At 64.7% G+C, this 53,937-nt stretch carries 58 protein-coding genes (1 of these 58 cut by a window edge); 15 read left to right on the top strand and 43 right to left on the bottom strand.

All coding sequences use genetic code 11. The annotated features are described in order from the left end of the window. On the top strand, positions 1–421 hold the 3' portion of the coding sequence (locus ACSQ3E_RS08130) for a TSUP family transporter (protein ID WP_436122287.1). 329 nt of this gene lie to the left of the window's left edge; only the last 421 of its 750 coding nucleotides appear in the window; the start codon falls outside the window, past its left edge; the stop codon is at positions 419–421. A 15-nt stretch (positions 422–436) separates the two neighbouring features. Here ACSQ3E_RS08130 and ACSQ3E_RS08125 read toward each other — a convergent pair whose 3' ends face one another. The 10 genes from ACSQ3E_RS08125 to ACSQ3E_RS08080 form a co-directional block, all read right to left on the bottom strand. Then, positions 437–1,633, bottom strand: a complete 1,197-nt coding sequence (locus tag ACSQ3E_RS08125; protein ID WP_436122286.1) for a low temperature requirement protein A — start codon at positions 1,631–1,633, stop codon at positions 437–439. Between the two features lie 93 nt (positions 1,634–1,726). After that, a complete protein-coding gene (locus ACSQ3E_RS08120) occupies positions 1,727–2,110 on the bottom strand; it encodes a DUF4087 domain-containing protein (RefSeq protein WP_436122285.1) in 384 nt (127 codons plus the stop codon). Positions 2,111–2,207: 97 nt separating this feature from the next. Beyond that, positions 2,208–2,480, bottom strand: coding sequence for a DUF3303 domain-containing protein (locus ACSQ3E_RS08115; RefSeq protein ID WP_154385058.1), 273 nt, complete (start codon positions 2,478–2,480; stop codon positions 2,208–2,210). 66 nt (positions 2,481–2,546) lie between these two features. Further along, a complete protein-coding gene (locus ACSQ3E_RS08110) occupies positions 2,547–3,338 on the bottom strand; it encodes an SDR family NAD(P)-dependent oxidoreductase (protein ID WP_436122284.1) in 792 nt (263 codons plus the stop codon). Position 3,339: 1 nt separating this feature from the next. Further along, complete coding sequence (locus tag ACSQ3E_RS08105) at positions 3,340–3,900, bottom strand: SRPBCC family protein (RefSeq protein WP_436122283.1); 561 nt, start codon at positions 3,898–3,900, stop codon at positions 3,340–3,342. Further along, positions 3,897–4,286 carry an ArsR/SmtB family transcription factor gene (locus ACSQ3E_RS08100; protein ID WP_436122282.1) on the bottom strand — a complete coding sequence of 130 codons (390 nt, stop codon included), beginning with the start codon at positions 4,284–4,286 and terminating at the stop codon, positions 3,897–3,899. The genes ACSQ3E_RS08105 and ACSQ3E_RS08100 overlap by 4 nt, the downstream gene beginning before the upstream one ends. Before the next feature lie 62 nt (positions 4,287–4,348). Further along, positions 4,349–5,809, bottom strand: coding sequence for a RimK family protein (locus tag ACSQ3E_RS08095; protein WP_436122281.1), 1,461 nt, complete (start codon positions 5,807–5,809; stop codon positions 4,349–4,351). Next, entirely contained in the window at positions 5,806–6,912 is a 1,107-nt protein-coding gene (locus ACSQ3E_RS08090; RefSeq protein WP_436122280.1) for a peptidase C39 family protein, read from the bottom strand. Before ACSQ3E_RS08090 ends, ACSQ3E_RS08095 begins: the two co-directional genes overlap by 4 nt. Positions 6,913–7,513: 601 nt before the next feature. Then, the gene (locus tag ACSQ3E_RS08085; RefSeq protein ID WP_436122279.1) at positions 7,514–8,308 is read right to left on the bottom strand and encodes an anti-sigma factor family protein; all 795 of its coding nucleotides are present in this window, start codon (positions 8,306–8,308) and stop codon (positions 7,514–7,516) included. Continuing rightward, positions 8,305–8,823: a sigma-70 family RNA polymerase sigma factor gene (locus ACSQ3E_RS08080; RefSeq protein ID WP_436122496.1), complete on the bottom strand. Its 519-nt coding sequence runs from the start codon at positions 8,821–8,823 to the stop codon at positions 8,305–8,307. The genes ACSQ3E_RS08085 and ACSQ3E_RS08080 overlap by 4 nt, the downstream gene beginning before the upstream one ends. A gap of 233 nt (positions 8,824–9,056) precedes the next feature. Between ACSQ3E_RS08080 and ACSQ3E_RS08075 the strand changes: the two genes are divergently transcribed. Further along, the gene (locus ACSQ3E_RS08075; protein ID WP_436122278.1) at positions 9,057–10,298 is read left to right on the top strand and encodes an MFS transporter; all 1,242 of its coding nucleotides are present in this window, start codon (positions 9,057–9,059) and stop codon (positions 10,296–10,298) included. A 15-nt stretch (positions 10,299–10,313) separates the two neighbouring features. Here ACSQ3E_RS08075 and ACSQ3E_RS08070 read toward each other — a convergent pair whose 3' ends face one another. The 13 genes from ACSQ3E_RS08070 to ACSQ3E_RS08010 all read right to left on the bottom strand — a co-directional run bounded on the left by ACSQ3E_RS08070 (position 10,314) and on the right by ACSQ3E_RS08010 (position 23,565). After that, positions 10,314–10,766: a hypothetical protein gene (locus tag ACSQ3E_RS08070; RefSeq protein WP_436122277.1), complete on the bottom strand. Its 453-nt coding sequence runs from the start codon at positions 10,764–10,766 to the stop codon at positions 10,314–10,316. 184 nt (positions 10,767–10,950) lie between these two features. Then, positions 10,951–11,586 (bottom strand): outer membrane protein, encoded by a 636-nt coding sequence (locus ACSQ3E_RS08065; RefSeq protein ID WP_310324540.1) that lies wholly within the window; start codon positions 11,584–11,586, stop codon positions 10,951–10,953. A 353-nt stretch (positions 11,587–11,939) separates the two neighbouring features. After that, complete coding sequence (locus ACSQ3E_RS08060) at positions 11,940–14,678, bottom strand: DUF2339 domain-containing protein (protein ID WP_436122276.1); 2,739 nt, start codon at positions 14,676–14,678, stop codon at positions 11,940–11,942. 26 nt (positions 14,679–14,704) lie between these two features. Beyond that, positions 14,705–15,223 (bottom strand): PaaI family thioesterase, encoded by a 519-nt coding sequence (locus ACSQ3E_RS08055; protein WP_436122275.1) that lies wholly within the window; start codon positions 15,221–15,223, stop codon positions 14,705–14,707. After that, positions 15,220–15,981: a DNA repair protein RecO gene (recO, locus tag ACSQ3E_RS08050; protein ID WP_436122274.1), complete on the bottom strand. Its 762-nt coding sequence runs from the start codon at positions 15,979–15,981 to the stop codon at positions 15,220–15,222. Before recO ends, ACSQ3E_RS08055 begins: the two co-directional genes overlap by 4 nt. Before the next feature lie 83 nt (positions 15,982–16,064). Further along, positions 16,065–17,246, bottom strand: coding sequence for an MFS transporter (locus ACSQ3E_RS08045; RefSeq protein WP_436122273.1), 1,182 nt, complete (start codon positions 17,244–17,246; stop codon positions 16,065–16,067). Between the two features lie 113 nt (positions 17,247–17,359). After that, on the bottom strand, positions 17,360–17,680 hold the full coding sequence (locus ACSQ3E_RS08040; protein WP_280223730.1) for a hypothetical protein: 321 nt from the start codon (positions 17,678–17,680) through the stop codon (positions 17,360–17,362). A gap of 145 nt (positions 17,681–17,825) precedes the next feature. Then, a complete protein-coding gene (locus tag ACSQ3E_RS08035) occupies positions 17,826–19,178 on the bottom strand; it encodes a PepSY-associated TM helix domain-containing protein (RefSeq protein ID WP_436122272.1) in 1,353 nt (450 codons plus the stop codon). Positions 19,179–19,232: 54 nt separating this feature from the next. Further along, positions 19,233–19,637 (bottom strand): DUF2946 family protein, encoded by a 405-nt coding sequence (locus ACSQ3E_RS08030; protein WP_310324525.1) that lies wholly within the window; start codon positions 19,635–19,637, stop codon positions 19,233–19,235. Positions 19,638–19,691: 54 nt separating this feature from the next. After that, positions 19,692–21,011 (bottom strand): MFS transporter, encoded by a 1,320-nt coding sequence (locus ACSQ3E_RS08025; RefSeq protein WP_310324522.1) that lies wholly within the window; start codon positions 21,009–21,011, stop codon positions 19,692–19,694. Positions 21,012–21,079: 68 nt separating this feature from the next. Continuing rightward, positions 21,080–21,361: a metal-sensing transcriptional repressor gene (locus ACSQ3E_RS08020; RefSeq protein WP_310324519.1), complete on the bottom strand. Its 282-nt coding sequence runs from the start codon at positions 21,359–21,361 to the stop codon at positions 21,080–21,082. A gap of 70 nt (positions 21,362–21,431) precedes the next feature. Continuing rightward, positions 21,432–22,568 (bottom strand): DSD1 family PLP-dependent enzyme, encoded by a 1,137-nt coding sequence (locus ACSQ3E_RS08015; RefSeq protein WP_436122271.1) that lies wholly within the window; start codon positions 22,566–22,568, stop codon positions 21,432–21,434. 88 nt (positions 22,569–22,656) lie between these two features. Continuing rightward, the gene (locus ACSQ3E_RS08010; protein ID WP_436122270.1) at positions 22,657–23,565 is read right to left on the bottom strand and encodes an SDR family oxidoreductase; all 909 of its coding nucleotides are present in this window, start codon (positions 23,563–23,565) and stop codon (positions 22,657–22,659) included. A 90-nt stretch (positions 23,566–23,655) separates the two neighbouring features. On the opposite strand from ACSQ3E_RS08010, the gene ACSQ3E_RS08005 reads away from it, so the two are divergent. After that, positions 23,656–24,237, top strand: a complete 582-nt coding sequence (locus ACSQ3E_RS08005) for a TetR/AcrR family transcriptional regulator (protein WP_436122269.1) — start codon at positions 23,656–23,658, stop codon at positions 24,235–24,237. Here ACSQ3E_RS08005 and ACSQ3E_RS08000 read toward each other — a convergent pair. From ACSQ3E_RS08000 to ACSQ3E_RS07990, 3 genes are all read right to left on the bottom strand, one after another. After that, on the bottom strand, positions 24,227–25,426 hold the full coding sequence (locus ACSQ3E_RS08000; RefSeq protein ID WP_436122268.1) for an NAD-dependent formate dehydrogenase: 1,200 nt from the start codon (positions 25,424–25,426) through the stop codon (positions 24,227–24,229). The genes ACSQ3E_RS08005 and ACSQ3E_RS08000 overlap by 11 nt on opposite strands. A 199-nt stretch (positions 25,427–25,625) precedes the next feature. Continuing rightward, positions 25,626–25,856 (bottom strand): DUF4287 domain-containing protein, encoded by a 231-nt coding sequence (locus ACSQ3E_RS07995; RefSeq protein ID WP_436122267.1) that lies wholly within the window; start codon positions 25,854–25,856, stop codon positions 25,626–25,628. 28 nt (positions 25,857–25,884) lie between these two features. Further along, positions 25,885–26,799, bottom strand: coding sequence for a DMT family transporter (locus tag ACSQ3E_RS07990; RefSeq protein ID WP_436122266.1), 915 nt, complete (start codon positions 26,797–26,799; stop codon positions 25,885–25,887). 50 nt (positions 26,800–26,849) lie between these two features. On the opposite strand from ACSQ3E_RS07990, the gene ACSQ3E_RS07985 reads away from it, so the two are divergent. Continuing rightward, positions 26,850–27,401 (top strand): MarR family transcriptional regulator, encoded by a 552-nt coding sequence (locus ACSQ3E_RS07985; RefSeq protein WP_436122265.1) that lies wholly within the window; start codon positions 26,850–26,852, stop codon positions 27,399–27,401. Between the two features lie 59 nt (positions 27,402–27,460). Here the strand turns inward: ACSQ3E_RS07985 and ACSQ3E_RS07980 are convergent, their stop codons facing one another. After that, positions 27,461–28,252, bottom strand: a complete 792-nt coding sequence (locus ACSQ3E_RS07980) for a class I SAM-dependent methyltransferase (RefSeq protein ID WP_436122264.1) — start codon at positions 28,250–28,252, stop codon at positions 27,461–27,463. Between the two features lie 229 nt (positions 28,253–28,481). Here ACSQ3E_RS07980 and ACSQ3E_RS07975 point away from each other — a divergent pair, with 229 nt between their 5' ends. Beyond that, a complete protein-coding gene (locus ACSQ3E_RS07975; protein WP_436122495.1) occupies positions 28,482–29,420 on the top strand; it encodes a serine hydrolase domain-containing protein in 939 nt (312 codons plus the stop codon). 24 nt (positions 29,421–29,444) lie between these two features. Here ACSQ3E_RS07975 and ACSQ3E_RS07970 read toward each other — a convergent pair whose 3' ends face one another. Next, entirely contained in the window at positions 29,445–30,173 is a 729-nt protein-coding gene (locus tag ACSQ3E_RS07970; RefSeq protein ID WP_436122263.1) for a GNAT family N-acetyltransferase, read from the bottom strand. 242 nt (positions 30,174–30,415) lie between these two features. Here ACSQ3E_RS07970 and ACSQ3E_RS07965 point away from each other — a divergent pair, with 242 nt between their 5' ends. Beyond that, entirely contained in the window at positions 30,416–31,048 is a 633-nt protein-coding gene (locus tag ACSQ3E_RS07965) for a LysE family translocator (protein WP_436122262.1), read from the top strand. A gap of 35 nt (positions 31,049–31,083) precedes the next feature. Then, complete coding sequence (locus tag ACSQ3E_RS07960) at positions 31,084–31,743, top strand: pentapeptide repeat-containing protein (RefSeq protein WP_436122261.1); 660 nt, start codon at positions 31,084–31,086, stop codon at positions 31,741–31,743. A gap of 10 nt (positions 31,744–31,753) precedes the next feature. On the opposite strand, the gene ACSQ3E_RS07955 is transcribed toward ACSQ3E_RS07960, so the two are convergent. Further along, positions 31,754–32,362 carry an NAD(P)H-dependent oxidoreductase gene (locus tag ACSQ3E_RS07955; RefSeq protein ID WP_436122260.1) on the bottom strand — a complete coding sequence of 203 codons (609 nt, stop codon included), beginning with the start codon at positions 32,360–32,362 and terminating at the stop codon, positions 31,754–31,756. An 88-nt stretch (positions 32,363–32,450) separates the two neighbouring features. On the opposite strand from ACSQ3E_RS07955, the gene ACSQ3E_RS07950 reads away from it, so the two are divergent. After that, positions 32,451–33,062: a TetR/AcrR family transcriptional regulator gene (locus ACSQ3E_RS07950; protein ID WP_436122259.1), complete on the top strand. Its 612-nt coding sequence runs from the start codon at positions 32,451–32,453 to the stop codon at positions 33,060–33,062. 54 nt (positions 33,063–33,116) lie between these two features. Here the strand turns inward: ACSQ3E_RS07950 and ACSQ3E_RS07945 are convergent, their stop codons facing one another. After that, positions 33,117–34,337, bottom strand: coding sequence for an MFS transporter (locus ACSQ3E_RS07945; protein WP_436122258.1), 1,221 nt, complete (start codon positions 34,335–34,337; stop codon positions 33,117–33,119). A gap of 68 nt (positions 34,338–34,405) precedes the next feature. On the opposite strand from ACSQ3E_RS07945, the gene ACSQ3E_RS07940 reads away from it, so the two are divergent. Beyond that, positions 34,406–34,855 (top strand): helix-turn-helix domain-containing protein, encoded by a 450-nt coding sequence (locus tag ACSQ3E_RS07940; protein ID WP_436122257.1) that lies wholly within the window; start codon positions 34,406–34,408, stop codon positions 34,853–34,855. A 74-nt stretch (positions 34,856–34,929) separates the two neighbouring features. Beyond that, on the top strand, positions 34,930–35,448 hold the full coding sequence (locus ACSQ3E_RS07935; RefSeq protein WP_436122256.1) for a GNAT family N-acetyltransferase: 519 nt from the start codon (positions 34,930–34,932) through the stop codon (positions 35,446–35,448). 1 nt (position 35,449) lies between these two features. Here ACSQ3E_RS07935 and ACSQ3E_RS07930 read toward each other — a convergent pair whose 3' ends face one another. Continuing rightward, positions 35,450–36,193 (bottom strand): SDR family oxidoreductase, encoded by a 744-nt coding sequence (locus ACSQ3E_RS07930; protein ID WP_436122255.1) that lies wholly within the window; start codon positions 36,191–36,193, stop codon positions 35,450–35,452. 98 nt (positions 36,194–36,291) lie between these two features. Between ACSQ3E_RS07930 and ACSQ3E_RS07925 the strand changes: the two genes are divergently transcribed. Then, positions 36,292–37,197 carry a cupin domain-containing protein gene (locus ACSQ3E_RS07925; RefSeq protein WP_436122254.1) on the top strand — a complete coding sequence of 302 codons (906 nt, stop codon included), beginning with the start codon at positions 36,292–36,294 and terminating at the stop codon, positions 37,195–37,197. A gap of 35 nt (positions 37,198–37,232) precedes the next feature. Here ACSQ3E_RS07925 and era read toward each other — a convergent pair whose 3' ends face one another. From era to rpoZ, 7 genes are all read right to left on the bottom strand, one after another. Next, positions 37,233–38,138, bottom strand: coding sequence for a GTPase Era (gene era, locus ACSQ3E_RS07920; protein ID WP_436122494.1), 906 nt, complete (start codon positions 38,136–38,138; stop codon positions 37,233–37,235). Between the two features lie 20 nt (positions 38,139–38,158). Beyond that, positions 38,159–38,881 carry a ribonuclease III gene (gene rnc / locus ACSQ3E_RS07915; RefSeq protein ID WP_310324475.1) on the bottom strand — a complete coding sequence of 241 codons (723 nt, stop codon included), beginning with the start codon at positions 38,879–38,881 and terminating at the stop codon, positions 38,159–38,161. A gap of 2 nt (positions 38,882–38,883) precedes the next feature. After that, complete coding sequence (lepB, locus tag ACSQ3E_RS07910; protein ID WP_310324472.1) at positions 38,884–39,630, bottom strand: signal peptidase I; 747 nt, start codon at positions 39,628–39,630, stop codon at positions 38,884–38,886. Between the two features lie 77 nt (positions 39,631–39,707). Further along, a complete protein-coding gene (acpS, locus tag ACSQ3E_RS07905; RefSeq protein ID WP_436122253.1) occupies positions 39,708–40,124 on the bottom strand; it encodes a holo-ACP synthase in 417 nt (138 codons plus the stop codon). Between the two features lie 100 nt (positions 40,125–40,224). Next, a complete protein-coding gene (pyrE, locus tag ACSQ3E_RS07900; RefSeq protein WP_310325191.1) occupies positions 40,225–40,803 on the bottom strand; it encodes an orotate phosphoribosyltransferase in 579 nt (192 codons plus the stop codon). A 36-nt stretch (positions 40,804–40,839) separates the two neighbouring features. After that, positions 40,840–43,074: a RelA/SpoT family protein gene (locus tag ACSQ3E_RS07895; protein WP_310324466.1), complete on the bottom strand. Its 2,235-nt coding sequence runs from the start codon at positions 43,072–43,074 to the stop codon at positions 40,840–40,842. A gap of 193 nt (positions 43,075–43,267) precedes the next feature. Beyond that, positions 43,268–43,663, bottom strand: a complete 396-nt coding sequence (gene rpoZ, locus ACSQ3E_RS07890) for a DNA-directed RNA polymerase subunit omega (RefSeq protein WP_310324464.1) — start codon at positions 43,661–43,663, stop codon at positions 43,268–43,270. Between the two features lie 276 nt (positions 43,664–43,939). Here rpoZ and ACSQ3E_RS07885 point away from each other — a divergent pair, with 276 nt between their 5' ends. Together ACSQ3E_RS07885 and ACSQ3E_RS07880 are read left to right on the top strand one after the other, a co-directional pair. Beyond that, the gene (locus ACSQ3E_RS07885) at positions 43,940–44,521 is read left to right on the top strand and encodes a LabA-like NYN domain-containing protein (RefSeq protein ID WP_310324462.1); all 582 of its coding nucleotides are present in this window, start codon (positions 43,940–43,942) and stop codon (positions 44,519–44,521) included. Next, positions 44,521–45,186 (top strand): uracil-DNA glycosylase, encoded by a 666-nt coding sequence (locus ACSQ3E_RS07880; RefSeq protein WP_436122252.1) that lies wholly within the window; start codon positions 44,521–44,523, stop codon positions 45,184–45,186. Before ACSQ3E_RS07885 ends, ACSQ3E_RS07880 begins: the two co-directional genes overlap by 1 nt. Positions 45,187–45,419: 233 nt before the next feature. Here ACSQ3E_RS07880 and ACSQ3E_RS07875 read toward each other — a convergent pair whose 3' ends face one another. The 4 genes from ACSQ3E_RS07875 to dapA form a co-directional block, all read right to left on the bottom strand. Next, entirely contained in the window at positions 45,420–45,641 is a 222-nt protein-coding gene (locus ACSQ3E_RS07875) for a hypothetical protein (RefSeq protein WP_436122251.1), read from the bottom strand. Positions 45,642–46,007: 366 nt separating this feature from the next. Next, positions 46,008–46,229: a hypothetical protein gene (locus ACSQ3E_RS07870; protein ID WP_310324455.1), complete on the bottom strand. Its 222-nt coding sequence runs from the start codon at positions 46,227–46,229 to the stop codon at positions 46,008–46,010. 1,424 nt (positions 46,230–47,653) lie between these two features. Next, entirely contained in the window at positions 47,654–48,133 is a 480-nt protein-coding gene (gene smpB / locus ACSQ3E_RS07865; RefSeq protein ID WP_310323414.1) for an SsrA-binding protein SmpB, read from the bottom strand. Positions 48,134–48,361: 228 nt separating this feature from the next. Next, entirely contained in the window at positions 48,362–49,243 is an 882-nt protein-coding gene (dapA, locus tag ACSQ3E_RS07860) for a 4-hydroxy-tetrahydrodipicolinate synthase (RefSeq protein ID WP_436122250.1), read from the bottom strand. A 230-nt stretch (positions 49,244–49,473) separates the two neighbouring features. Between dapA and ACSQ3E_RS07855 the strand changes: the two genes are divergently transcribed. Together ACSQ3E_RS07855 and ACSQ3E_RS07850 are read left to right on the top strand one after the other, a co-directional pair. Then, positions 49,474–51,516, top strand: a complete 2,043-nt coding sequence (locus ACSQ3E_RS07855; protein WP_436122249.1) for a lytic transglycosylase domain-containing protein — start codon at positions 49,474–49,476, stop codon at positions 51,514–51,516. Between the two features lie 178 nt (positions 51,517–51,694). Beyond that, entirely contained in the window at positions 51,695–52,621 is a 927-nt protein-coding gene (locus ACSQ3E_RS07850; protein ID WP_436122248.1) for an alpha/beta fold hydrolase, read from the top strand. 215 nt (positions 52,622–52,836) lie between these two features. Here ACSQ3E_RS07850 and ACSQ3E_RS07845 read toward each other — a convergent pair whose 3' ends face one another. Beyond that, positions 52,837–53,850 carry a porin gene (locus tag ACSQ3E_RS07845; RefSeq protein ID WP_436122247.1) on the bottom strand — a complete coding sequence of 338 codons (1,014 nt, stop codon included), beginning with the start codon at positions 53,848–53,850 and terminating at the stop codon, positions 52,837–52,839. Positions 53,851–53,937 lie beyond the last annotated feature (87 nt).

Raw genomic sequence — 53,937 nt, 5'->3', positions numbered from 1 at the left:
GCTGATCATACTGGTGCCGGTCAGGCATTTGTTGTTGCGCGCCCGCGGTCATCTCCGGGGTACGGGTCTCCGTGCCGCCGGGCTGGGCTACGGCCTGCTTGCCGGCGGCACATCGGGGGCCGGTGTCGTTCTGATCACCATTCTGTTAGCCGCGGGCCTTGGCGGCAGGGCCGTGATTGCCACCGACGCCGGTATTTCGATGACACTGGGCCTCGCCAAGGCCTTGGTCTTCCAGACGACCGGCTTCCTGCCGCTGTCGTCGGTGGTGATGGCCCTGGTCATCGGCCTGTGCGCCACACCCGGCGCCTTCGTTGCCAAGCGGCTCGCATCCGGCCTCTCCAACCGGGCTCATATCGCAATCCTCGACGCGGTGGTGGTCGCCGGCGGCGTGCTGCTCATCGCCCAGGGTTTGCGCGGCTAGCCTCGATCCATGCTTCTAGTCCGCGTGATTGTCGACGTGATGCCTGGCCGGCTGCCCCCTGAGTTCGAGCACTGCCACCAGCACCATCACGGTGGTGGTCGCCGCCCCGATCGCCAGCGGCGACATGTGGCTGGCAAAGGGCACCATGGCTCCAAGCACGGCGATGCCGATGACGTGCGACAGCGGCGCGCGGCCGACGACGTAGAATTTGAACAGCAAATTGCCGGCGAGATAGAGCGCCGAGCCGCCGATTGCCGTCCAGATCAGCGCCGGCTCGGCATGGCCGAGCGGATGGGCGAGCACAAGCTCGTCCGAAACCGCCACGACGATGATGCCGGCGACCAGTATGACCGGGATGTAGGTGTAGGCGACACGGGCGATCTGCCCAGTGTCGGCGGCCGATGCGATCTTGTGGTGGGCGAGTTCCTGCCCGACGTTGAAATAGACCAGCCACATCGCCACCGAGGCGAAGAAGGTGGTCAGGAATGCCGCCAAATTGACCCAGTTCAGTTCGAGCTCGGCAAAGGTCACACCCGAGACAAGGATCGATTCGCCGAGCGCGATGATGATGAACAGCGCCGAGCGCTCGGCCATGTGGCCGCCCTCGACGTCCCAGCCCGTCGTCGACGAGGCGCCATGCCAGGGCGTCCAGAAGCCGAGCGCCGGCGACACCAGTTCGATCAGCAGTGCCACCGCCCACAGGGCGAAGCGGTTTTCGGGCTCAGCCAAGCCGCCCGCGATCCAGAACACGCCTGAGAGCGCCAGCCACAGGCCGATGCGGACGAAGTTGAGGTAGTTGTCGCGGTTGTGGTTCTTGAGCGCCCAGATCACGAACAGCGTGCGCCCGACCTGCATGACGACATAAGCGAGCGCGAACTGCAGGCCACGCCCCTCGAACGCCTCGGGGATCGAGGTCGACAGCATCAGGCCGGCCAACATCAGGGCAAACAGCATACCGCGCACCGGCGCCTTGCGCGGGTCGAGCCAGTTGGTCACCCAGGCGGTGTAGTTCCACACCCACCAGACGGCGACGAGCATCAGCAGTCCCTCGAGCGCGCCTGCCATCGACAGGTGCTTGAGCAGGAAATGCGACAGCTGCGTCACGGCAAAGACGAAGACGAGGTCGAAGAACAGCTCGACGAACTCGACCCTGGCGCTCTCGCCCGGCCGCCGTTCGCGCTGGTAGTTGTTGCTTGCCCCGCTCAATGCCATGCGCTTTCCTTCCCAAGATCGTCGAAGATTTCAGAGCGTGATTGCCCGCACCCATGCCGGCCTTCGCCAGGCATTCCCACAATCCGCCGACACTCAATCCGGCGGCGGCGGCAAGGATGGGTCGGCCCGGCACTTGCTGAGCGGCAGGATGTCACCGGCAAAGACCCTCTTGATGCGTTGGTTTCCGGCATCGGTCTCGACGGTCATGCAGGCGCAGCCATAACCATAGCCGGCCCCCGGCACATTGGTCTCGACGAACTGCCTGGGATTGAAGTCAGGCGCCTTGTCGGCACCAGCTGCGTCGGGCCCGTCAGCCTCGCCCTGCGAGGTGATCGTCCAGGTCGCATCCTTGTCGATGAGCCAGAGATTGCCCGGCGTCGGGCTGGCGTACCAGCCGCAGCGGCGCTCGGCCGCCGAGGCATCACCCGGCGACGCAACGACGAGTGCTCCAACCATCGACAAGAGAATCCGCCGCATGCACGCCTCCAATGCATCGGCAGGAAAACAAGCCGCCCAGTCATTTGCAAGCGGCATTTGCAAGTCTCGATTGATACGGCGCGCGAGCACACGCGGCTCAGAGATGGGGCGCGAGCCCCGCGGCGGTGTCCTTGCTCGATGCCACCGGCACTATCTCGAAGCCGACGAGGTCGGCCCATTCGACGACCCAGCGCTGCAGCAGCGTCACGTTTTCGGCCTCCACCAGCATGAAGCAGCGGCTCATGTCGGCGGCGATCCAGCTGTGGTGAACGATGAAACCCTCGGGTGCCAGCCGCCCCTTGTCGCGGAAGCGGCGGTAGATCGCCTTCGGGTCGCGCCCGCGAAAATCCTCGATGACAAAGAAAAGCATTTTTTTGTCCGTGCCCCCGCTCTCCTCGGAGAAGATCAGGGGACACGGGAATTGGCAAGGCAGCGCTCAGTCGACCAGCGTGCCGCAGCTCAGATTGGCAATCGCCCCGGTCATCGCGCCGGCACGGTCGGACGCGGCGAAGGCGGCGAAATCGCCGATCTCGGCCAGCGTCGGAAAGCGCCGGAGCAACGGCCCGCTGGCGGCACGGGCGGCCAGCATGTCGTCGACCGACATGCCGGCGCGGTGAGCAAAACCTTCGAAGGCCGAGCGCACATGCGAAACCGGCATTGATTCCGGAATGGCATCGGGCCGGAGGCAGATCACCCTGATGCCCTGCACCCCGAGCTCGCCGGCAAGGATGCGCGAAAACGCCTCCACCGCGGCACTTGCCACGCCGTTGCCCAAAAAGCCTGTGCCCGACAGCCGCGCCCCCGGCGTCGACAAGGTCAGGATCACGCCCTTGCCCTTCATATGCCGCGCCACCGTCTTGGCGGTCAGGAAGTTGGTTCTGGTGTAGGCTGCGACCGGCAGCTCGAAATCGGCAAGCGAAAGTTCCGCCAGCGGCGTGCCCTGCACATGGGCGATACCAGTCGCGTTCAGCGCGATGTCGATGCCGCCGGCCTTTTCCGCCACCATGTCGGCGTGGCGTTCGACCGCGTCCTCGTCCAGCGCATCGATGACGGCGATGTCGGCGTCGCCGCCCAGCGCTCGGATGTCGCTGGCCACCGCCTCCATCTTCGCCCGCGTGCGCCCGGCAAGGAACACACGCGCGCCGTCGCGGGCGAAGGCCTTGGCCGCGGCGCCGCCAATCGCGCCGCCGCCGCCATAGACAACCGCAACGCGGTTTACGAGCGACATGTCACGCTCCACCCGCACTGCCGATGCGCTCTGCATATTCGCCCACCAGCCTTGTGTGGGTGCGCCAGAAGCCGTCGGGCTCGCGGCCTTCGAGCCTGTCGGACAAGATGCCGAGATGGGTGTGCCAGCCGGCGGCGACATTGAGCATCGCACCGTGGTCGGTGAGCCGGCGATGGGTGACCGTCAGCAACACCTTGTCGTTGCGCGGCTCGAGCTCGAAGCGCACCTCGGAGCTTTCGCCCGCTTCCGCAGCACCACCCCAGCTATAGGCCAAGAGATGCGGCGGCTCGCAGGCGATGATCTCGCCTGGCACGCGATGCTCGGCAAAGGCGGCGAGATGGGCGGGCGGCGGATCGTCGTTGCGGGTCAGTTCGGAGTTGCGGAAGCGGTTCTCGACCTTGCCGCCTGCCCTCAGCTCCATCGGGCCACCGGCGAGCCAGGTGCTGCGCTTTTCGGAGTCGGTGAGATAGCTCCAGATGCGCTCGATCGGGCCCGGCAGCAGGCGCTCGATGCGCACAGTTCCGGGCTCGGTGACGACGCCGTAAGAAGTATGGATATTCATGACTTTTTCCCTTTCTTCTTCGTTTCAGTGCTGATTTCGGTAGGCTTCTTCGCCGCAGCCTGGTCCTCGGCCACGAGCAGGGCTTCGAGGACGTCGAGCTGCTGGTTCCAGAATTTCTCGTAGTGCCGCATCCACTCGACACCCGCATGCATCGGCAGCGCGTCCAGGCTGCAGACATGGGTGCGCCCCTGCACGCTGCGGCGCACTAACCCTGCCTTCTCCAGCACCTTGATGTGTTTGGAGGCGGCGGCCAGCGTCATGTCGAAGGGTGCCGCGAGGTCGCCGACCTTGCGCGGCCCCTTGGCCAGCCCCTGAAGCATCGCCCGGCGGGTCGGATCGGAAAGCGCGTGGAAGACCGCGTCAAGATGTTCGGAATGTTCAACCATAAGGTATAATTTATGGCCGCAAATCCGAATAGTCAACCGCTCGGTATAATGTTTTTTGGAAGCTACTTGCCGTTGCGCTCCAGCCGGTCGAGGAACCATTGGGTCAGGCGCACCCAGACCTCGTCCTTCTCGCCGGAATCCTCGACGCCATGGTCGAGGTTGGGATTGTCGTTGACCTCGATGACGAAGACGCCTTCCCTGGTCTCCTTGAGGTCGACGCCATAAAGCCCGTCGCCAATGCAGCGCGCGGCGCGCACGGCGGTGTCGATGACATGCGCCGGCGCATGCTTGAGCGTGAACGTCTTGATGCCGCCCTCGTCGGGCTTGCCGGCGCGGTCGTGATTGACGATCTGCCAGTGCTTCTTGGCCATCAGATAGTGGATGGCAAACAGCGGCTGGCCGCCGAGCACGCCGACACGCCAGTCATATTGCGTCGGCATGAATTTCTGCGCGATCAGCAGGTCCGAATCCTCGAGCCAGGCCGTCGCCAGCGCCTTCAGCTCGTCGAAATTCGACGCCTTCTTGACGCCGCGCGAGAACGAGCTGTCGGGGATCTTCAGCACCAGCGGAAAGCCGAGCGTGTCGGCAGCGACCTGCAGATCCGATGGCCCGGCGATCATCACCGTCGGTGGCACCGGCACGTTGTTGTAGGCCATCAGCTCGTTGAGATAGACCTTGTTGGTGCAGCGGATCATCGACAGCGGGTCGTCGATGACAGGCATGCCTTCCTGCTGCGCGCGGCGAGCGAAGCGGTAGGTGTGATTGGAGATCGACGTCGTCTCGCGGATCAACAACGCGTCGTAGTTGGCGAGCTTGGCCAGGTCCTTTTTGGTGATCGGCTCGACCTCGACGCCCATCTTCTCGGCGATACGGGCCCAGTAGCGCAGCGACGAAATCTCCGACGGCGGCAGCTGCTCGTTGGGGTCGATCAGCGTGGCGAAGGTGAAACGCGAGGGCGTGCGCGCCTTGGTGTCGCGCCATTCGCGGCTGGTATAGGCCTCGAGTGCCGCAACGAAGCGCTTCTTGTCGGCATCGTCGAGCCTTCCAAGCGCCGCAAAGCCGATCTTGTGGATCGAGGCCCATTCGCCGTCCTTGATCGCCACCTCCAGCGCCGGCGCGCGGAACCAGTCGAACAACAGCCGGGTAAAGCGGTCCCAGGCCTTGGACGGGCCGACGCCGAAAAAGATCGTCACCTTGGCCGGAAACGACCCGCCGAGGTCCTTGCGGCACTTGTTCAGCGCCAGCTCCAGCTCCGGCAGCGCGTTTTCGTAAAGCTTGCGTTCCGACAGATCGATCATCGTCTCGACCGTCGGGATCACCTTGTGGCCGCGCGAGCCGGCCAGCAGCGAGGCGTAATAGCCCCGGCTCTGATAGGCATAGCGGTTCGACAGGTTGATGATCTTCGGCCGCTGGCCGCGAAACAGCGCGGGGTGGGCGAGATAGTCGCGGTTGGTGATGATCTTGTGCGGCGTCGCCGTCTGGTCGAGATCGCTTTGCCGGCCGGTGAGAATGACCCAGGTCATCGTTTCGAAGGCTTTCCGAGAGTGATTGCGGCGCGCAGGCCATCGCGGCCGAACTGCGCCATGCGCATGAATATGTCGTAGGGAACAGGAATGTTGGCGGCGTCCGACGCCGTCTCGCGCTGCTCGTCCTCGATCCACGGATCGTGGATCAGGATGTGGCCGCCATCGTCGCCGATGGCCAGCACCCAGTGCGGCACCTTCTTGCCGAACATCAGGAAGCCCGAGACCAGCACCAGCACCAGCTTGCCTTCGGCGAGCTTGGCCCTGATGTCGTCGAGCGCGAAGGGGCGATAGGTCACGGGTATCGCGTATTTTTCGGCGCGGGCGCGAAAATCGGCCTGGGCCAGCTCCATCACCCGGCGCTTTTCAGCGCTGCGGACGGACTGCAGGAACAAGGCGCCCTCGGCCGAGACGAAGATCTCGGCGCCAAGCCCGGCCTCATGCCCCGCCACCGCCAGCCCGAACGGCTCGCAGCCGCCCGGCCCAGACATCATGAAGATGGTCGTTGCCTCGCGCCACAGCCTGACCTCCATCACCGGGTCCGGTACGAACTTGCGGTCGAAATTGGCCATCGCCATCATCAGACAGCACGGCCCGCAAGTGAAATCGCAGGTCTGAGCGTAGAACGGCACCTTGGTTGCCACCGGCACGTCACCGCGCAGCGTCTTTTCGTAACGAAGGGCTGCCATACCGTCTTCGTAATAATCGGGCTCGTGGCCGATCCTGCGATAGCCGTTCTTTTCGTAGAGGCTGATGGCACGGGCATTGTCCGCGCGCACCTCGAGCCTCAAAAGCATGCGGCCATGCTCGTAGGCGACGTCCTCGGCGGCATCGAGCAGCAGGCGGCCGATGCCCTTGCCGCCGAAGTCGGGCGCAATGGCAAAAGAATAGAGCCGGGCGACGCCGCTGCCTTTGCGAAACAGCACCATGGCGTAGCCGGCAAGGCGGCCGCCGATCTCGGCAACCAGTGCTTCGGCGGTTTCGTGATCGATCAGCTGGCGGAAGGAGCGGCGCGAAATCCTGTCGCCCGGAAAGACGGCATTCTCGATGGCGACAAGCGCATCGACATCTTCAGCGCGGGCCGTACGAATGTCGGCAGCCATCTGGTCCTGAGAACCTCGTCTGGGCGGGAGGAGCCCTGAAGGAATGTCCTGCGAAGCGCTGGCGCGCCCTGCGTTTGCCCTGCGCAGTCACGCCTCGATTCGGGCCTTATTGTGACATGGGAGGCGGCCGGTCGGGCATATGAATCTCATGGGTGAGATGGTGAAAACCGTGGTGCCAGCACGCCCATGTTTCTCGACCTCTGCGGCTGGTGATCGCCGTGTTGCGCATGTGGGTGGCACTGCGAAGCCGTTGCCATCTCTCCCGGCTTCTCCTGATGGCCTGTGGCCACTCGACTGTCACGGCATTGATCCCCGGGTCTGCGCACGTCGCTTCGCTCGTGCTCCGCCCGGGCATGACGAAGGCAGGGGAGTTCTCCGCCAATCTCCAACGTTTCCTGTTGGCGGAAACCTTCGAGGCAGGCGTTGGAGATTAGCCGGCAACGTCTAAGCCTTCGTCATCCTCGGGCGAAGCACGAGCGAAGCGACGTGCGGAGACCCGGGGATCCATGCCGTGACCTTACAACTGCCGCAAGCCATCAGGATCAAGCCATTACGCTCGAGAGAAACACGCGCTCCGAAAGCACGACCAACAGCGCCACCCTTACGTCCGCGCCTGCCCTGCCCCCGCGATCAGCTGCTTGTAGGCGTTCCTGGCGACCGTCCCCATCTGCTCCGGCGGCAGCGTGCCGACGATGGCGCAGCCATAACCTTCATCCTGCCAGTAGACGGCCTCGGGGCCCCCGCTCGCCAGCGCGAAGGTGCCCTTGGAGCGCTCGGTCCCTTCGGCCACGACATAGACCGAGATGCGGTTGCCGTCAGCGTCGGCATAAAGCATCAGCGCTGCCGTGCTGCCGTCCGCCGGCACAAGGCGCCCGCCAAGCAGCGTGAAGCCGTCATTGCTGAGATCGGGCGCCACCAGCTTGAGGCCGGTGCGCTTGGACAGCCAGCCGGTCAGATAGGCCTGGTCGCTGCCGTCGACCTCGACCGGCCGGTTCTTGTCGGCGGCGAAGGTCTGGTGGGCGGCAATCGCCAGTTGGGCCATACGGTCATCGGAATCGCCGCCCATGCCAAGGCCGTTCATGCCGGCAAGATATCCGCCAAGCCCGCCTGCGATCAGCAATGCCGCAGCAGCGGCCATGCGCCACCACGGGGTAACCTGCTTGCGCCTCGGCCCATCGCCACTGACCACGGCCTCGAGCCGCGCCGGCACCGGCTCCTCGAGCACACCGGCAAACAGGTTGCGCAAGGCGGCGTTGTCGGCGGCGAAACGCAGGCTCCTGGCCTTCATGTCGGGATTGGCTTCCAGCCACATCTGGTAGGCGGCGCGCTCGTCCTCGGGCAGCTCGCCGTCGAGGGCCAGGTGGATGTCACGGTCGGTGAAGCTGCGCGCGCTCATTTCTCGACGATCCTTATCGCCCGCCGGCGTGCCTGGTCGTCAAGCAGCCCGCGCAGTTCCTCGCGGCCACGCGCGATGCGCGACATCAGCGTGCCGGCCGGCACGCCGAGCATCGTTGCGGCCTCGGCATAGGAAAACCCTTCGATCGCGACCATCACCAGGGCCGCGCGCCGGTCGGGGCTGATCTGCTGCAGCGCGTCGACGATCTCGCGCGAAGCGACGCTTTCGGCCTGGATCGCAGGGGTTGCCATCGCCTCACTTGCCTCGAGCGGCAGGATCGATGCCTCGCCGCGGCGGCTCACCTTGCGCATCTGGTCGATGAATAGATGGTGCATGATCGTAAACAGCCACCTCCTGGGGCTTTCTCCGGTTCGCCAGTTGTCCATGCGCAAAAGCGCGCGCTCAAGACTGTCCTGGACGAGATCGTCGGCGGAATCGCGGTCGCGCAGCAGCGCCCGCGCATAGCGGCGCAGCCGGGGGATTTCCTGAAGTATCGCTGCCTTCTTTTCGTCCATGACCGCGGATCGCAAGCCGTCCTCTTCCACGCCGATTGAACGCGCCTTGCCGGCGCCGCGCAAGCGCCTGGCCACGGCTTTCGCCACCCCAGTCACCCAAGCGCACAACTAACGATTGGCAGCTGCGTTCTATTCCCGACACATCAGAAATCTTGAACCATTTCCCTAGTTCAATTGATTTTGAACATCGCTCCGGATCGGGTAAAAACATTCCACTCACGGGAGATTTGACGATGACGGCAGCGGCGGTGAACACCAGGTCGGGGTCGAAAATACCCTGGCTCATCATCATTTGTGGCTGCCTGATCGCAGCGCTGACCTTCGGCCCGCGCTCGGCGATGGGCTTCTTCCAGTTGCCGATGCTCGCTGAAAAAGGCTGGGACCGCACGACCTTCGGCCTCGCCATGGCGATCCAGAACCTGTGCTGGGGCCTCGGCCAGCCGATCTTCGGCGCCATCGCCGACCGTTTCGGCAGCTGGCGCGTACTGACGCTGGGTGCGGTGCTCTATTCGCTCGGCCTCTATCTGATGGCCCATGCCGACAGCGCCGGCATGCTGCATCTCGGTGGCGGCGTGCTCGTCGGACTTGGCGTCGCCGCCGGTTCGTTCAGCATCGTGCTCGCAGCGTTCGCCCGCAACACCAACCCGCAGAACCGCTCGATCGTGTTCGGCATCGGCACCGCCGCCGGTTCCGCCGGCATGTTCGTCTTCGCGCCGATCAGCCAGGGCCTGATCGACGCCTATGGCTGGTCCGACACGCTGGTCTACATGTCGATCGCCATGCTGGTGATTCCGGTGCTGGCAATCCCGCTCGTCGGCAATTCGCGCTCGGGCAAGGTCTCGCAGGCCGAGATCGAGCAGACGCTCGGTCAGGCTCTGTCAGAGGCCTTCGCCCACAAGAGCTACCTTTTGCTCGTCTCGGGCTTCTTCGTCTGCGGTTTCCAGGTCGCCTTCATCACCGCCCACTTCCCGGCCTATATCAGGGACATCGGCATCGACGCGCGCTACGCCGTCATCGCGCTGGCGCTGATCGGCTTCTTCAACGTCATCGGCTCGCTCGCCTCTGGCGTCATTGGCCAGAAATATTCCAAGCCGCATTTCCTCGCCTGGATCTACATAGCCCGCTCGGTGCTGGTGACGGTGTTCTTGCTGGTGCCGCAGACCCCGACCAGCGTCGTCGTCTTCGCCATCATCATGGGTCTGTTGTGGCTATCGACCGTGCCGCCGACAAATGGCCTAGTCGCCATCATGTTCGGCACCCGCCATCTCGGCATGCTCGGCGGCATCGTTTTCTTCTCGCACCAGATCGGCTCGTTCCTAGGCGTCTGGCTCGGCGGCTACCTCTACGACCAATTCGGCTCCTACGACCCTGTCTGGTGGCTCGGTGTGATCCTCGGCCTGTTCGCCGCCGCCGTGCACTGGCCGATCAAGGAACGCCCCGTCACGCGGCCGGCGGTGCTGGCGCCGGCGGAGTGATCCGTCGGCTGGCTCCTACCGGCAGTAAAAGCGACGGCCGCCCTCGCCGATGAAGGTGTTGCTGCGGCGGTCGTAGCCGTAGCGCCTGTGGCACGGGCCGCTCCACTGGTCGCGCTGGCGATCCCTGGAATTCTGCTCGGCCACCGATCCGGCGACGATCGCGCCGACGGCGAGGCCGAGGATGCCGATGCCGATGGCGGCTTCGGTGTCCTTGTCGCGCTTGCGGCGATCGTGACGATCCTGCCTGTCGCCCCAGCGCTCGCACTGCCGCCGCTCGTAGCGGTCGCGCGGCCAGTCGCAGTCGATGTCGTCATCGTCGTCCCAATAGCTGCCACCGACGAGATGCACCTGCGCACCCGACGAGGGGGAGAAGCTTGGGCTGCCGGCTTGGGCCGGAAGACTGGCAAGCAGGCTGGCGGCCACGGCACAAGTCAGCGCCTTGGCAAGCGTCTTTGCAAAAAACATCATGGCTCCTTTCCGGGCCCGGCCCGGTCATCGAAAACAGGCCGATTGGGAGCTGGGCCTGTCTTCGATGTGGTGGGTCAGCGTTGTCGGCGCCTTGCGTCCCCCTCTGGAGGCAAGGGACGTGGCGGCGCCTTCAACCGGCGCAAGATCCGTCCCAAGGACCATCTTGGTCCTAGGGTTTTTTTCCTTAGAAGCCGTAGTTCAGGCCGAGCTTCACGCTGTGGCTGGCAAGGTCTTCGCTGCGGCGGCCACCGCCCTTGACCACGGCGTTCACGTCGCCATAGTTGACGTAGTTGTACTCGACGCGAGCCCTGAGGCCGCCATCGAACGCCTGTTCGATACCGCCGCCGACGAGGTAGCCGCCTTCCCACTTGTCGTCGGAAATGACGTTGCCCTTGCCTTTGAACTTGGCCATCGAGTAGCCGGCGGTGCCGTAGACCAGCGTGCGGTCAAGCGCTACGCCGGCGCGAACCTTGGCCGCACCGTTCCAGGTGCGCTGCAGTTCGGCGCCACCGCCGAGATTGTACTTGGAGCCCTTGGAGTAGCTGCCTTCGAGCTCGGCACCATAGACCATCGAGCCGGACTGGAAATTGGTGCCGACCTGGCCGCCGAGTTGCCAGCCGCTCTTGTCGGCGAACGGGTTCGGGAAGCCCGAGGAGGCCGAGCCGAGATGGACACCGGCATAGGTGCCCGACCAGTCATAGGCCTGATTGGAAAAATCCTGCGGCGCCTCATAGTTCTGGGCGACATCAGCGGCCATTGCAGGCATGGCGAAAGGCGCGAGGCCAGCGAATACGACGAAAAACAGATTTCGCGTGGACATGTTAGATCTTGCTCCGACATTTGCGTGGGGCTGCGAAGCAAAAGCCTCGCAGCCCGTTGACGGGGCCTCGACGCAGCGGCAACGGGGGGAGAACCCGCCGGCCAAGTCCCGTGCACCATATCATTGGTTGCGAGCGTAACCTGAGCCTTCTGCATTGCAGCAACATTGCATCGAATGTAATAAAATCAATTATTTAGCGGTAATCTTTCGGTAACCTTCATTAAGCCTTCCTTGCGTTGGCGCGGGAGGAAACGGTGGCATTCACCGCTTCAGGCAGCAGCGAAAAGCGCTCCACGAAGATGGCCTGCCGGGACATGAGGCCGGCGCTGACACGCCGGCCTCATCGAGCACGTTCAGCGCGCCGCGCGTGTCAGCAGGCGCTGGTAGAACAGGCCGATGCCGATCAGCACGCCGCCCAGGCCGATGAAGGACAGCGCCCGAAGCACGCCTTCCAGCTCGGACATGTCGAACAGGAAGACCTTGGCCACGGCGACCGAGATCAGCGCTGCCGAGGCAATCCGCAGGATCTGCGATTTCAGCGTCACGCCTGCGACCAGCAGGCCGACGCCCATTGCCAGCCACAGCGCCGAATAGGTGTAGGTCTCGACCTGCCCGAGCCCAGCCCACATGCCGATATGCTCGCCCTGGAACAGACGCCTGACCGACAGCGTGGCATAGGCAAAGACCAGCAGGGCGGCGACCAGCGCCAGCATCGCCGAATACCATTGCGGCCGCTTGTTGCGGGCATAAAGCGCGAGGCCGGCGGCGGCAGCTGCCGGCAGCAGATAGGCGAGGAACAGCAGGTTGAAGAAGACGATGCCGCCGGTGCTTTCGTTGGTGAACAGCGGGTTGAGCACCAGGAAGTGCTGGCCGACGATCGACAGCACCGACACGACGCCGATGCCGAGCGAGCCATAACGCAGCACCGGGCTCGGCGAGCGCATGTCGAGCGCCACCAGCATGGCGCCGCCGCCGAGCGCGATCAGCGTGTAGATCGCCTGTTCGGCCAGCGTCGGTACGTCGGAGGTGATGACCCCGCCGTTCATCGCGTGGCGCACCAGCATCGCCAGCGTCAGCAGCGCAAACAGTGCCGCCACCGCCTCCATCACCAGCCGCGGCCGGCCATTGGTGGTGCGCGCCAGTTGCCAGGCAGCAAAGCCGAAGGCGAGTGCGGGAATGCCGTAGCCTGGAAGCAACCAGTTGAACACAGGCGTTCGTCCCAGCACGTCGGCGCCGACGATGGTCGGGTCGAAGGCCACCCGCGCCAGCACGGCAACGGCCGCGGCGACACTCAGCCAGCCTAGTACCGGATAGCTGCGTTGCCTGGTCGCCAGCGCCGGCAGTGCTGCCGCAGCGCCCAGAAGCACCGTCGTCCACCCCGAACCGAAGCCCATATGCAGGGCAAGCAGCAGCGCCACCCCTGCCCCGCCAAAGGCGAAGGACACGGCGGGCCCTCCGGTCAATGGCGGCTGCTCGCTGCGGGCAATCCATTCGCCGCCGGCGACAAAGGCAACAACCATGACGACAGCGATGAGCGCGCGCAGAAGATCACGGTCGGGATTGCCATAAGCGAGCCAGAGCGAAAACAGCACCGCCAGCGGCACCGCAACACTCCAGCCGGCCCATGCAGCCGCACGCCAGGGTTCGGCCGTCACCTGCCGCCGGGCGCTCCAGAAGCCCGCGCCGGCGAATACCAGTCCGAGCAGCCAGCCGATACGGGTCAGGGTCGAGCCGGCAACCTCGATCGGCAGCCCTTCGACAGTGAGTGCGCCAATCGGCAGGTCGAGGTCGAAGGTGCCGCCCAGAGCGTTGCGCAGATAGACCAGCACCGAGGCGATGCCGGCAGCAAACAATAGGGACAGCGCCGCCGGGCGATACAGCGCCACCGCAAGCATGCCGACCAAAAGGATCGTGCCGCGCAGCGGACCGCCAAGCTCTGCATAGGTCGGATGGATGAACAGCACGACAGCGGTCACCGCGACGAAGAAGGCCGGCACCATCGACGGCCAGTCGAGAACGCCCGGCTCATCGTCGCGGCCGAGCCACAGCAGCGCCAGCGCAGCCAGCGTGACCGCGCTGATGAACAGCACGATGGTGAAGCTCGCCAGCGGTGCGTCGGCGAGATAGAGCAGCGTCCACAGGCCGGTGCCGATGAAGGCTGCCCCCATCAGCAGCGACCAGCGGCGGGTGCGGGCAACCGCAGTCGTTGCCACCAGCACGATGGCGAGATAGCCGAACAGCGCCCAGTAGTTCGGCGCCGTCGACGCCACCAGCACCGGCGTCACCATCGAGCCGAGCAGCCCGAGCCCGGCCAGCGCCTGACCATGCGCAAGGGCCGCGGCAATCGTCGCGACGCCGACGATGCCCAGAAGCACGAAGGCCGGGCCAGCGCCGATGAAGCCGTAGATACCATGCGCGGCATAGATGGTGCCGAACAGGGTGAAGGCGCCGGCTGCGGTCAGGATCGCCGGGATATAGGCATTGCCGCCGTTCTGGATCGGCACGCGGTAGCCGGTGCGGCGGATGAATTCGCCGCCGCCGACAAGCACCAGCCCGAGCAGGGCCGCCATGCTGAGGCGCAGGCCGGGGCCGAAGATGCCGGATTCGATGGAAACTTTGATCAGGAACACGGCGCCGAAGGCCAGCGCCAGGCCGCCGACCCACACTGCCCAGCGTGTGCCGAGCGCTTGCTCGATGTCGGGCGTGGCGCGCGCCGCAGCCTGCGCCGGTTCGGCGGCCGCTGGCGCGCCGCTCCATGGTCCCGACGAAGTCGCATCCGCTTCGGCATTCGCCGCTACGGGCAATTCTTCGGCTGGCGCTGCCTCTGGCGATGCTGTCGCTGCCGCGACAGGTTCCGCCACGGTGGGCTGATCGGCCACTTCTGCTGTCAGCGCCTCTGGCAAGGCAGCCTCGCTCACCGCCTCGGCCCCGACCTCCGCCGCCTTGGCGGCCGGCGCCGACACGGCGCCCGACAGCACCAGCGAACGCAGCGCGCCCAACTCGCGCTCGAGCAGGCCGAGCCGGCTCTGCTGCTTCGAAATGATGACGAACAGCGCCACGATGGCGATGACGCCCAACAGGCTCTCAAGCATGGCCGTTCCCCCTCAGATTGGCCGGCTCACCGCGCCGCCAGATTGGCGACCGGAAAGATCGAACATGTTTCGGTGCCGAAGGCCAGCAGCTTGCCGTCCTTGTCCTTCAGCGTCGCTTCCGACACGGCAAGCGTGCGGCCCTTGTGGATCACCCTGCCCTCGCAGACCACTTCGCCTGTTTTCGGCGTGATCGGCCGGGTCAGGTTCACCTTGAACTCGACCGTCGTGTAGGCCTCGCCCTTGTCCAGCGTGCTGTGCACGGCGCAGCCCAGCGCCGAATCGAGCAGCGTCGCGGCCCAGCCGCCATGCACCGAGCCGAGCGGGTTGAGATGGCGGTCGCCGGGCAGGCCGCGAAACACCGCGCGCCCCGCCTCCACCTCGGTCAGGCCGAAATTTATCACCGCCGCGATCGGTGGCGCAGGGTAAAGGCCGTCGACCACACGCTGCAGCAACTCGGCACCAGAAAAGAGATGCACGTCCTCATGCGGGATCGTGCCCAGGCCAAGCGGAGAAACGAGGCCGGGGAACAGTTCGACTTCGCTCATGCGGCAGTGTCTCCATGCGAGATGGCTTGGGCAGCGTGGTACTTCCGCAGCGCCGTCAGCAGTCCGCCGCGTGCATCCGGAGGCTCGATGCCGCGCGGCTCGTAGACATGGCGGGCAAAGAAGAAACTCGACAGCCTAAACGCATCTTCGATCGCCTTGAGGTCGGCGCCCTGCCGCGCCCCGCGCTGCAGGAACAGCGGCAGCGGCAGCAGCTTGTCGCGCCACGGCTCGCCGGCGGTGCGCGACACGGCACGGCCCGATTTTGGCGAGACATAGGTCAAATCCTCGAGCACGCCGGTGGCGGCGCATTCGGTGAGGTCGAGGCCGAAGCCGAGTTCGTCCAGCACCAGAAGCTCGAAACGCACGACAAGTTCGCCGACGGCGTCCGCATCGTTGAGATGCTCGATCAGGATCGCCAGCGTCTCGTAGAGGCCGCCATGCGGGTCGCGCTCGGGCAATAGCCGGAGATGGGCGGCCAGTGTCTGCAACGCATAGACGGCAATCGCGCTGTCGATCAGCCTGGCGGCATTGAGCTCGATCGGCTCGGCCTGGAAGGTGCCGAGATGCTCGTCGAGGCGCGCGCGCCAGATCAGCTCGACGCGGTTGCCGGCCTGCAGCACCGGCTGCTGCTTGCGCGATCGGCCGCCGCGCACCAGGCCGAGATGCCGGCCGTGCGCGCGCGTCATCACCTCCAGCACGGCGGAGGTTTCGCCATGCTTGCGGGTGCCGAGGATGATTCCTTCGTCGCGCCACTCCATGGCCGGACCATCAGCCGGTTAGACGACGAAATCAAGAACTATGGCTGGCCAGGCTGTTGGCCGGAACCAGGCCCGGCGGCAGCTCAACGCTCCGGCAGCGGCGGGATCAGCGCCAGCAGCAGCAACGCGCCCAGCACCAGCCCTGCCGCAACGAGCGCCAGCGGCAAAAGGCCAAGCGTGATGAAGGGCGCGACCGCTGCCGTGCCGGCCGCCGTCGTGCCGAGGATCGCGACAACCACGAGGGCTGCGCCGCGTGCGTCATCGCCATGCGAGGCGACGACAGCGCGGTGGAAGCCGGGCGGCCCGCGGAAGCCGAGGCCGAAGTTGAACGGCACGAACAGTGCCGTCACCACCAGCGTGCTCGCCCCGCCCATCAGCGCATAGGCCAGCATCGCCACGCCGCCGAGGGCTGAAAGCGCGGTGCCGAACCAGATCATCCGTTCGGCGCCGAAACGTGCCGTCAGCCTGCCGGTGACGTTGGCGGCAACGATGAAGGTCGCGATGCCGGTCAGTTGCATGATGATGAAGTCCTTGAGCCCGGCTCCCAGTGCCGCGACGAACACCGTTGGTGCCGCAAAGACGATCACCAGCAGCGCGCCGAGCGTAAAGGCGTGGCTCACCGCATAACGAAGGAACACGGCGTCTCGCAGCAGATGTGCATAGCCGCCGCTGCGGCGCCCGCTGACCACGCGCGGCAGGTGCCGGCCCAGCGTGGCGACGGCCACGGCAAGCAGCAGCGCGAGCGCGGCGATGACCTCGAACGAGGCGTTCCAGCCGGCGATGGACAGCAGCCAGACGCCGGCGACCGGCGCCAAGGCAGGCGTCAGCGATTCAATGCTTCCCAGCAGGCCGAGCTTGCCTATGGCTCGCTCGTCGCCATAGAGCGCGCGGATCATGCCGGGCGCGAACACGGCTGCGGCCGCACCGGCAGCACCTTGCAGGAAGCGCAGCGCAATCAGCATCTCGAGCGAGACGCTGAAGCCAGCCAGCGCCGAAACGAGGCCATAGGCGACCAGCGAGCCGACCAGCAGGCGGCGCTGGTCATAGCGCGCGCCGAGCGAGCCGAAGACGAGCAGGCCAAGGGCTGCGCCGGTGACGAATGCCGCCAGCACGAATTGCGCCTGGGCATAGGTGCCACCCAGCACCTCGGGCAGGCTCGGCACGGCCGGCAGCACGAGGTCGGTGCCGGCGATGCCGAGCACGGTGCTTGTCACGATGAGCGTAAACGCGATGCCTGCATGGCCGCCATGCTTGCCGGTGGTCATTGTCTTGCCAGTCTTGAATTGAGGGCGTTTTTCGGGACGGCGTCAGTGCCCCATGACAGGCCATGGGTCAAGCAAAGCCGGTTGGTCCAGTCGTCCCGCCCCGCTGAAGCCGGTTACGGGCAGTCGCTGTCCCGGACGAAACGCGCCTTGACCCAGCCCTTGGTGGTGCGGTCGCCATTGTAATGGGTGACAGGGCACCAGCGGCTCGCCCATGGCGCGCTTGCTGGTCGGCAGGCGGCATCGAGGTGGATGATGCCGTGGGTCTGCGGCGGTAGCACATCGACGATGCGGGCATTGGCCGAGGGCCGTGCCCGCATGTTGAGCGCATCATTCCTGGCAACATTGACCACCACCAGGCAGCCCGGCCCTGATGTCGCCATCACGGGCGGAACGATGGCAAGTGTGAGAAATGCGGTCAGCGCGATCTTGAACATGGCCTGTCCCCTCGCCGTTTCGGGCAGCGGCGCGGATCTCCGCGCCGGCCCTGTGACCGATGATAGCGGCCTTGATCGGCAGCGCCAAGACGATGGCCGTGTTGCAACCAGATCGGCCGCCGCGTAACCACGGCGGCCTTGTCGGTCAGGCGAATCTCGGCCGCATCACCCGCGTTCCTGCCCAGTCGAGCGCCAGCATCACCAAAAGCGAGAGGCCGACGAGCGGAAAGGCGATGCCGCCAATGGCGAGGATGGCGATCAGCCCGCGGAACACTCTCGTGTCCTCAGGCAGCGGCGGCACGCCGAGCGACCCTATTGGGCGGCGCTTCCACCACATCACCCCGGCCGACACGGCAAGCAGCACGATGCCCATGCACGCAGCCAGCAGCACAAGCTGGTTGGCCAGCCCGAACTCCTGGCCCATATGCACCGAGATACCCCATTCCATCCATTTGCCGCCCAAGCCGTAGTCAGCAAAACCCATGTCGATCAAAGGCTCGCCACTGTACTGGTCGAGATGGACCACCCGCTGCTGGCTGGCGTCGTCAGGATAGACCGAGCCGGTGTAGACGCCCGTAGGCTTGCCCGGAATGGCAACCGCATAGCCGCGATGAAGGCCCAGCCGGTCGAAGGTCTCGACCGCCTTGTTCAGCCCGATCGGCGTGCCCGCGGCTTCAGAGGATTCCGGCAGCTTGGCCTGCTCCAGCGACCACGACGTCTTCGCTACATGGTCGAGATGTTCGCCCGACATCGGCACGTCGACGCGAACACCCGAGGGGTAGCCGAAATTGCTGCCATTGGCCCATTCGTTGACCTTCTCGCCCCAGACGCCCGACCAGGGCATGCCGGTGATTGCCAGGAAGACGATGAAGACGCCGACGAACAGGCCGGTCACCGCATGCAGGTCACGCCAGAACATGCGGTTCCTCGGCTTGCCGCGCACGCTAACGACGCCGCCCTTCTTGCCGCGCGGCCACCACAGATAGATGCCGGTGCCGACCAGCAGGATCGACCAGCCGCCGGCCAGCTCGATCAGCAGCCGTGCTGTGTCGCCAAAATACTTCAGGCTGTGCAGGTAGCGGATGGTCCACATGATCGTCCCGCGATCGGGCAACGCGCCCAGAACGGCCCCGCTATAGGGATTCACATAGACGGCCAGCTTGCCGAAATCGGCCGTGGTAACGGTGATCTCGGCGGAACTCTGCGGCGTTGCCGGGTCGAGATATTTCACCGCCGAGCCGGGATAGTTGGCAAGTGCGGCGTCCACCATGACCTCCGGCGACACCTTGTTCAGCTCGACGGCGACGCGCTTGAGGTCGGAATAGACTGCTGTGTCGATCTCGTCCTTGAACAGATAGAGCGCGCCTGTGACGGCGAGCGTGATCATGAAGGGCAGCACCATCAGCCCGGCATAGAAGTGCCAGCGCCAGACGGCGCGGTAGAGGTTGGACGTGGAGCGCACGGCAGCGTTCTCCCGTCCGAGGGTCGTATCGGACATTGTTGTCTCCATATCAGTAGAAGCGCGGGCCTAGACGGCCCGCAGGTTTCGACGTCAGACGGAGAAAGACGGAGGTGCCCTTGCCTCGGCGATCAGGCCGCGCTGGCCTTGGGGGGCAGGCTGCCTTTGTTCGGCAAGGACTGTGCCATGCGCCTCGGGCCGCTCGAGGATGAAGGCAAGCTGTTCGCCCGGCAGTCCGGGCGTCGTTGCGACAGCCAGCTGGCAAAGCGTACCGCAAGGGCATTCGGCAGGGCTGCGGGCGGGCTGCTTGTCGCCGCCGGCCGGGCCCATGCCCTCCATGGTGCAGATAACGCCAAGCGGATCGGCGGCGGAAGCGGCCATGGCGCCAGAGGCGGCACCCGAAAGCAGCGCCTGGAACAGCAACATGAAGGCAATCATGCCGGCGATGGCGCCAGCCGACAGCCTGTCCCGCAAAAGCAGCCGCATGCTCTTCATCATGGCGCCATGCCACAATGCCGCCGCAAAGTCACTGCGGCACGAGCGCTTGGCGCGTCAGCCGTGGCGCGGCCATTGCTGGTGCAACGTGTCGATGACGAAGCCATGCGCGTGGCGATGGCCATGACGATGCCCACCCTCGGTCCAGTGCGGATCATCGTCTGCGAGGCCGTGATGGTGATGGTCGACGACATCGGGATCGGACGACGGCCACAGCACCAGCGCCGTGGCGACCGCTGCCGCCGCAATACTGGCCATGATGACAAAGGTCATGGGTAGGCCGACCGAGACGCCGAGCCAGCCGGCCAGCGGATAGGTGATCAGCCAGCAAGCGTGTGACAGCGCGAATTGCGCGGCAAACAGCGCCGGCCTGTCCTCGGCGCGCGACGAGCGCCGGAGCAGCCGCCCCGCAGGCGTCTGGGCCATCGAATAGCCGAGGCCGAGCATGAACCACAGCGGCATCAGCGAAACAAAACCCTGCACCAGAGTGCCGCAAACGAGCCCAAGCGCCAGCAGGGAAATGCCCGCCAGCATGATCGAGCGGTCCTGCACCCTGTCGAGGATCCTCGGCAACATCAGTGCCGCCGTCATCGAACCGGCGCCATAGGCAGCAAGCGCCAGCGCGGTGGCCTTCTGCGTCAGGCCATATTCGCCCTGCACGATGACGACGGTGTTGACGATCACCATCGCGCCCGAGGCCGCCACCGCCATGCTGACCGCCAGCAGGCCCTGCAGCCGAGGCGTCGCCAGATAGATCTTCAGGCCCCTGGTGGTGCGCTCATAGATGCCGCGCGGCGCCGACAGTTTCGGGCTCGGCAACGTCACCGAGACCACCAGCGCTGCGGAGGCCAGGAAGCCGACGACGGTACCGGCGAACAGCTCGTGGAAGCTGACCACCGTCAGCAGTGCAGCCGCCAGGATGGGGCTGACGAGGCTCTCGAGATCATAAGCAAGCCGGGTCAAGGACAACGCCCGCGTATAGTCCTTCTCGTCGGGCAGCACGTCGGGGATCGTCGCCTGGAATGCCGGGGTGAAGCCGGCCGAGGCCGACTGCAGCACGAAGATCAGCACATAGACCTGCCAGACCTCGGTAACGAAGGGCAGAAGCAGCACCACCGCCGCACGCACGAGGTCGAGGCAGACAAGCATCGAACGCCTGGGCAGCCGCTCGGCAAAGGCAGCGGCAACGGGTGCTACGAGGACAAAGGCGATCATCTTGATCGCCAGCGCGGTGCCGAGCACGACGCCGGCATCGGGCCCGGCCAGCTCATAGGCCAGCAGGCCGAGCGCCACGGTGGCAAGGCCGGTGCCGATCAGCGCGATCAGCTGCGCCGCAAACAGATGGCGGTAGGTTCGGTTGGACAGGATCTGAAGCATGGTCGGGCTCTGGCGGTGTCAGGCACTCTGGGTCAACGACGGCGACCGGCGCATGGCCGGCGCCCCGCTTAGAGGTACTTGGTGATTTCCTTGAACTCATCGATCGACTGGCGCTGCGCGCGCGGCAGGGTTCCGACCGCGTCCTCCAGGCAATGGTCGAGATGATCCTGGATCAGCGTGCGCTTGGCCTGGCCGACGGCCTTCTCGACGGCATGAAGCTGCTGCGCGATGTCGAGGCATGGCCTGCCCGCCTCGATCATGGCGATGATGCCGCGCAGATGGCCCTCCGCCCGCTTCAGCCGCTTGACCGTGTCGGGGTGGGAGGCGTGGGAGTGAGCATGTTCCATCATGCCCAATTGCTATCCCCCCGGAGGGGATACGGTCAAGACCAACCCCGCGCGAAACTTCTCGGCTGTCCTCTCACCAGCCGCGGAAGCGCGGCCAGTAGTCGAGCCCGCCGGCTGCGGTGAGGACCTGATAGCCGTCGAACTGGGCTGCGGTGGCGCAGGCGTGGTTGGGCAGGATGCGCAGCATCGTGCCAACGGCCATTTCAGGCAGTTGCACGGCACTGCCCGGCCTTGCGGCGATGATGCCATGCTCCTGGTTTGTCGCCGCAACGATCAGGCCGTCGAGCACCCGCCCCTCGATGTCGCAGACCACGCCGTAACCCTGATCGACCGGCTGCGATGCGGTGCCGCGGTCGCGCGACAGCGCCATCCATCCGGCATCGATCATGATCCAGCCGCGCTCGCGCTGGTGGCCGATAACCGTCGTCAGCACCGACAGCGCGATATCCTCCAGCCCGCAGATGCCGATGCCGGCCTGCACCAGGTCGAAGAAGACATAGACGCCGGCGCGCACCTCCGTCACCCCGCTCAGGTCACGGGCGAAGTGCGCCGTCGGCGTCGAGCCGACGCTGACCACCGGACAGGCAAAGCCCGCAGCCTCCAGCCGTGCCACCGCCGCGACCACAGCGTCGCGCTCCTGTTCAGCGAAGGCCACGAGGCTTGCCTCGCCGCGCGCGCCATAACTCTCGCCGGCATGGGCGACGACGCCGCGCAGCTCCGCGCCCTCATGGGCGAGTATCCGGGCGATCTCGACGACCGTGGGGTCGCCAGGCGCGAGGCCCGAACGGTGGCCGTCGCAGTCGATCTCGATCAAGGCCGGGATCGCCGCACCCGCCTTGCGCGATGCCTCAGCAACAGCGCGCGCTTGCGCAAGCGAATCGAGGATCACCACGAGATCGCACCCGGTCGCCCGCAAGGCCAGCACGCGCGGCAGCTTCTGCGGCGCAATGCCGACGCAGTAGAGGATGTCGGTGACGCCCGCCCTCGCGAACACCTCGGCCTCCCTCAGCGTCGAAACGGTCGCGCCGCTGGCGTTCCGCAGCACGCACCTCGCCGCGTCGACCGACTTGACCGTCTTCAGATGCGGCCGCGCCGACACCTTGAGCGCAGCCAGCCTGCGCTCCAGCCGTTCGATGTTGCGCAGCATGATCGTCTCGTCGAGCATCAGGCTCGGCGTCGCGAGGTTTTCCAGACTGGCAACATCAGCCATGACCGCATCCCCCATCAGGCGACGCCATGATAGCGCCGCCAGTGGTTCTCCGCCATGCGGTCGGACTGGCGGGAACTGGAATGCAGGGTCAGCGATAGCCTGTCGTATCGGCCGGCTTGCCGGCATCCTGCACCTCGACGACATAAGGCCAGGCATTCGGCCGGGAGCCATCGAGGTCGGTGAAGCCATAGACCTGCGCCAGGCCACCGCTCGACAGCGACTGGCCGTTCCAGCGCGCCACATCGGGGTCGGCAGCGAGTGCAGCCACCGCGCGACCGACGAAGCGCGGCGTCTCCGATATGGCGAAATGCGGGATGTTTTTGGTCGCGTCGCGCCAGTTGGCTTCGGTGACGCCAAAGTGCTCCAGCATCATTTCCGAGCGCAGCCAGCCCGGCGTGATCGCCACCGAGGTCGCGCCATGCGGTGCCAGGTCCTTGGCATGCGCCCAGGCCATGCGCAGCACCGCCGACTTGCACAGGTCGTAGAAGGGCGACAGGCGGTAGTTCACCGCATTGTATTCGGCCGTACCGTCGGTGACCTCGACCAGCAGCCCGCCCGGCTTCTCTATCATCAGCGGCAAGGCGTGATGAGCGGTGATCAGATGGGTGTCGATGGAAAGCCTCAGCATCTTGAGGCCATTGTCGAGATTGTGGTCCCACACCGGCTTGTTCCACTCAAACAGCTTCTCGCCGCCCCAGATGTCGTTGACCAGTATGTCGAGCCGGCCCTCGTCCTTGCGGATGCGGGCAACGAGGTCGCGCGCCTCGTCGGAAACGAGATGGTCGACTCGCACCGCGATGCCCTTGCCGCCAAGCGCGTCGATGGCCTCGGCGGTTTCCTCGATCGTCTCCGGCCGCTGGTATTCGGACTGGTGGTCGCGCGTCGTTCGCCCTGTCACGTAGACGGTGGCACCGGCCGCGCCCAGTTCCGTGGCAATGCCCCTGCCCGCGCCGCGGCTGCCGCCGGCAACGAGCGCTACTTTTCCTTGCAGTGTCATCGATCTCTCCCGAGAGTGTTTCTTTCGGAGGCTGGTCATCGGCTTCGAAGCGATATATAAATGAATATTCGTTTATAAATAAAGGTCAAGATGCCCCGCCGCAAAACCCTGTCCGACGAAGAAGTCCTGGTCGCCGCCTCGCGCCTACTGCATGAGCAAGGCCCGGACGCGCTCACCTTCGAAAGCCTGGGCCGCGCCTGCGGCCTGTCGCCGGCGACGCTGGTGCAGCGCTTCAGGACAAAGGCCAAGCTCAAGCAGGCAACGCTTCTGCATGCCTGGGACGGGCTCGACGCCAAGACCGCAGCACTCGCCGCCTCGACGCCGAAAACGCCCGAAGGTGCGATCGAGTTGCTTGTCGGCCTATCGGATTATGGCGGCATCGAAACGTATGCCGAAGGCCTTTTGGTGCTGCGCGAGGATCTGCGCGATCCTGTTCTGCGGGCACGCGGTGCTGCCTGGAAGGCGGCGCTGTCAGCCGCCCTCGACGAGCGCTTCGCCGGTATCGCCGGCGTGCCCAGGGGCATCGGCCTTTTGATGGCCTCGCAATGGCAAGGCTCGCTTTTGTGGTGGGGCTTCGACCCGCAGGGCCGGGTCGAAGATTTCGTCGCCGCCGGCCTGCGCGGCTTCGTCGCGGCGCTCGTTCCAGACACTGCGGTTCAGCCTACCGCTTGAACCGGGCCGCCTCCTCCGACCCACGCGTGGCGTCGCCCGCGCTGTAGGAATGGGCGCCCGCGCCGGCGAGCTTGCCTCCGTCGACGATCAGGTATTCCTCGCGGATCGGCCGGCCGGCGAACCAGCACTCGAGGATTTCGCGGGTGCCGGCGGCATAACGCGCTTGAGCCGACAGCGAGGACCCCGAGATATGCGGCGTCATGCCATGATACGGCATCGACCGCCACGGATGGTCCTTGGGCGCCGGCTGCGGGAACCAGACGTCGCCGGCATAGCCGGCAAGCTGGCCGCTCTCGAGTGCTGCGGCAACGGCGTCGCGATTGCAGATCTTGCCGCGTGCGGTGTTCACCAGATAGGCCCCGCGCTTCATCCGGCCGATCATTGCCGCATCGAACAGGTTTTCGGTCTCGGGGTGCAGCGGCGCGTTGATGGTGACGACGTCGCAGACCGGCACCATATCGGCTGCCTTCTTGTGGAAGGTCAGGCCAAGCTCCCTCTCCACCGGCTCCGGCAGGCGGTGACGGTCGGTGTAATGCAGCTTGACGTCGAACGGCTTGAGCCTGCGCAGCACGGCGGCGCCGATCCGGCCAGCGCCCACCGTTCCGATCTGCATGCCCTCGACGTCATAGGACCGGGCGACGCAGTCGGCGATGTTCCAGCCCCCTGCTACAACCCATTGATAGGACGGGATGTAGTTGCGCACGAGCCCCAGGATCATCATCACCACGTGCTCGGAGACGCTGATCGAGTTGCAGTAGGTGACCTCGGCCACAGTGATGCCGCGCTCAATCGCCGCCTGCAGGTCGACATGGTCGGAGCCGATGCCGGCGGTGACGGCAAGCTTCAGCTTGCTTGCCTTGGCGACCCGCTGCGCGGTCAGGTAGGCCGGCCAGAACGGCTGCGAAATGACAACCTCGGCATCGACGAGTTCGCGTTCGAACACGCTGTCGGGACCGTCCTTGTCGGAGGTCACGATCAGGCTGTGCCCGGCACCTTCGACAAACTTGCGCAAGCCGAGTTCGCCCGACACGCTGCCGAGCAGCACGCCCGGCTCGAAGTCGATGGTTTCAGGCGTGGGCAATGTCTGACCGCCCGGATAGCGGTCGAGTTTTGGCAAGCCGTCCCGAGCATATTGCTTGGGGTAGCCATCCACCGGGTCGTCGTAAAGGACGCAAACAACCTTCGCCATATCGTATCTCCCTTCGTCTGATGGACGAGGAAGACGCTTTGAGAACTGGCGCTACCCGAAATCTGCACGCGTGTGGCGGAGCGAACCGGCGCATGTGGCCGGCTTGCCGCCTGGCGCTTCCTCGTTCGAGATCTTGCGCTCCAGACATTAAATGGCGGAGCCGTCCACGGTTTCAAGACAGCAAAACCGGCCCGTGCCCCTACTTATCGCCAGGCTTCTTCTTGCCGCTCAACAGCGCATAAACCGCCATCGAATGCCCATGGCCGAGGCCGAACTCGTCGCGCAGCCATTCGATGATCTGGCCAGCTTTCACGCCTGGCTTCAGCTTGCCGGCGTCGGAAAAGCCCTTGCCGTCGGCGAGCGCGGCCAATTCCTCCGGTCCCTTGCCGGTCTTGATCTTGATGGTGTCGAGATAGGCCTGGAAGGACATGATGTTTCCTCGTTGAAGATTGAATTGTTCAGGCGCGCTTGCGGTTGGCCAGCACGCCGCCGGCGATGATCGCCATCAAGCCCACGACCGACAGCGTCGTCAGCACGTCGTTGAACAGCATTGCCGCCAGCACCACGCCGAAGCCCGTGCCCCAATAGCCGAGTTGGATGAAGAACACCGGCCCGCCGATTTCCTGCAGGCGGAAATTGAGCAGGTAGGAGGTAGCCGAGGTGGCGACCATGCAGCCGATCCAGAACAGGATGTCGCGGTCGAAAAAGTCCCAGCTCGACGGCGCCTCGAAGAACGGCGCCACCAGCGCCACCATCAGGCTCGAGCTCAACAGGATGCCGCAGGAAAAGGCGAGCGCCGACGAACCCTTCGGCCAGTAAGCCGTGCGGATGATGTTGCCGGCGGCGGCACAGGCCGGAATGATGACGCCGAGCAGCACCCAGATTGTCTGAGAGAAGTCGATCTCGGCCAGTTGCTGCTGCACCAGTGCCGCCATGCCGGCGAGGCCGATCAGGATGCCGGCGAAGCGCCTGAGATACATGCGCTCGATGCCGAGCCCGGCGGCAAAGCTCATCGTCAGAAGCGGCGACAGCGAATAGACCGTCGAGGTGTAGGCCGGCCCGACCCGATCGACGATGTAGTAGCCGAGCACGGTGGGCACGGTGAAGCTGATAATGCCGAGCACCAGATAGAGCACGATGTGGCTGCGCTCGCGCGGAATGCCCTGCCCGGAGGCGGCGAGCAGCGGCAACAGCACCATGCCGGCGCCGACATTGGCGACCAGTGCCAGCTGGAACGGCTGCATGCCGGCATTCAGTGCCGCCTTCGAGATCATGATGCGGGTGGCGAAGACCAGGCCGCACAAGGCCAGCAGGATCAGGGGCGAGCGCGCGGCGTAGGACACCGGCAGACGAAGAACTTCCTGTTGCGTCATGGTCAACCTCCAGATATCTTAGCATTAAGATAAATGACGGAACTATCTTAGTGTCAAGACATCTCGGCGAAAATAACGGGGAGTTGGCCGGCGACGGCCTGCAGGACGGCATCGATGCGCGCCGGGCGCAGTGGGCCAGGGAACTGCCCCATCTCGACACGCGCGGCATGGCGATCCTGGGCCGCGCCCGCTGGATCACGCTCGCAGCACGGCCCAAGATCGAGGCGATCTTCGCCTCCTATGGGCTCGACACCGGCGAGGCGGACGTCGTGTTCACGCTGCTGCGCTCGGGCCCGCCCTACCGGCTGCGCCCGACCGAGCTCTACAAATCGATGATGATCTCGTCGGGCGGCGTCACCAACCGCATCGTCAAGCTGGTCAAGGCAGGCCTCATCAGGCAGGTCGCCTCCGATGGCGACGGCCGCAGCCTGCCGGTCGAGCTGACCGAGGAAGGCCTGACCCGCGCCCGCGAGGCCTTCGAGGCCGACATGGCGGTCGAGACGCTGATGCTGGAAAGCCTGACCTGGGACGAGCAGGCGCAACTGGCCAGACTGTTGCGCAAACTGGCGCTATCCCTCGGCAGCGCGCCATCGCCAGAGTGACGCCACCCGTCCGGGCCGGCGCTACCGGCAGGTAGGCGCGTCGCCCAACGCAAGCTGCATCAAAGCCGGTCGCAGACCAGCGCCGGTTGGTGCAAAACCGACCCCGCATAGATCGCTTTGACCGCCCACCCGCATTCCGCGACGAGGCCGATCAGGAAGTCCGGATTGTACGAGGTCCACGCACGAGGCTGCCCCGCCTCCTTGTCGACATAGGCCTCGATCGCTTCGTCCAGGAAGGCGGTGAAATAGAGCTGTCCGCCCGGCCGGACACAGGCGTGGAGCATGCGCAGCAGCTTGCGCGTGTCGTCAGGGTCCTGATGCGTAACGACCGAGAGCATGCAGGCTGCGTCGAAACCAGTGAGCCCGCGCCGGCTGAGCTCGTCGTCGGCCGGATGCGCGCCGGCCGGATTGTACAGTGCGTTGTGCATGTCGAGATGCTCGAAGCGGAGCCGGGCATCTTGAACATTCTCCTTCAGCCAGGCGATCGAGGCGGCATTGACGTCGACGCCCGCATAAAGGCCGATCGGCATCTGCAGGTTCACGATCGCGCGGGCCAATCGCACGCCGCAGCCGAGATCAAGCAACCGCATGCCGGCGAGCGAATGCCAGCCGAGCCGGCGGCTGATCGAATTCAGCACCAGCGACCCGGTCACTTCAGGCGGATATTTCGAGACATTCTGCGAGTTGAACTCGAACGGCGGCTCGATGTAGGCAAAGGCCGGTGGCGGGTCGGCGCTCAGCAATGACTGGTAGCTGGCCATCGGTCGGTTCCTACATTGGTTGGCACTGGTATCCGGCAGTGTTTCTGCGAAATGTCCGCTGCCGCCGCAAGGCTTTTCGAGCAGCTCCATCCCTGCCATCCCCGCGTCTGCTCCTTGGGGCAATGCACGCCGTCCCAAGCTGGCCAGACTGTTGCGCAAACTGGCGCTATCCCTCGCCGTTCCCGCCGCACCAGAGTGACGCCAGCGAATCGTGACGCGGGCGCACTGCAGCGTGGGGAATGGAATGAACCGGGAAGAGCTTGTCGAACTTGTCCGTGAGCAGCAGATTCCGCTGGCGCTCTAGGCCACGGGCAAGGGCCTGGAGCGACCCTGGGCTACTGCCGCCGGCATAGCCGACGAGCAAGCCGGCAGGCCGATGTCGGTCGACACGCCGCTCAGGGTCGCCAGCAACACCAAAACCTTCGTGGCCGCCACGGTTCTGCGCCTTTGGGAGCGCGGGCTGATCGACCTCGACGGCCCGATCGCACAGCAGATCGACCCGTTGTTCAACGAGCTGCTCACCGCTGCCGGCTACCGCACAGACAGGATCACCGTTCGCCATCTGCTCGACCACAGCGGCGGGCTGGTCGACCACACCAACGACCCCGAATTCTTTGCCACCGTCATTCGCGAGCCGCAGCGCTTGTGGACACGCGAGGAGCAGGTCCGCATGGGGGCCAAATTCTCGGCGCCGCTCAGCGAGCCGGGCACGCGCTTCAGCTATTCCGACACCGGCTACATCCTGCTCGGCGACATCCTCGAGCGAATTTCGGGCACGACGCTTGCAGCAGCCGTCCGGCGCGAGATGCAGTTCGACCGGCTCGGCCTGACCTCGACCTGGTGGGAGATAGCGGAGCCCCAGCCGCCGCACACCCAGCCGCGGGCGCGCCAGTTCTTCGGCGATGTCGATGCCACCGGCATCAGCGCCTCGATGGATCTCTATGGCGGCGGCGGGCTGGTGATGTCCGTTCGTGACCTCGCCACCTTCTTTGCCGCGCTGTTCGAAGGCCGGGTCTTCGACAGCCCCAACACGCTGCGCGAAATGCTCGCCCAAGGCAGGCATGAGGGTGCCACCACCTATCGGCTCGGCATCGCTGTCGACACCGTCGGCGGTGCTGAACTCTATTCACATCTCGGCTTCTGGGGCACCGCGGTCCATTACGCGCCGGCCCGGGGCATCGCCGTCGCCGGCTTCGCCACCAGACGCGAGGCGCGCGACACGCTGGTCTCAGTCATCCAGCAGGTGCTCGCCGCCTGAGCGCCCCCGGGGCGGCTGCGCGCCTCAGACCGCTGAATCGGGCGAAACCACCTCCCAGGTGCCGAACAGTTCGAGACCCGCCTTGCCGGCGAGCAGGATCGACGCCGCATTGTCGAGCTGGCACCGGTATTGCGGCTCATATCCCAGATCCCAGGCGTGCCGGCTGATCGAGCGCACCACCTTGCGGGCGTGGCCCTTGCCCCGGAACGGCTCGAGAGTCAGCACGCCGAGATCGGCGACGCGTCCATCCATCCAGGGATACATGCTGCCGGCGCAGACAAGGCGGTCCTGCTCGAAGGAACCAAACACCAACCAGTGGTCGAGCTCGACAAAGGCACCATCAAGGTCCTGCTCCGACGCCTGCGCCTGGAAGCCCGCAAACAGTGCTCCATCCTCGGCGCTCAGACGCCTCGGCCCGGCGACCGGCTCATCCAGTGCCAGCCGCTTCTTCTCGGCCTCGGTGAAATGATAGACGCGGTCGGCGCCATGCAGCATCACGCCCGCCTCATCAAGGGCCTGGCGAAAGCCGGCGATGGACAGGCCCTGCCGCTTGCGCAGGCCAGCCTTGACCGCCAGCTCGGGCGTCAGCACCGCCATGGCCCTACCATCGATGGTCTCCAGCACCATGACCCGGCAGTTCTCGTCGAGATCAGGGTCGGCGGTGACAGTAAAATTGTCGTCGCTATGGAGAATGTCGCCGTTGAGAAACTGCGCCCGCCAAAAATCTACGATCGTCTGCGAAAAATAGGACATGCTGAATACTCGGTCTCGTCTGAACGAGCGTGAGCGCGGAAAGTGTATCCTCGCGATTCTCACGACTTCGTGAAGCAAGCCGTAGCCAGCAAATACGGGCAAATGTGCGGCATAACAGCGCTTCGTGATCGCTGGACCAAATATAGGCCGAGCTGGCCGGCGGGTTTCGCCTACCGAACGGTCGCGCCCTGTGCGAATTTGCCGGCATGGGTCGCGCGATTTGGGCGCGACGGGAGCCTGCCATGCCATCAGCCGAACTGTTGATCGCCTTTGTCGCCACCACAGCGATCTTCGCCTTCATGCCGGGCCCGGCCATGCTTTACGCCGCCGCCCAGACGCTGGCGCGCGGGCGCTGGTCGGGACTGATGGCAGCACTCGGCATCCATCTTGGCGGCTATGTCCATGTCATCGCCGCCGCCGCCGGCCTGTCGGTGCTGTTCCACGCCGTGCCGCTGGCCTACATGATCGTCAAGCTTGCCGGTGCCGCCTATCTCGTCTGGCTCGGCATCGCGATGTTCCGCGCCAAGACACAGGGCGACGGCGACCTGCCTGTCATCGAGCCGAAATCCGCCCGCCGTGCCTTCGTCGAGAGCATCGCCATCGAGGTGCTCAACCCCAAGACGGCGATCTTCTTCATGGCCTTCCTGCCGCAGTTCATCGACGCTTCGGCTGCATTCCCGGTCTGGCTGCAGTTCTTCATCCTGGGCACCGTGGTCAATGCGATGTTCACCATCGCCGACATCGTCGGCGTCATGCTGGCGGGCGCAATGATCGGCAGGATCAAGCGTTCGCGCCGCGCCCAACGGCTGATGCAGCGCGCCGGTGGGGCGGTACTCATCGGCCTTGGCGTCCACGTCGCCCTGCAGAGAAGCTGACCGGCCCCGACCGACGAAAACGCTCTCGGAAACCCATGCCAGCCGACCAGCACGCCACATCCCTCGCCGATCTGTTCGCCCAGGGACAGCGCTCCTTCACCGGCCTGCAACTGGCCGGAAGCGATCTGGCGCGGCTCGACCTCAGCGCCTGCGAGTTCGCCGACTGCAACCTAACAGGCGCCGACCTGTCGGCGGCAACGCTGACCGACACAAGCTGGGTCAGCTGCCGCATGGCGGGCGCCAAACTTGCATCGATAGACGGCGTCGATATCAAATTTCACAATTGCGACCTCTCCAACACCGACTGGACGCGCTCGCGGCTCAACGGCGCGAAGTTCAGCCAGAGCAAGCTGACGGGCGCGAACTTCGCCCATTGCACCTTCATCGGCGCGGACTTCCAGGAATGCCGGCTGGTCAGCGCCTTGCTTCCGGCGATCTCGTTCCGGCGCAAGACGCTGAACCATCTCGATTTCAGCGACGCCGAACTCACCGGCTGCGATTTCCGCGAGGCCATCTTCGACGGCTGCAGCCTGCGCGGCGCCAGCCTGCGCTCCTGCCGCTTCGAGGGTGCCGACCTTCGTGGCTGTGACCTCGGCCCGTTGAAGCTCAACGAGGCGGCGATCCTCAAGGGTGCTGCGATCTCAAAAAGCCAGGCTACCGACCTGTTGCGCGGCCTCGGCCTGCTGGTGCTGTAGCGCTACGCTTTCACGCCGCTTCGTCCTGGCTGTGCCGGGCTTCAAACAGGCCGCGGCCGATGGCACGTGCCGCCTCCAGATGCTCGGCCGGCCCCTGTGTTTCCGTGTCGAGCATAAGCTCCGAGGTGGCGACGGGTGCTCCGACATAGTCGAAGATGCCGTGGTCGATCTGCGTCTTCATTGCGCCGAAATAGCCGTGCCGGGCATAGGTCCGGGTGGTCGCGCCGCCAATGGCGACGAGATGCATCTTGAGATGGCGCAGGCGCTTCACCGGCTCGATGCCGGCACCTTCGTCATAAGCCCAGCCATTGGCGAAGACGCGGTCGATCCACCCCTTGAGCAACGCCGGCATCGACCACCAGTAGACGGGATAGACCAGCACGAGCGTGTCGGCGCCGTCGATCCGCGCCTGCTCGGCAGCAACGTCGGCAGCGGGTGCCACCTCCCTGCGGTGAACGGCGAGATCGGTTGCGGTGTAGCGAGGGTCGAAGCCCTCCGCTGCAATGTCGGCGATCTCGAAGGTGTGGCCGGCGAGCATTACTCCCTCGGCGATTTGCGCTGCGATGCCGTGGCTGAGCGACTTCGGATCGGGATGGGCGACGACGATAAGCGCGTGCATGTCGAAATTCCTGTTTCGTGGTTGCGGGCGACGGTCACAGCTTATATACTTTTTGTAACCTACTTAGAGTATATACTTTTGGTACATTATGACGTCAAGCGCTGAAGTACCTGAACCGCAGCCACGCCGCCGCCTGTCGCGGGAGGACCGGCGCCGGCAGCTCATCGATGTCGCCTGGCAAGTCATCCGCGAGGAAGGCACCGAAGCGCTGACGCTGCCCCGACTTGCTGAGCAGGCGAAGGTGGCAAAGCCGGTGGTCTACGATCATTTCGCCACCCGGCCCGCCTTGCTCGCAGCGCTGTACCAGGAGTTCGACACGCACCAGACTGCGTTGATGGACGCGGCCTTCCAGGCGAGCGAGCCGACCCTGCCGAGCCGGGCGATGGTCATCGCCTCGTCTTACGTCGACTGCGTGCTCGAACAGGGCCGCGAAATCCCGGGCGTGATCTCGGCCCTTGCCGGCTCGCCCGAGCTGGCCAAGGTCAAGCGCGACTACGAGGCAATCTTCATGGAGAAGTGCCGGACCCTACTCGCCCCCTTCGCGCCGGCCGGCACCGTCGCCTCGTCGGGCCTTCTGGCGATGCTGGGCGCGGCGGAAGCGCTGTCCTTCGCCGCCGCAAGCGGAGACATCACGCCTACCGACGCCAAGGACGAACTGTTCCAGACCATCCTCGCCATGGTCGCCAGAAACACGCGATGATGCAGGCGGCGGCGGCGGCACCGCCGCCCGCCGCCTGCATGATCAAGGATAATCTCAGCCTTCGCCGGATCGCCTGCGGGCCCTCGCAGCACCGCCCGCGACACCAGCAGCGATCGCCATCGCCGCCAGAAGCAGCGCCGTGCCGCCGAACAGCGCTCCGTAGCCATGCCTTGCTATCATCGGTGTGACCAGCAGCGGCGAAATGAATTGGCCGATGAAGATCGACGCCGTCAGCACCCCGCCGCTGACGCCTCTGCGCCGCAACGGCGCAAGGTTCAACGTCAGCGCAACGAAGCTCGGCGAAACCAGCGCATAACCAGCACCGATCGAAGCCGCCGCCGCAAACAGTGTCGGCGTCGTTTCGGCCAGGAGCAGCAGCAGGAAGCCGAGCGCCATCGCGGCATAACCGAGCAGGAAGATGCCGGCATAACCCGTGGCGCGCTGCACCTTGGGATAGATGAGCGCGAAGCTGCCGCCGGCGAGCATCACCGTACCGAGGATCGCGCCGGTCATCATGGCGGCGTCATAACCCTTGGCCTCGAGAAAGAACGACATCTGCGTCGGCATGACGAAGAAGATCATGTTGGTCACCGCTTGCAGCAGCACCAGCAGCGCCAGCAGCAGCACCCAGGACGGATGCCCAGCCGCATCTTCCGCTGCCTTGGCGCCAGATGCCTGCGGGCGCCGGGGCGGATCGACGATGATCATCCACATCAGGGGCAGGAAGACAATTGCGAGCCCGTAGATGGCGAATGGCCAGCGCGGCGACATCGCCGCGGCCCATCCGGCGAGCGAGATGAAGACAAGGCCGCCGAAATTCCGCGCCGAGATCTGCAGCCCGGTCATCGCGCTGCGTCGGTCGCCGGTGAAATAGTCGCCGACAAGGGCGGTCTGCGCCGTCATGATGAGCGCGACAGCGACGCCGAGGACGAGGCGGCTCAAGAAGATGCTTGGAAGATCGGGCAGGACGAACCCGGCGCATCCGGCGACAGCAAACAGGATCACGCCCCAAATCAGCAGCAGGCGGCGTCCGAACCGGTCCGCCGCGAGCCCGGCGAAGGGCGCGAACAAGGCGACGCTGAGCGACGGCGCCGGCACCAGGAGCCGGGTCAACATCGCCGCGTTCGGGTCGGCCGCAAACAGCCGCTCGAGCCCGGGCAGCGCCGGACTGATCGTCGCGTTGGCCATAGTGGTCAGCGACGCGGCCAGCAGCAATGCCACGGCCCGCCCATCCAGCCAGACCGGCCTTTCCAGTGTTTGTTGAATGACTTGCATGATTTTTCCTCTTGCTGAATTCGACTGTTCGGCACAGCGTACGAATTCAAGCCAACTTGAGGTCAAGCATGCATTTTCTGGATATCGGCGAGGTCGTCGAACGCTCGGGCGTGCCGCCGTCGACGCTGCGCTATTACGAGGAGATCGGCCTGATCCGCTCGGTTGCGCGGCACGGCCTTAGGAGGCAGTTCGACCACGACGTGCTGATGAAACTGTCGCTTATCGCCATGGGCAAGGCGGCCGGCTTCTCACTGCCCGAGATATCGGGCATGTTCGGCCGCGACGACCGCCCCGACATTCCGCGCGACCAGCTGCATGCGAGGGCCAAGGAGCTGGAGCGGCAGATCGTCGAGCTCAGGATGCTGCGCGACGTCATCCGCCACGTCGCCGACTGCCCCGCGCCCTCGCACATGGAGTGCCCGAGCTTCCGCAAACTGCTGAAGTCGGCAACGACCACAACTGCCAGCCGTCCGCCGAAACCGCCGGCTGCGCGGGTTAGGTCCGCACGCCGACGCTAGTCGTTTGACAACGACAACGGACTTGTTCCAGCCGGCATCGCCATGCCATTGAGCCGGCGAAAGCAACAAGCGAGATGTCGATGATCAGAACTGCCAGGTTTGAAGATGCCTCCAGCCTGGCTGCAATCGGCATCGAGGTTTGGCTCAACACCTACATCCGCGACGGCGTGAACGCCTTTTTCGCCAACTATGCGCTGGAGCACTTCACGACGAGCCGCTTCGAGGAAGCCTTGTCGAAGAAGGACAACTTCATCTTGGTGTCTGAAAACAAGGTCGGCCTGGACGGCTTCGTCCACATCACCCTGGATGCCCCCGCCCCTGTGCCCGGTTGTTCCGATCTCGAAATCGCCAAGCTCTACGTCCAGCCCCGCCACCAGGGCTCGGGCGCCGGCGGCAGGCTGCTTCAGTCGGCACTGCGCGTCTGCGCCGACACCGGCCGGCCCGACGTCTGGCTCGCGGTCAATGCCGAAAACCAGCGCGCCACGGAGTTCTATCTGAGGAAGGGTTTTTCCAAGGCTGGCGAAACCAGCTTCCAGATCGATGACCAGTCCTACCCCAATCACGTTCTGCGCTACGACCTGACGCGGCCCTAGCTCAGCTAGCGCGCGCCAGGGCCACCGCATCCGGCCCGGCCGGAAAGCGCAGCTGTGCGGATGCATCGTTTGCGGCCAGCCACACGGCTTCGGCGACGTCGGTCTCTTTCGTCACCAGCGCCGGCGTCGCGAAGCCGGCGAAGATCGGCCCGGCGAAGGCGGCATAAGCCTCTGGGATGAGATCCTCGACGCGCAGTTCGGTGTTGTGGGCAAACCGCGTGCTCGGCGCATAGCCGGGTTCAACCAGCTTGACCCTGACATCGAAGGCGCCGAGCTCATGGGCTAGCGAGCCAGTAAAGCCCTCGATCGCCATCTTGCTTGCGGTATAGGCGGCGGCCAGCGGCATCGGCGCCAGCGCGACACTTGACGTGACGTTGACGACGACGCCAGACCGCCGCGCGCGAAACTGCGGAATCACCGCTTGGGTCATCGCCATCACGCCGAAGGTGTTGGTCTCGAACAGCTTGCGCACATGGACCATCGGCATCGCTTCGAATGCACCGACAAGGCCGATGCCGGCATTGTTGACGAGCACGTCGATCGGACCGCTGGCGTCGAGCGCAGCCGCAATGCTCGCATCGTCGGTCACGTCGAGCGCAATCACCCGCATCCGCTCCGAGCGCGGCAGGATGTCCTCGCGCGGCGTGCGCATGGTGGCAACGACGTTCCAGCCCCTGGAATGGAACTGGCGGGCGGTCTCGAGGCCATAGCCTGACGAGCAGCCGGTGATCAGTACGGTTTTCATGGCGGTTTTCCTGATTGATGTTGACGCCGTGAAAATACTGTTCAAAATCCGGACTATCATCAATCCGAAGTTCGTAATTCATTGGCAATAGTCCTGAAATGGCAGACCCCCTCGCCCAGGTCATCGAACTGCTCCAGCCGCGCACCGTCTTCTCGAAGGGGATCAGCGGCGCGGGCGCATGGGGCGTCCGCTACTCCGAATTCGGCCAGCCCGGCTTCTGCGCCGTGCTCGAAGGCAGCTGCCGCCTCGCCGTCGACGGCGAGGCACCGGTCACGCTCGAGCGGGGCGACTTCGTGCTGTTGCCCGCCACCCCTGCCTTCACCATGTCCGGTTTCGAGCCGGTGACGCCCAAACGCATCGATCCCAAGACGACACCGGCGCCGACGGAGGAGGTTCGCCACGGCCGGCAGGACGGCCCGGCCGATGTCCGCTTGCTCGGCGGCTATTTCGTCTTCGGCTCGCCCGACGCGGCACTCTTGGTGTCGCTGCTGCCCGCCATGGTCCATATCAGCGGTGTCGAACGGCTTTCGACGCTGGTGCGGCTCGTCGGCGAGGAAGCAAGCCGGCAAGATGCCGGCCGCGATCTCGTGCTCGGCCGCCTTGTCGAAATCCTGCTGATCGAGGCTCTGAGGGCGAACCGCACCAAGGGTTCGCCACCCGGCTTCCTCAGCGGACTTTCGGATGCCAGGATTTCAGCGGCGATCAGGCAGATGCATGGGGATCCGCAGCGGCCGTGGACGGTGGCCGAACTCGCCGGCGAGGCCGGCCTGTCGCGCTCGGCCTTCTTCGACCGCTTCACCCGCACCGTCGGGCTCAGACCGATGGAATATCTGCTCGCCTGGCGCATGGCGCTCGCCAGAAAGCTGCTCGGCGGCAAGGACATCGCGCTCGACGAAGTCGCCCGCCAGGTCGGCTACGGCTCCGCCAGCACCTTCAGCACCGCCTTCAGCCGCCATGTCGGGCAGTCACCGGGCCGTTATGCGCGCGGTGATCGGCTCGGCTGAGAGCTACTTGGTCAGAGCAGGACGCCGCAGTGCCTTTAGCGCGGGAAATCCAGTCCCATCTCACGATAACGCTCGGGGTCGTCGCCCCAGTTCTCGCGCACCTTGACGAACAGGAACAGGTGCACCTTCTGCTCGAGGATGCCGCCAATTTCCATGCGCGAGGCCTGGCCGATTGCGCGGATGGTCTCGCCCTTGTGGCCGAGCACTATCTTCTTCTGGCTGTCGCGCTCGACATAGATGACCTGCTCGATGCGCACCGAGCCATCGGGCTTTTCTTCCCACTTCTCGGTTTCGACATGCGAGGAGTAAGGCAGCTCCTGATGCAGCCTGAGATAGAGCTTTTCGCGGGTGATCTCGGCCGCCAACTGACGCATCGGCAGGTCGGAGATCTGGTCTTCGGGATAATACCACGGGCCTTCGGGCAGCCGCTTGGCGAGGAAGTCGAGCAAATCCTTGCAGCCGGAGCCGGTCAGCGCCGAAACCATGAAGGTGCGCTCGAAGTCGACGCTCTCGTTTGCCGTCGCCGTCAGCTTCAGCAGCTTTTCAGGATCGACCCGGTCGACCTTGTTGAGGATCAGCACCTTGGGCTGGCGCACGTCCTTGAGCCGTTCGAGGATGGCGGCGGCGTCGCCCTTGATGCCGCGTTCGGCGTCGATCAGCACCAGGATCAGGTCGGCGTCCTTGGCGCCGCCCCAGGCAGTGGTCACCATCGCCGTGTCGAGGCGCCGCCGCGGCTTGAAGATGCCGGGTGTGTCGATGAAGACGATCTGGGCGTTGTCGTGGGTGGCGATGCCGCGCACGATGGCCCGCGTCGTCTGCACCTTGTGGGTGACGATCGACACTTTGGCGCCGACGAGCTGGTTGACCAGCGTCGACTTGCCGGCATTCGGCGCGCCGATCAGCGCGACGAAGCCCGAACGGGTACCACCCGTCGCAGGCATTGTGGTTTCAGGGGCATCGGTCACGATGCGGTCTCCTCATTCTTCCATACGCCTTCGCGCACCAGCAGGGCTGCGGCGGCGTTCTGCTCGGCCTCGCGCTTGGAGCGGCCGGTGCCGGTGGCGGGCAAAAATTGTCCGACCCGCACGATCACCGAAAAGACGGGGTCGTGATCAGGGCCGGTGCGGCTTTCGATCTGGTAGGCAGGCACTGAAGTCGACGCCTGGTGCGCCCATTCCTGCAGTTCGGTCTTGGGGTCGCGGCGGGCAGCACCTGCGGCTTCGGCGCGCGGCTTCCAGAATTTGTGGATGAAGCGCTTGGCCGCGTCCAGCCCGCCGTCGAGATAGATGACGGCGATCAGCGATTCCAGCGCATCGGCGCGCAGGTTGACGCGCTTGCGTTCGGCCAGATTGCGCACTTCCGAGCCGGCGCGGATCAGGTCGGCTAGTCCGATCTCATCGGCGATCTGGGCCAGCGCCTCGGCGTTGACCAGCGCGTTGAGACGGACCGACAGCTCGCCTTCGGGCGCGCTCGGAAAATCCGACAGCAGCATGTCGGCAACCGCGAGGCCCAGCACCCGGTCGCCCAGGAACTCGAAACGCTCGTAGTCGACGCCGGCGTTGGCGCTGCGCGCGCTGCCGTGCGTCAGCGCCCGTTGCAGGCGCTGATGGTCGCGGAAGTTATGGCCGGTGCGGAGTTGCAGCGCGTCGGCGAGTTCCGTGGCGGTGAGCCGTTTGCCTGCCATGCCTATCGGACGAAGTTGAACAGGCGCGAGGCGCGCATCTCGGTCGGCCACTTCCAGATCTCGAGCGGGCTTGCGCCGCTGGCGATCGAGAAGAAGATGATGTTGGCGCGGCCGACGAGGTTCTCACCCGGCACGAAGCCGACATTGAAGCGGCTGTCGGTCGAGTTGTCGCGATTGTCGCCCATCATGAAGAAGTGGCCTTCGGGCACGACGAATTCACGCGTGTTGTCGCCGATCGAGTCAGGCGTCAGGTCGAGCGTGTCGTAGGACACGCCATTCGGCAGGGTCTCGCGATAGACGTCGACCGGGCGGTTGACCTCGGTGATATCGGGGTTGTCGATCTGGCCGACCTTCTCGCGCGGCACGGCGGTGCCGTTGATGTAGAGCTGGCCATTCTGCATCTGGATGCGATCGCCGGGCAGGCCGACGACGCGCTTGATGTAGTCGAGCGACGGATTGGGCGGGAACTTGAAGACGACGACGTCGCCGCGCTCGGGGTCCGAGCCGAAGATGCGGCCCGAAAACAGGTTGGGCGACAGCGGCAGCGAATAACGCGAATAGCCATAAGCCCACTTGGTGACGAACAGATAGTCGCCCTCGAGCAGGGTCGGGCGCATCGAGCCCGACGGGATCGAGAACGGCTGGAACAGCAGCGTCCGGATCACCAGGGCAAGCAGCAGCGCCTGAACGATGACGCTCACGGTCTCGCCGAGCCCGCCAGACTTCTTCTGTTTTTCAGCCACGCTCATGTCGTCCTCGATTGTAGGTCGCGATGGGTATAAGGGCTCGCCGTCGCCGGGGCAATGTCTCAGCCGCCGCCAAAACCCTAAGATAGTGGCGGTTGTTCGACCGGCACGGCCTCGATGATCACAAAGGCTTGCGCGAGCGGAAAATCGTCCGTGATCGTCAGGTGCACCACCGCGCGATGCCCTTCAGGCAGCAGCGTTGCCAGCCTTTTTGCCGCTCCGCCTGACAGCTCCATCGTCGGACGCCCGCCCGGCAGGTTGACCACGCCCATGTCGCGCCAGAACACGCCTTCGGCGATGCCGCTGCCGAGCGCCTTGGAGCAGGCCTCCTTGGCGGCGAAACGCTTGGCATAAGAAGCGATCCGCCCGCGACGCCCCTCGGCACGCGCCTGCTCGACATCGGTGAAGATGCGCTGGATGAAGCGCTCGCCATGGCGGACGATCGATTTCTCGATCCGCCTGATGTCGACGAGGTCGCTGCCGATGCCGAGGATCATTTTTTCCCCCTCGGGGCACGAGGCCTGAGCTGCCGATCTCCCCCCTTGCGAGGGAGATGGCCGGCAGGCCAGAGGGGGGTGCCTCGGCGCGACGCCATTGCTAGATATTCCGGCTGCCCGGCTTGATTGCCGGGATCGCCGCCAGTTCCGGCGGCAGCTGGTCGGCCGGATAGGCCGGCACTTCATACTCGGCGAGTGCTATCAGCGGCACGCCGACATCGGTCTTGCCGGCCGAGCGGTCGATGATGCAGGCGGCCGCCACCACTTCGGCGCCGAGTTCGTTCAGGCAGGCGATGGTCTCGCGGATCGACAGGCCTGTGGTCACGATGTCCTCGACGATGACGACGCGTGCGCCCTTTTCGATCTCGAAGCGGCGCAGGCGGAAGGTGCCCTGCTCGCGCTCGACCCAGATCGCCGGCACCTTGAGATGCCTGGAGGTCTCATAGGCCGGGATCAGGCCACCGATCGCCGGTCCGACGACATAGTCGATGTCGCCCTTGACCTCGGCGCGGATCTTGTCGGCCAGCGCCTTGCACAGCGCTTCGGTCTTGTCGGCATGCATGAAGACGCGTGCCTTCTGCAGGAACACCGGGCTGCGCAGGCCCGAAGTCAGGATGAAATGGCCTTCGAGCACCGCACCGGCCGAGCGGAAAATGTCCAAAACTTCGCTTGTCTGCATCATCGTCTTTCCTGTCGTCAGTCCAGCGCCCTGCCCCTAGCCGTTGACGCGGCGGGCATCGCTGACGCTGGAGTTGTCCTTGAGCTGGGAGATCAGCCGGTTCAGGTGCTTCAGATCCCAGACCTCGAGATCGAGCAGCATTTCGGTGAAGTCGGGTGCTGTGCGGATCATCGACAGCGTGTGGATGTTGGCGTCGTTGGCGGCCACCACCTGGGCGATGTCGGCGAGCGAGCCCGGCGCATTGATTGCGGTCACCGAAAGCCTTGCCGGAAAGCGCTCCTTGGAGCCCTCGTCGAGATCCCAGCGCACGTCGATCCAGCGCTCCGGTTGGTCGTCGAAGGCCATCAGCGACGGCGACTGGATCGGATAGATGGTGATGCCCGAGCCCGGCTGCATGATGCCGACGATGCGGTCGCCAGGCACGGCACCCTCAGGCGCAAAACGCACCGGCAGGTCGCCACTGACACCGCGGATCGGCACGGCAGTGCCTTGTGCCTTCTGCTCCTTGCGCGTCGGCGCGGTCGAACGGCCGGGGATCTGGAACAGCATGCCGGCAGCGTTGCGGATCTTCGACCAGCCCTCCTCGCGCGGCTTGGCTGGATGGGTGGCGCGCTCTTCCTTGTAGTCGGGGAACACGGCGCGCACGACGTCGTTGGACGACAGCTCGCCGCGGCCGACGGACGCCAGCACGTCCTCGATGTCCTTGCGCGCCAGCCGGTGCAGCACCGGCTTCAGGCTGTCCTTGGAGAACTTCTTGCCGGCGCGCTCGAAGGCGCGTTCGAGGATGCGGGCGCCGAGCCCGGAATATTGCTTGCGGATGGCGTTCTTGGTCGCCCGCCGGATCGCCGAGCGCGCCTTGCCGGTGACAACGATCGATTCCCACGCCGCCGGCGGCACCTGTGCCTTGGAGCGGATGATCTCGACCTCGTCGCCGTTCTTGAGCTCGGTCATCAGCGGCATCACCCGGCCGTTGACCTTGGCGCCGACGCAGGTGTCGCCGACGTCGGTGTGCACCGCATAGGCAAAGTCGATCGGGGTAGCACCACGCGGCAGCGCGATCAGCATACCCTTGGGCGTGAAGCAGAAGACCTGGTCCTGGAACAGCTCGAGCTTGGTGTTTTCGAGGAAATCCTCGGGATTGTCGCCGTCGGCGAGCTGCTCGATGGTGCGCCGCAGCCAGCCATAGGCGTTGGTTTCCTTCGAGATGGTGTGACCAGCGCCGTTGGTCGCCTTGCCGGCATTGTCCTTGTAGATCGAGTGCGCGGCGACGCCGTATTCCGCGATCTTGTTCATCTCGCGGGTGCGGATCTGCAGCTCGATACGCTGGCGCGACGGCCCGACGATGGTGGTGTGGATCGAGCGGTAGTCGTTCTGCTTCGGCGTTGAGATGTAATCCTTGAACCGCCCCGGCACCATCGACCATGTCGTGTGGATCGAGCCGAGCGCGCGGTAGCAGTCCTCGACGGAATCGACGACGACGCGGAAGCCGAAGATGTCGGACAGCTGCTCGAACGACAGCGCCTTGGTTTCCATCTTGCGGAACACCGACCACGGCTTCTTCTGCCGGCTCTTCACCGTCGCCTTGATATCGTATTTCTCGAACTGCGCCGACAGCGCCTTCTCGATGTCGGCGAGCACGCCCTTGGAGCGCTCCGACATCTCCGACAGCCGCTCGGTGACGGTGCGGTAGGCCTCGGGATTGATGTAGCGAAAGGCGAGCTCTTCGAGCTCCTCGCGCATTCCCTGCATGCCCATGCGCCCCGCGAGCGGCGCATAGATGTCCATCGTCTCCTCGGCGATGCGAAGGCGCTTGCTCTCGGGCACATGGTGCAGCGTGCGCATGTTGTGCAGCCGGTCGGCGAGCTTGACCAAGAGCACACGCACGTCCTCGGAGATCGCCAGCAAAAGCTTGCGCAGATTCTCCGCCTGCTCGGCCTTCTTGGAGACGAGGTCGAGCTTCTTGAGCTTCGTCAGGCCCTCGACAAGCCTGCCGATGTCGGGACCGAACAGCTCGTCGATCTCGGCGCGCGTCGCGCTGGTGTCCTCGATGGTGTCATGCAGCAGGGCGACCGCGATCGTCGCCTCGTCGAGATGCATGTCGGTGAGGATCGCCGCCACTTCGAGCGGATGCGAAAAATAGGGGTCGCCCGAGGCGCGGCGCTGATGGCCATGCTTCTGCATGGCATAGACATAGGCCTTGTTGAGCAGCGCCTCGTTGACGTCAGGCTTGTAGCGCTGGACGCGCTCGACAAGCTCATACTGACGCATCATGGGCGGCTTCCCGGAACTCGAAATGAATCATGCGCCGCAAGGGCTTGCGACGCATGTCATAGATAAACACAGATGTGGCGGCGCGGAAGTGCCTGATGGCCGCAAGGCGCGCGTTTTGGCGCTACGCGAGACCTTTTTGAGCCCTCACCCTGCCAAGGCAGATGCCCGGCAGGGTAGAGTTAGCGTCAAACTCTTAGTAGTCGTCGCTCTTTTCGGGCGCGACCAGGCTCTCGATGCCGGCGAGCAGGTCTTCTTCCGACATGCGGTCGAAGTTGATGTTCTCTTCGGCTTCGTCGGCGTCGATTGCCGAAGCAGTGGTCTGGTCGGCCGGCTCGGGAGCCTCGGGCTCCGGCTCGTCGACTTCGACGTGCTTCTGCAGCGAGTGGATCAGGTCTTCCTTGAGATCGTCGGGCGACAGCATCTCGTCGGCGATTTCGCGCAGCGCCACGACGGGGTTCTTATCGTTGTCGCGCGGCAGGGTGATCTGCGCGCCCTGGGAGATCTGGCGGGCGCGGTGGCCGGCGAGGAGCACCAGCTCAAAGCGGTTGTCGACCTTGTCAATGCAGTCTTCAACGGTTACGCGGGCCATGAAGTGCCCCTTTCATGCATGGATTTGACGGAAAGCTGACGCGTGCCATAACCTGAACGGCCGCGCAATTCAAGCATCAAGCCGGCTTTGCCACTGACGCGTCGGAATCCGGACAGTCATCCACCCACAATTAATTTACCGCTCCGCGACCGTGCCCCCTTGGAATGAACCACCGTGAGCGATATTTGCCGCATTGGGGCAAGTCATTGATTTGGGGGAACGAGCGCTCGGTTCAGCGTATTTGGCGCAAGCCTATTTCAACAAGGAAATTTTCCTATGTTTGATCCTCGCGAGAAAATCGCACTTTTTATCGACGGAGCTAATCTCTACGCAACCTCCCGCTCCCTCGGCTTCGACATCGACTATCGCAAACTGCTTTCCAGCTTCCAGAAGCGCGGCTATCTGTTGCGCGCCTATTATTACACCGCACTCGTCGAGGACCAGGAATACTCCTCGATCCGCCCGCTGATCGACTGGCTCGACTATAACGGCTTCAAGGTCGTCACCAAGCCGGCCAAGGAGTTCACCGACGCCACCGGCCGGCGCAAGATCAAGGGCAACATGGACATCGAGCTGACAGTCGATGCCCTGGAACTCGCCGATGTCGTCGACCACTACGTCATCTTCTCCGGCGACGGCGATTTCCGCACGCTGGTCGAAGCGCTGCAGCGCCGTGGCCGCAAGGTCTCGGTCATCTCGACGATGGCCTCGCAGCCGCCGATGATCTCGGACGACCTGCGCCGCCAGGCCGACCATTTCATCGACCTGATGACGCTGAAGTCCGAAATCGGCCGCGAACCGTCCGAGCGGCCGGCGCGCAAGCCCGACCCGGTCGAACCTCCAGCCGACGACATTTGATGCTCAGTCTCCAGCCCGCCCAGACGGTCGATCCCGACCGGGACTGCCCGCTCTGCCCGCGCCTGCACGATTTCATCGCCAGCTGGCGCGCCCGCGAGCCGGGCTGGTACAACGCACCCGTCCGCTCCTTCCTTCCTCCCGAAGGCGAAGAGGCGGTGCGTTTCCTGATCGTCGGGCTGGCGCCGGGCGTGCGCGGGGCCAACCGCACCGGCCGCCCCTTCACCGGCGACTATGCCGGCGAGTTGCTCTATTCGACGCTCAAGCGCTTCGGCATGGCGCGCGGCGAGTTCGAGGCTCGCCCCGACGACAGCCTCGAGCTGATCGGCACGGCGATCACCAATGCAGTGCGCTGCGTGCCGCCCGACAACAAGCCGGTGGGCGCCGAGATCAACACCTGCCGCTCATTCCTCGTGCCAACCATCGCACGCTTTCCCAACCTGAAAGCCATCCTGACGCTTGGCTCGATCGGCCACCAGTCGACGGTGCGGGCGCTCGGCGCGCGCGTCGCCGCGGTACCGTTCAAGCATGGCGCGCGTTGCGATGTCGGCAACATCGCGGTGTTTTCGAGCTACCACTGCTCGCGCTACAACACCAATACGGGTGTGCTGACGGAAGAGATGTTCGTCAACGTTTTCCGTGACGTAGCCGACTTCCTGCAGAAATAGACGGGCTACATAGCCCGGCTAGTCGCCTTTCCGCTTCGCACAAAAAAGCCCGGTTGTGCTGTGGGCGACAACCGGGCAAGGGGCACTAGCAATTGGAACGGCTGGCTTTTCGCGGCGACGCGTCAGCCGTGAGGTCGCGGAGCACCATCCCGAACGTCAATTCCGCCTGCGGCCGATCGAAACCGGCCTCGGCAAGGATCATGCTCAATCTGGATTAGAACCCCGCCCAAATCTCAGCGGGGATCAAAGAACGAACTCTTTCCCGGGCCTTTGCTACTTGGGGCACCACCCTTGGTGGGTTTGTCGTTACCCTTGACCAGCAGGATCGCCCCACCCTGTGTCGTCTGGCTGCTCAGCGCAGGCTTGGACACTGTCTTTGCCGCCATCGGTGCTGCGGCAAATGCCGCCGGCGACAGCATCAACCCTGCCATTGCCGCTATCATGATCGTCTTCATTGGTTCGCCTCCTTCATTGGCCATCCGGCCGTCGCGTGACGCAGATGGCACCACCGTTTGGTGCCGGACCACGCCTGCGCCAAAACGCGGTCTGCACAGAGAAATGGAAGCAAGCCGCTGCTTTGGGCATACGACAAATGGCGTATTTCGACGTCCGCCAAGCTTGGATTGCGCGAGTTGGTTACCCGATCGTTTGCGGGAAAAACTTGCCTGCCCCGGCGAGCCGCCTGCACAAAAAAGCCCGGTTGTGCTGTGGGCGACAACCGGGCAAGGGGCACTAGCAAATGGAACGGCTGGCTGCGGCGCCAGCCGGTAGATGGGTCGCACGCGGTAAACCTGCCTAGGCTTGGACCGCGAGCGACAGTCTCAGCCGAGACCGAAGGTCTTGCCCGGAACGAGACCGTTGTTGCGCGGCAATCCGATCGCCCCGTCCCTGTTGCGTCCGGCGGCCAGCAGAATGGCTCCGTCCTTTGTAGCCTGGCTGGCGACAGTTGCCTTCGAGGCGGTGCCTGCCGCAACCGGCGCAGCGGCATAAGCCGACGGCGCCAGCATCAGCGACATCGCCGCTGCGATCATGATTGTCTTCATCAATGTGCTCCTTTCACCGGATACCCGGCCTCAAGGCGCTCAGGCACCGCCCCCGGTGCCGAACCACGCCGCGCCACTCGTGGTCTGCGTAGAGAAATGACGGCAAAACGCTGATTTTGGCATACGGCAAATGACGTATTTCGACGGGGCGTGGGCGCCGATTCGAAGCGTTGGTTAACCGGAGTCTTCTCACGATGGCGGCCGCCTCGGACTGCCATTGCCAGCAGGAGTGCGGGACAAGATTTCCACGGACCGGTGCTTTTTTCTCGGGAGCTTGGGCCCAGCTTTTTCGCCGGAAGCGATCCTTCCCACCCCCTTCTGCCCTGCCGGGCATCTCCCCCACAAGGGGGGAGATCAGGCCGTCATCTGCCCCGCAGCCAATCACCAACGTCGCCAACACTGCCGGGCTTTTCCATGCAACTTCGCAGGACGAGCGCCGCCGGCGACGAGACTAATCTCCCTCCTTGTGGGGGAGATGGCCGGCAGGCCAGAGGGGGGTGCGAAGGATCACGACGCCAAAGGTTTGCTTCATAGGGAACAGCCTCCCCTCCGCAACCTGTCAGGAACTCTGTCACCAACCCCCGTGGATAGCCGCCCCCGTTTCTCCCCCCCCTCGCCACCTCCCATACAATCCCCCATCGCCCTTACGGGACCTGGTGCGCACCGGGTATCAGGGAGGGCGGCGGTGACCTCCCGCCACTGCTACGGTAGCCGTGGCTCCGAGGGCCCGACGACAGGTCGGCGTTTTCCGGTGCAGGCCTCGCGAATGAGGCAAGCGCGGCAGGGAAATGCGGAGAAGCCGCGGCGATTGTCCATGGAATATACATGGAGCGGCGCTGTGACCGGCCGACTTCGGGACAGACACCGAGTGGGGCGCGAGTTCGCGCCACTAACTTGCTATCGGAAGGCACGGCCTCGCGCCCCGCTTCCCGAACCTTTCTCCCAACACGGGAGCGTTCTTTGACAATGGCCAGGCGCGAAAGCGAGCGTGGCAGTGAAGAAACTTGGCGCCAACACCGGCTGGGCGAGTAGGAGTACACTTTTCCTGGGAAGAGCCCTTGGCAGGCGACTGGCGAGCGGCAATCGCGCCCTGATGAAGCGAAGGGCGACCATAGCTCCGCCCGAGCACTGAATCGATATCCAGTTACTGAGATCAGGGTCAGCGCTTCGAACGACGCGCCCGGCGGCAGCGACGGCAGCAGCAGGTCGGCTGCCACCGCCACACGGCAAGGGCGAGGAAGAAGGAGGCTGCGTCCCACGAAAGCCAATCCGCTATGAATTTTATCAAGCGGTAGCCTTTGGGTATAAAAAACCCGCCTAGAGGCGGGCCGTTTGCGGGCGCGAATCGCTCACCCTGCATATATGACAGTAACTCTTGACATCTGCGTGTCAAGACTCCCCGCGAGCGGAGAAGTGCGAGCTCCCTAGCCCCGCTCTTTCAGCAGCCGGCCCTTCTCGCGATTCCAGTCGCGCTGCTTTTCAGTCTCGCGCTTGTCGTGCAGCTTCTTGCCGCGGCTGACGGCGAGCAGCATCTTGGCCATGCCGCGATCGTTGAAATAGATCTTGAGCGGGATCAGCGTCATGCCTTCGCGCTCGATGTTCTGGGCGAGCTTGGCCATTTCGCGTTTGCTGACCAGAAGCTTGCGGCGGCGGCGGGTCTCGTGGTTGAAGCGGTTGGCTTGCAGGTATTCCGGCACATAGGAGTTGATCAGCCACAGCTCCCCGCCCTCGAACGAGGCATAGGAATCCTGGATGTTGGCCTGCCCCAGGCGCAGCGCCTTGACCTCAGTGCCGCTCAGCACAATGCCGGCCTCGAGCGTGTCGAGAACCTCATAGTTGAAGCGCGCCTTGCGGTTTTCCGCGGCGATCTTGTTGTTGGGGTCGGATTTCTTGCCCTGGCTCATGACGTCGCTACATGTTTGGTGCGTCCCCTGCAGCTCGCCGGCACGGCTGCACCTCAACGGGCAGCGCCGCACATCCGAAATCTTGCGCCTAAAGCGCGTCCGATCTCAGCTGCGGTCGCTGATGTCCCGAATCGCAAGGTGCGAGCCCGGTGGGCGAGCCTCGAGGGAGGCACAATTCCTAGAGCGCTTACATGGCTGCGAAGTGGCAATTCCGCAACCCTTGGGCACTCAGTTGATGAGGCCGGCAAACTTCATCGCCGCGTCGATCTTCTCGGCGGTCGACTGCTCGATCGTCACCAGCGGCGAGCGCAGCACGTTCTCGATCCGGCCGAGGCGCGACAGCGCGTATTTCGCGCCCGATGCGCCCGGCTCGATGAAGATCGCCTTGTGCAACGGCATCAGGCGGTCCTGCAGTTCGAGCGCCTTGGCGTTGTCGCCCGACAGGCTGGCGTTCTGGAACTCGGCGCAGAGACGCGGCGCCACGTTCGAGGTCACCGAAATGGCGCCGACGCCGCCATGGGCGTTGAAGCCGAGTGCCGAGGCGTCCTCGCCCGACAGCTGGATGAAATCGGTGCCGCAGGTGATGCGCTGCTCGGAGACGCGCTCGACCTTGCCGGTCGCGTCCTTGACGCCGGCGATGTTCTTAAAGTCGTGGGCCAGCCGGCCCATCGTCTCCGGCGTCATGTCGATGATCGAGCGCGGGGGGATGTTGTAGATGATGACAGGCAGTGTCGTTGCCTGGGCAACCGCGGCGAAATGCGCATAGAGGCCGCGCTGCGTCGGCTTGTTGTAATAGGGCGTGACGACGAGCACGGCATCCGCACCGACACTCTCGGCATACTTCACCAGGCCGACGGCCTCTTCGGTGTTGTTCGAACCGGCACCTGCGATAACGGGCACGCGGCCACGCGCAACCTCGACGCACGTCTTCACGACATGGCGGTGCTCGTCATGGGAAAGTGTCGGCGACTCGCCGGTGGTGCCGACCGGCACGAGGCCAGTGGTGCCTTCGGCGATCTGCCATTCGACGAGTTCGCGAAAGGCTTTCTCGTCGAGACGGCCATTCTTTTCGAATGGTGTCACGAGCGCGGTAAGTGAGCCTCTCAGCATGTCGTCCAACTCCAGGAACCCTACGGTTTCGCGGTCTTTTTGATGTCGCCGGCTTTCTAGCCGAAAGCGGGGCCGCGCACCATAGTCTCGACACCAATTTGCGGCAAGTGCGACAGCACCCTATATCGGGCCGAATCGAACGACCGCGCTAACCTTTCATTAACCCGCTCTTCACCACATGAACCTAGGCTCGAACGACCGCTCCTGATTGTAACCTGCAAGGATAGGGAATGACCAAGATCATTCCGGCTGCCAGGCCGCATCATATTGCGCTTTTGAGCGCCTTCATTGCCCTGGCGCCTGTCCCCGCCGGGAGTTCTGCGCTCGACCCGCAGGCAACGTCGGCCATCCCGTTTGCCAGCATCGGCAAGGGCGACGCAGCGCGCGCCGCGTTCGGCACCATCGACCAGCTCAAGAGCGGGCTAGACGCGCTGTCGAGCGGCGATCTGGCGCAGGCGCGCGCCGTGCGCGATGCCCTGCCCGCGACAGCACTCGACCGCCACATCCTGATGTGGGCGATCGCCATCAACGGCGGCGACCAGGTGCCGAGCGCCGATATCGCCGCTGCGGCACAGGCCCTGCCCGGCTGGCCGGGCCTCGCCACACTTCGCCGCAACAGCGAGCGCGCCATGGCGCGCGAAACGCCAGGTCCCAACATCGTGGTTGCAGCCTTTGCTGGCAGCGAACCGCAAACGATCGAAGGTGCTTTGCTTCTCGCCCGCGCCCAAAAAGAGCTCGGCAACGCCAAGGCGGCACTGAGCGTGCTGCTGCCCTATTGGCGCAGCGAGAAGCTGGACGCCAAATACGAGGTGGCGATCCTCAACGATTTCGGCACCCTGATCCCCGCCGCCGACCATCGCATCCGCATGGAACGGATGCTTTATGCCGACCGGGTCAATTCGGCCACTCGTGTCGCCGAGCTGGCCGGGGCAAAGCCGCTCGCCGACGCCTGGGCTGCCGTCATCAAGGGCGACAAGAAGGCGGCCGCACTGCTCGATGCGGTTCCCACCGGCCAGCGCTCGGCCGGCTATGTCTTTGCCAAGGCACGGCTTTTGCGCAAGCAGGAGAAGTTCACCGAGGCGGCAGCCGTCATGCTCAAGGCGCCGAAGGACCGCGCCAGCCTGATCGATCCCGACGCCTGGTGGGTCGAGCGCCGCGTCCTGTCGCGCGAACTGCTCGACGAGGGCGACGTCAAGACCGCCTACCGGATTGCTGCGGCACATTCGGCCGAAAACCCGACAAACGCAGCCGACGCCGAGTTCCACGCCGGCTGGTATGCACTGCGCGGCCTCAACGACGCCAAGCTTGCATCGGGCCATTTCGAGCGCATCGCCAAGATCGCCGGCAGCCCGATCTCGCTGTCGCGCGCCTATTACTGGCTCGGCCGCACCGCCGAAGCCGGCGGACCTGGCAACGCCAAGGACTATTTCGCCCGTGCCGCCACCTATGGCACGAGCTTCTACGGCCAGCTTGCTGCCGAACGAATCGGCCGCAAGGCACTCAACGTCGTTTATCCCGCGCCGACTTCGGCCGACCGCCAGGCCTTTGCCCAGCGCGAGGCCGTCAGCGCGATCACCCGGCTCGAGGGCGCAGGCTATGCGGCTTATGCCGAGATGCTTTACCGCGACCTCGCCTCGCAATTGAACAGCCCGGGCGAACTCGCGCTTCTCGCCGTCATGGCCGAAAAGCAGAACAACCATTACCTGGCACTGCGCGTCGGCAAGATCGCCGCCCAGCGCGGCCTCGACGTCGGCGCGCTGTCGCATCCGATCGGGGTGATCCCCGGCTCGGCCAACATTTCGGGCTCCGGCAAGGCGCTGGCCTACGCCATCGCGCGCCAGGAAAGCGAGTTCAAGGTCTCGGCCGTCTCTAGCGCCGGCGCACGCGGCCTGCTGCAGCTCATGCCCGGCACAGCCAGGGATCTGGCGAAAAAGGCCGGCATGGCCTTTTCGCAGGAGCGCCTCACCTCGGATGCCGGCTACAACGCCACCTTGGGCGCAAGCTTCCTCGGCGAGCAGCTCGGCCGCTTCAACGGCTCCTACGTGCTGACCTTCGCCGGTTACAATGCCGGCCCACGCCGCGCCAACCAATGGATCGCGCGTTACGGCGATCCGCGCGGCAAGGACGTCGACACCGTCGTCGACTGGATCGAGCGCATCCCCTATGCGGAGACGCGCAGCTACGTCCAGCGCGTGATGGAAAACTATCAGGTCTACAAGATGCGGCTGTCCGGCAGCTACGACATCAATGGCGACCTGGTGAACGGCCGCTGAGCTCGCTCGCGCAGGTGTCATTCAGGCAGGCAGATCTTGGTATCGCCCAGGCAGATCTCGCTGGCACCTTTTGTTGGTGTCGCTCGGGCAGATCGGCGGCGGTTTGACCTCGCCCTATGGCTTCGCTAGCTAGGTCGGACCGACGCGAGGTCGTGTCGGGAGCGGGAGAGGCACCCTGATGACCGACGCGCAAGGCTTTGCGGACTTCTTCTACACCTCGCAGGACGGGCTAAGGCTGCACGCGCGAATCTACGGCACCGAGCCGGCCCTCGACGAAACCGTTCATACCAGCAATCGCCCGGTCGTCTGCTTGCCGGGCCTGACCCGCAACGCCAGGGACTTCCACGAGCTGGCCCTGCACCTCGCCAACAACCCCAAAAAGCCTCGCCGAATCATATGCTTCGACTACCGCGGGCGGGGGCAGTCAGCCTATGACCTGAACTGGCAGAACTACAATGTCGGCATGGAAACTGCCGACGTCATCGCCGGCCTCGACGCCCTCGGCGTCACCGAAGCCGCCTTCATCGGCACCTCGCGCGGCGGCCTGATTATCCACGTGCTGGCCATGATGCGCCCTGCCCTGATCAAAGCCGTGGTCCTCAACGACATCGCCCCGGTAATCGAGGCGGCAGGCCTTGCCCACATACGCACATACCTTGAGAACGCCCCTCGCCCGGCTGATTTCACAGAGGCAGTGCGGATTCAAAAGACCGTTCATGGCGAGGCGTTTCCGGCGTTGTCGGACGCCGACTGGCACCGCTTCGTCCACGCCATCTATCGCGACGAGGCCGGCATGCCTGTCGCCGACTACGACCCGGCCTTGCTCAACACCGTGCTGGCGATGGACCTGAGCCAGCCGCTGCCTGATCTCTGGCCGCAGTTCGAAGCTCTTGCGTCGGTGCTGGTGCTCGCCATCCGCGGCGCCAACTCGCGGCTGCTGTCGGCGGAAACTGTCGAGGAAATACGCCGACGCCACCCACGCTTCGCGGCGATCACTGTTGAAGGACAAGGCCACGCGCCGCTGCTGGAGACGGGAAGCCTGCCGGCGACAATCGCTATCTTCCTGGATAAAGCAGACGCAACGGCTTTTCCTCCGAAAGACTGATCGGCGGCTGGGCCGACCACGGCCGGCTGACGTGGCAGCCACCACTGACAGCAGACAGGCTACAAAGCACGTCCGGCAAATTGCGGACGAGTCGCTCGACACGCCGGAATGCGCCACGTCACCCGACACTCTGAAGCTCTGCAGTTTTCGTTTCCTCAAACGAAAAAACCCGGCGGTTGCCCGCCGGGTTTTCCTTAAATCAGCTTGTGAGCCGATTAGAACGAAGCGTCGAGACGCAGGAAGCCACCCCATGCGGAGCCATGGTCGCCGTCTTCGTAGTTGACAGCCAGCTTGGCATCGAGGTTTTCAACGACCTTATAGTCGACGACAGCGCCAGCGGCCCATGCGTCGTGATCAAAGCCGTTGGCTTCGTCCGCGAAGTACTGAGCACCCGCACCAATTGCGAGCTTCTCGTTGACCTGATACTTCGCGTAACCGCCAAGCGACCACGTGAAGCCATCATAGCTTTCGCTGAGCGGAGTGTTCACGCTGTAGAAGCTTTCGCCCGACTCGTAGGTCGCCAGAACGGACAGCGTCAGGGCTTCGGTTGCCTTGAAGTTGGCAATCGCCTTCAGTGCGAACTCTTCCGCAGTAGCGTCGTAGGCTGCGAACAGATCAACGCCACCCCAACCCTGTGCGATCGAGACCTTACCGGTCACGTTCGGAACGTAATCCTCGTTGCTGTCTGCTTCTTCCAGACCGGCGCTAACTGCGATGCCGTTGCCAGCATCAAAGGTGTAGCGGATCTGGTGAATACGAGCGCCACCACCCGAGTCAAATTCGCCCGAGAGGTCACCGTCATACAGCGTATCGGTAAAGCCAACGAGCAGGCCGCCGAGTTCGAAGTAGGCGTGACGGAGCGTGAAGGCACTGCTCGAGCCCGAGTCAATGCGGCCTTCGATTTCGATGTAACGCTTGAAGGTGCCGTATTCGGTCTCCGAACGGGCATCGAACTTCAGACGAGCAAGAGCCGTCTTGCGCCAACCCGAATCGTCGAGATCAGCAAAGTCCTCGCTGCTGTTCCAGTTGATCTGGTAACGAACGAGGCCGCCGATCTTGAGGCAGGTCTCGGTGCCGGGGATGTAGTAGAAGCCCGCGCCGTAAACGTCGCAGATGCGGACGTATTCCATGGGTTCCGGCTCAGCGACGACGACAGCGTCGGCCGCACGAGCGCCGGAGACTGCGAGCAGAGCCGCAGCGGAGCCGAGAAGAAGGCTCTTAATGTTCATTTTCTGACCTCCAGTCAAAAGTTTCAAAAGAGGGTCTGGGTATTTTTTGCTGAAGGACAGCGTTCCCTGCCCCATCCCCGTTTGAAA

This window comes from Aminobacter sp. LjRoot7 (genome assembly GCF_964252895.1).
GTDB classification, from domain to species: Bacteria; Pseudomonadota; Alphaproteobacteria; order Rhizobiales; family Rhizobiaceae; genus Aminobacter; species Aminobacter aminovorans_B.
Note: the sequence above shows the minus strand (reverse complement) of the source record. Positions and strands in the feature narration are given on the sequence as shown.

Excerpts from the sequence above, each read along its gene's own strand:
- ACSQ3E_RS08125 (WP_436122286.1), bottom strand. The coding sequence starts at position 1,633 with ATGGCATTGAGCGGGGCAAGCAACAACTACCAGCGCGAACGGCGGCCG.
- ACSQ3E_RS08120 (WP_436122285.1), bottom strand. The coding sequence starts at position 2,110 with ATGCGGCGGATTCTCTTGTCGATGGTTGGAGCACTCGTCGTTGCGTCG.
- ACSQ3E_RS08115 (WP_154385058.1), bottom strand. The coding sequence starts at position 2,480 with ATGCTTTTCTTTGTCATCGAGGATTTTCGCGGGCGCGACCCGAAGGCG.
- ACSQ3E_RS08110 (WP_436122284.1), bottom strand. The coding sequence starts at position 3,338 with ATGTCGCTCGTAAACCGCGTTGCGGTTGTCTATGGCGGCGGCGGCGCG.
- ACSQ3E_RS08105 (WP_436122283.1), bottom strand. The coding sequence starts at position 3,900 with ATGAATATCCATACTTCTTACGGCGTCGTCACCGAGCCCGGAACTGTG.
- ACSQ3E_RS08100 (WP_436122282.1), bottom strand. The coding sequence starts at position 4,286 with ATGGTTGAACATTCCGAACATCTTGACGCGGTCTTCCACGCGCTTTCC.
- ACSQ3E_RS08095 (WP_436122281.1), bottom strand. The coding sequence starts at position 5,809 with ATGACCTGGGTCATTCTCACCGGCCGGCAAAGCGATCTCGACCAGACG.
- ACSQ3E_RS08090 (WP_436122280.1), bottom strand. The coding sequence starts at position 6,912 with ATGGCTGCCGACATTCGTACGGCCCGCGCTGAAGATGTCGATGCGCTT.
- ACSQ3E_RS08085 (WP_436122279.1), bottom strand. The coding sequence starts at position 8,308 with ATGAGCGCGCGCAGCTTCACCGACCGTGACATCCACCTGGCCCTCGAC.
- ACSQ3E_RS08080 (WP_436122496.1), bottom strand. The coding sequence starts at position 8,823 with ATGGACGAAAAGAAGGCAGCGATACTTCAGGAAATCCCCCGGCTGCGC.
- ACSQ3E_RS08075 (WP_436122278.1), top strand. The coding sequence starts at position 9,057 with ATGACGGCAGCGGCGGTGAACACCAGGTCGGGGTCGAAAATACCCTGG.
- ACSQ3E_RS08070 (WP_436122277.1), bottom strand. The coding sequence starts at position 10,766 with ATGATGTTTTTTGCAAAGACGCTTGCCAAGGCGCTGACTTGTGCCGTG.
- ACSQ3E_RS08065 (WP_310324540.1), bottom strand. The coding sequence starts at position 11,586 with ATGTCCACGCGAAATCTGTTTTTCGTCGTATTCGCTGGCCTCGCGCCT.
- ACSQ3E_RS08060 (WP_436122276.1), bottom strand. The coding sequence starts at position 14,678 with ATGCTTGAGAGCCTGTTGGGCGTCATCGCCATCGTGGCGCTGTTCGTC.
- ACSQ3E_RS08055 (WP_436122275.1), bottom strand. The coding sequence starts at position 15,223 with ATGAGCGAAGTCGAACTGTTCCCCGGCCTCGTTTCTCCGCTTGGCCTG.
- recO (WP_436122274.1), bottom strand. The coding sequence starts at position 15,981 with ATGGAGTGGCGCGACGAAGGAATCATCCTCGGCACCCGCAAGCATGGC.
- ACSQ3E_RS08045 (WP_436122273.1), bottom strand. The coding sequence starts at position 17,246 with ATGACCACCGGCAAGCATGGCGGCCATGCAGGCATCGCGTTTACGCTC.
- ACSQ3E_RS08040 (WP_280223730.1), bottom strand. The coding sequence starts at position 17,680 with ATGTTCAAGATCGCGCTGACCGCATTTCTCACACTTGCCATCGTTCCG.
- ACSQ3E_RS08035 (WP_436122272.1), bottom strand. The coding sequence starts at position 19,178 with ATGTCCGATACGACCCTCGGACGGGAGAACGCTGCCGTGCGCTCCACG.
- ACSQ3E_RS08030 (WP_310324525.1), bottom strand. The coding sequence starts at position 19,637 with ATGATGAAGAGCATGCGGCTGCTTTTGCGGGACAGGCTGTCGGCTGGC.
- ACSQ3E_RS08025 (WP_310324522.1), bottom strand. The coding sequence starts at position 21,011 with ATGCTTCAGATCCTGTCCAACCGAACCTACCGCCATCTGTTTGCGGCG.
- ACSQ3E_RS08020 (WP_310324519.1), bottom strand. The coding sequence starts at position 21,361 with ATGATGGAACATGCTCACTCCCACGCCTCCCACCCCGACACGGTCAAG.
- ACSQ3E_RS08015 (WP_436122271.1), bottom strand. The coding sequence starts at position 22,568 with ATGGCTGATGTTGCCAGTCTGGAAAACCTCGCGACGCCGAGCCTGATG.
- ACSQ3E_RS08010 (WP_436122270.1), bottom strand. The coding sequence starts at position 23,565 with ATGACACTGCAAGGAAAAGTAGCGCTCGTTGCCGGCGGCAGCCGCGGC.
- ACSQ3E_RS08005 (WP_436122269.1), top strand. The coding sequence starts at position 23,656 with ATGCCCCGCCGCAAAACCCTGTCCGACGAAGAAGTCCTGGTCGCCGCC.
- ACSQ3E_RS08000 (WP_436122268.1), bottom strand. The coding sequence starts at position 25,426 with ATGGCGAAGGTTGTTTGCGTCCTTTACGACGACCCGGTGGATGGCTAC.
- ACSQ3E_RS07995 (WP_436122267.1), bottom strand. The coding sequence starts at position 25,856 with ATGTCCTTCCAGGCCTATCTCGACACCATCAAGATCAAGACCGGCAAG.
- ACSQ3E_RS07990 (WP_436122266.1), bottom strand. The coding sequence starts at position 26,799 with ATGACGCAACAGGAAGTTCTTCGTCTGCCGGTGTCCTACGCCGCGCGC.
- ACSQ3E_RS07980 (WP_436122264.1), bottom strand. The coding sequence starts at position 28,252 with ATGGAGCTGCTCGAAAAGCCTTGCGGCGGCAGCGGACATTTCGCAGAA.
- ACSQ3E_RS07970 (WP_436122263.1), bottom strand. The coding sequence starts at position 30,173 with ATGTCCTATTTTTCGCAGACGATCGTAGATTTTTGGCGGGCGCAGTTT.
- ACSQ3E_RS07965 (WP_436122262.1), top strand. The coding sequence starts at position 30,416 with ATGCCATCAGCCGAACTGTTGATCGCCTTTGTCGCCACCACAGCGATC.
- ACSQ3E_RS07960 (WP_436122261.1), top strand. The coding sequence starts at position 31,084 with ATGCCAGCCGACCAGCACGCCACATCCCTCGCCGATCTGTTCGCCCAG.
- ACSQ3E_RS07955 (WP_436122260.1), bottom strand. The coding sequence starts at position 32,362 with ATGCACGCGCTTATCGTCGTCGCCCATCCCGATCCGAAGTCGCTCAGC.
- ACSQ3E_RS07950 (WP_436122259.1), top strand. The coding sequence starts at position 32,451 with ATGACGTCAAGCGCTGAAGTACCTGAACCGCAGCCACGCCGCCGCCTG.
- ACSQ3E_RS07945 (WP_436122258.1), bottom strand. The coding sequence starts at position 34,337 with ATGCAAGTCATTCAACAAACACTGGAAAGGCCGGTCTGGCTGGATGGG.
- ACSQ3E_RS07940 (WP_436122257.1), top strand. The coding sequence starts at position 34,406 with ATGCATTTTCTGGATATCGGCGAGGTCGTCGAACGCTCGGGCGTGCCG.
- ACSQ3E_RS07935 (WP_436122256.1), top strand. The coding sequence starts at position 34,930 with ATGTCGATGATCAGAACTGCCAGGTTTGAAGATGCCTCCAGCCTGGCT.
- ACSQ3E_RS07930 (WP_436122255.1), bottom strand. The coding sequence starts at position 36,193 with ATGAAAACCGTACTGATCACCGGCTGCTCGTCAGGCTATGGCCTCGAG.
- ACSQ3E_RS07925 (WP_436122254.1), top strand. The coding sequence starts at position 36,292 with ATGGCAGACCCCCTCGCCCAGGTCATCGAACTGCTCCAGCCGCGCACC.
- era (WP_436122494.1), bottom strand. The coding sequence starts at position 38,138 with ATGCCTGCGACGGGTGGTACCCGTTCGGGCTTCGTCGCGCTGATCGGC.
- rnc (WP_310324475.1), bottom strand. The coding sequence starts at position 38,881 with ATGGCAGGCAAACGGCTCACCGCCACGGAACTCGCCGACGCGCTGCAA.
- lepB (WP_310324472.1), bottom strand. The coding sequence starts at position 39,630 with ATGAGCGTGGCTGAAAAACAGAAGAAGTCTGGCGGGCTCGGCGAGACC.
- acpS (WP_436122253.1), bottom strand. The coding sequence starts at position 40,124 with ATGATCCTCGGCATCGGCAGCGACCTCGTCGACATCAGGCGGATCGAG.
- pyrE (WP_310325191.1), bottom strand. The coding sequence starts at position 40,803 with ATGCAGACAAGCGAAGTTTTGGACATTTTCCGCTCGGCCGGTGCGGTG.
- ACSQ3E_RS07895 (WP_310324466.1), bottom strand. The coding sequence starts at position 43,074 with ATGATGCGTCAGTATGAGCTTGTCGAGCGCGTCCAGCGCTACAAGCCT.
- rpoZ (WP_310324464.1), bottom strand. The coding sequence starts at position 43,663 with ATGGCCCGCGTAACCGTTGAAGACTGCATTGACAAGGTCGACAACCGC.
- ACSQ3E_RS07885 (WP_310324462.1), top strand. The coding sequence starts at position 43,940 with ATGTTTGATCCTCGCGAGAAAATCGCACTTTTTATCGACGGAGCTAAT.
- ACSQ3E_RS07880 (WP_436122252.1), top strand. The coding sequence starts at position 44,521 with ATGCTCAGTCTCCAGCCCGCCCAGACGGTCGATCCCGACCGGGACTGC.
- ACSQ3E_RS07875 (WP_436122251.1), bottom strand. The coding sequence starts at position 45,641 with ATGAAGACGATCATGATAGCGGCAATGGCAGGGTTGATGCTGTCGCCG.
- ACSQ3E_RS07870 (WP_310324455.1), bottom strand. The coding sequence starts at position 46,229 with ATGAAGACAATCATGATCGCAGCGGCGATGTCGCTGATGCTGGCGCCG.
- smpB (WP_310323414.1), bottom strand. The coding sequence starts at position 48,133 with ATGAGCCAGGGCAAGAAATCCGACCCCAACAACAAGATCGCCGCGGAA.
- dapA (WP_436122250.1), bottom strand. The coding sequence starts at position 49,243 with ATGCTGAGAGGCTCACTTACCGCGCTCGTGACACCATTCGAAAAGAAT.
- ACSQ3E_RS07855 (WP_436122249.1), top strand. The coding sequence starts at position 49,474 with ATGACCAAGATCATTCCGGCTGCCAGGCCGCATCATATTGCGCTTTTG.
- ACSQ3E_RS07850 (WP_436122248.1), top strand. The coding sequence starts at position 51,695 with ATGACCGACGCGCAAGGCTTTGCGGACTTCTTCTACACCTCGCAGGAC.
- ACSQ3E_RS07845 (WP_436122247.1), bottom strand. The coding sequence starts at position 53,850 with ATGAACATTAAGAGCCTTCTTCTCGGCTCCGCTGCGGCTCTGCTCGCA.